This window comes from Polaromonas sp. P1_F8, from assembly GCF_056405635.1.
In genome coordinates this window covers 392,632-448,463 of record NZ_JBFUBS010000003.1, presented here as the reverse complement: position 1 = coordinate 448,463, position 55,832 = coordinate 392,632, and the positions used below count along the sequence as shown (strand labels likewise).

Genomic DNA, 55,832 nt, shown 5'->3' with positions numbered 1-55,832 from the left:
GCGCAAAAGCTACAACGTCGACATCATCCGCATCGTGATGTTCACCTCGCTGGTGATTGCCGGTGGCATCTCGCTGGTCAACATCATCTTCAACCGCTCGCGCTGGCTGGCCGGCGCCGCCTTTTTGCTGGTGGTGGCCACCGCGCTGCTGGGCGGGCACAAGGTGCCGGTGAACGACTTCGCCGACAACACGCCTTACATCGGCCTGGACTGGTTCATCCTCGACCTGCTGGGCTCCTCGCTGATCTTCATCTTCATTGAAAAGCTGTTTGCGCTGCGCAAGGAGCAGCCGGTGTTTCGCGCCGAATGGCAAACCGACTTTCACCACTTCATCGTCAACCACATGATCGTGGGCTTTGTGCTGTTGGCGACCAATTTGCTGGTGCACAAGTTCTTCGGCTGGGCCGCCAACGACGGCCTACGCGGCTGGGTGCAGGGCCTGCCCTTCTGGGGCGGCGTGTTGCTGATCGTGCTGGTGGCCGACCTGGTGCAGTACTGGACGCACCGCGCCTACCACGAGGTGCCGGTGCTGTGGCGCCTGCACGCGGTGCACCACAGCGCCAAAAGCATGGACTGGCTCGCCGGCTCGCGCCAGCACATCCTGGAGCTCTTGATCACCCGTACGCTCATCCTGGCACCCATCTACGTGCTGGGCTTTTCCAAGGAAGTGATCGACGCCTACATCGTCATCGTCGGCTTCCAGGCGGTCTTCAACCATGCCAACGTGAGCGTGCGCCTCGGCCCGCTGCGCTACGTCATCGTCACGCCCAACTTCCACCACTGGCACCATAGCCAGGATCAGGAAGCACTGGACCGCAATTACTCGGCCCACTATGCCTTCATCGACTACCTCTTCGGCACAGCCGTGAAAAGCACCCGGCTCTGGCCGGAGCGCTACGGCGTGCTGGGCGACTACGTGCCGAATGGCTTTTTGAAGCAACTGAAGTTTCCTTTCACATGGAAAGGTTGAAGCGCCGATGATTTGCTATGGTTTTTATAGCTGCTTGCGCCCGTTCACATTGATCCAGAGGCTGATTTGACACATCAATTCGATGTGGTTGTGATTGGCGCGGGTGCTGCCGGCCTGTTTTGCGCGGCCCAGGCGGGCCAGCGCGGCTTGAAAGTGCTGCTGGTCGATCACAGCGAAAAGGTCGCCGAAAAAATTCGGATCTCGGGCGGTGGCCGCTGCAACTTCACCAACCGCGACGCCACGCCCGCCAACTTCCTGAGCGAGAACCCGCACTTCTGCCGTTCGGCCCTGTCGCGTTACACCCCGCAGGATTTCATCGCCCTGCTGCAGCGCTACAACATCCCCTTTCACGAAAAGCACAAGGGCCAGCTGTTTTGCGACCGTTCGGCCGAAGACGTCATCAACATGCTGCTGGCCGAATGCGATGCCGGGCAGGTGACGCGCTGGCAACCGTGCAGCATAAAATCCATCAAATATGGCCTAACCCCAATAAAGGCGGGCGCAAGCAGCTATCAAATTGAGAGCAATCAGGGTGGAATTGAAACACCGCAGGTGGTCATCGCCACTGGTGGGCTTTCCATTCCGAAGATCGGGGCCACCGATTTCGGCTACCGCATCGCCAGACAGTTCGACCTGCGGCTGGTGGAGCCTCGCGCCGCGCTGGTGCCGCTGACCTTCGACGGCGAAGCCTGGGCGCCCTATGCCCAGCTGGCCGGCCTGGCGCTGCCGGTGCTGATCGAGACCAGCCCCGCCGACGCGACGCCCAAGCAACGCAAAAAGGCCGTGGTTTTTTCGGAAGACCTGCTCTTCACCCACCGCGGCCTGAGCGGCCCGGCAGTCCTGCAAATCTCCAGCTTCTGGCGCGAAGGCCAGCCCATCCGCATCAACCTGGCACCCGGCGTGGACCTTCCGGCCCTGCTGCTGCCCGCCAAGGCCACTTCCAAAAAACTGATCGCCAACGAACTCGCCACCCTGGTGCCCAGCCGCCTGGCCGACGCGTGGGTCAGCCAGGACCCTGCCCTGCAGCGCCCCATCAGCGAAGCCACCGACAAGGCCTTGCTGGCCCTTGCGCAACGCCTGGCCGACTGGGAACTCACCCCCAACGGCTCCGAAGGCTACAAAAAGGCCGAAGTCACCGTTGGCGGCGTAGACACCCGCGATTTATCCTCCCAGACCCTGGAATCGAAGCAGCCAGGCCTCTATTTCATCGGCGAAGTCGTCGACGTCACCGGCTGGCTCGGCGGTTACAACTTCCAGTGGGCGTGGGCCAGCGCCCMCGCCTGCGCGGGGGCGCKGGCCGCCCGCGCGGTAGCCGAATAGGACCAAAAAGGCCACAAAACACAGCCCCAGCCCCAGGGTTTCATGCAAGCCAGGGCCGCGGAACCGGCTTCGCCGGGCCGCAGGCGCAGCGCCCCCTCGGGGGGCAGCGCAGTACACGAAGTGACAAGCGTGGGGGTGGTATATAATCCAAGGCTTTGCTAGCAAACCCGCGCCTGGCCTGATCCTGATCAGATCAATTAAGGCGCACCTTTTGGATCAACTGAACAATGACCACCATCCGTGTAAAAGACAATGAGCCCTTCGACGTGGCTCTGCGCCGTTTCAAGCGCACCATTGAAAAACTCGGCCTGCTGACCGACCTGCGCGCCCGCGAGTTTTACGAAAAACCAACGGCAGAGCGCAAGCGCAAGAAGGCAGCCGCCGTCAAGCGCAACTACAAGCGTATCCGCTCGATGCAATTGCCGAAAAAGCTGTACTAATCTTTAGTACCGCCTCACGGCAACAAAAAGCCCGCACGAGGACGCTCTGCGGGCTTTTGTGTTTTTGGCGCAATGCACCACCCCACCCTATTCGCTTCAGGAGCATCACCAATGTCAGCACTCAAAGACCAGATCACCGAAGACATGAAGACCGCCATGCGCGCCAAGGACAGCGAGCGCTTGGGCACCATCCGCCTGTTGCTGGCCGCCCTCAAGCAAAAAGAGGTAGATGAGCGCGTGGTGCTGGACGACGCAGCCGTGGTCGCCATCGTCGACAAGCTGATCAAGCAGCGCAAGGACTCGCTCGAAGCTTTCCAGAAGGCTGAGCGCAAGGACCTGGCCGACAAGGAAGCAGCCGAGCTGGTCGTGCTGCAGGCCTACCTGCCCGCGCGCCTGAGCGCCGACGAAGTCGCCGCCGCCGTGAAAGCCATCGTCGCCGAACTGGGCGCCACCGGCCCCGGCGACATGGGCAAGGTCATGGGCGCAGTGAAAGCCAAACTCGCCGGCAAAGCCGACATGGGCCAGGTCTCGGCAGCGGTGAAGGCCGCGCTGGCGGGCTAAACAGAGCAGCCGGCGGTTACACCCCTCTTAGGCCAGTCCGAGCCGCGGAACCGGCTTCGCCGGGCCGCAGGCGGGGCGCCCCCTCGGGGGGCAGCGCATTACACGAAGTGAAAAGCGTGGGGGCCCTAACTCCCGGCGACCTTCATCCGGTTGACGAGAATCGAGCCCACGGTTTTGGCGCCGTAGTTGTAGGCGTCCGCACCCACCGCCTCAATGCCCATCAGCATGTCCTTGAGGTTGCCCGCAATCGTGATTTCCTCGACCGGAAAGGCGATGCGGCCATTCTCGACCCAGAAACCCGAAGCGCCGCGTGAGTAGTCACCCGTCACATAGTTCACGCCCTGCCCCATCAGCTCGGTCACAAAAAGGCCGCGGCCCAGCTTGCGCAGCATGGCGTCCAGGTCGTCGCCCTTGCGGGTATGGCGGCTGGTCATGATGAGGTTGTGTGAGCCGCCGGCGTTGCCGGTGGTGCGCATGCCCAGCTTGCGGGCTGAGTAAGTGCTCAGGAAATAGCCCTCAACGCGGCCGGCTTCCACCACCTGTCGTGCCTTGGTCTTGACGCCCTCTTCGTCAAAGGGTGCGCTGCCCTTGCCCTTGCGCAGGTGCGGGTCTTCGGCGATGTCGATGTGTTTGGGAAAAGCCGGCTTGCCCAGGCTGTCGGCCAGGAAGGTGCTTTTGCGGTACAGCGCACCGCCGCTCACGGCCTGCACAAAGCCGCCCAGCAGGCCCGCAGCCAGCGGCGACTCAAACAGCACCGGGCATTGCGTGGTCGGGATTTTGCGGCTCTTGAGCCGTGCCAGTGCACGCTCGGCGGCATAGCGGCCTACCGCTTCGGGGGCCGCCAATTCACCCGCGTCACGCATGGAGCTGTACCAGGCATCTCGCTGCATCTGGTCGCCCTTGCCGGCAATCGGCGCCACCGAAATGCTGTGGCGCGAACTGGCGTAACCGCCGCGAAAGCCCTTGGTATGCGCACTGAAAAAATGGCTTTGCTGCGCCGACACACCGGCGCCTTCGCTGTTGGTGATCAGGCGGCTGGTACTCAGGGCGGCGGCTTCGCACTGCAGGGCGAGCTGGGCGGCTTCTTCCGAATTGATGGACCAGGGGTGAAAGAGGTCGAGCGCCGGATGCACGCGCGCGATGTCGCGGTCATCGGGCAGGCCGGAGGTTTCGTCTTCCGCCGTGAAACGCGCGATGTCGTAGGCCGCTTTCACGGTCTGTTCAATCGCCGCCTTGGAAAAGTCGCTGGTGGCGGCATTGCCGCGCTTTTTGCCGATGTAGACGGTGATGCCCAGCGACTTGTCGCGGTTGCGCTCGACGTTTTCAAGCTCGCCCTTGCGCACGCTGACTGAGAGCCCGCAGCCTTCGGAGGCTTCCGCGGCGGCATCGGTGGCCCCCAGTTTTTTGGCATGGCCAAGGGCACTGTCGACGAGTTCCTCGAAAAAATCGCGGTGGTAGCTGAAACCGGATTCGGGTTGGGCTGACTGGCTCTTGGGGCCCGGGACGGGGCGGGAAGCACTGCGAGTTGCGCCGCTGGCGCGAGAAGAAGCTTTTTGGGTCATATGGGTAGCTATGATACTGACTGCTATGAACAACAAGACTCCCAAGGCCATCAAGGGCTACTGGTCCAACGGCCGCTTCGTCAAACCCGAGGAAATCGCGCTTGAAGAAGTCGGCCCGCCCAGCAAAACCCAGCTCAAGGCCGAGGCCGACGAAAAACAGGCGCTCGGTGAAGCGCTGCTGACGCTGCGCGCCGATTTGATGGCGCGCCTGGATCTGCCCGACAAGCTGCGCGACGCAATTGCCGACGCAAAAAAGATCACGAACTTCGAGGGCAGGCGCCGCCAGATGCAGTTCATCGGCAAGCTGATGCGCCCGCTGGACCCTGACCCCATCCGCGAAGCGATCAACGAGCAGCTCAACGGATCGGCCGACCTGACGCTGGCCCTGCACCTGGCCGAGCAATGGCGCGACAAGCTGATCGCCGACGACGCCGCGCTGGGTGCCTGGCTCGAAGAACACCCCGGCACCGACTCCCAGCAACTGCGCGCGCTGGTCCGCCAGGCCCGCAAGGATGCCAAGCCCGAAAAACCCGGCGAAGCACCGCGCCACGGCAAGTCCTACCGCGAGATTTTCCAGCTGGTCAGGCAAGGCATGGCTCGAGGTCCTGAAGATGGCGAGGAGCCAGAAGCGTGAGCAGCGCCTTTGACGCGGTGAAGATTGGTATTGTCTCGGTCAGCGACCGCGCATCCGCCGGCGTCTATGTCGACAAAGGCCTGCCGGCACTCAAGGACTGGCTCACCCGCGCCCTGCGCAACCCCATCACCTTTGAAGAGCGCCTGATCCCCGACGAGCAGGCGGGTATCAGCGCCGCATTGATTGAGTTGGTCGACACCGGCTGCTCGCTCGTGCTGACGACCGGCGGCACTGGCCCCGCGCTGCGCGACGTGACGCCCGAAGCCACGCTGGCTGTTGCCCACAAGGAAATGCCGGGTTTTGGCGAGCAGATGCGGCAGATCAGCCTGAAGTTTGTGCCCACAGCCATTTTGTCGCGCCAGTGCGCCGTCATACGCGACAAATGCCTGATCATGAACCTGCCGGGCCAGCCCAAATCGATTGCGGAAACCCTCGAAGGATTGAAAAACGCCGACGGTTCCCAGTCTGTGGCGGGCATCTTCGCGGCCGTGCCTTATTGCATCGACCTGATCGGCGGCCCTTACCTGGAAACCGATGAAGCGGTGTGCCGGGCGTTCAGGCCCAAAAGCGCGGTGCGCCCGCCGCGCTGAACCTTGCCGCCCGCCGGTTTGGGCCTGGCCTCTTTCTCACGTAGTATTCGGGCTTTACAACACGAGGAGCTGAGATGGACGACCTGATTGAAACGCCGAGCAAGGAATCGAAAAACACCGCCGTGCTGATCTGGATCGGAACCCTGTTTCTGGGTTTCATTCCGGGGCTGATTGTCTACCTGGTGAAAAAGGACGACGCCTATATCCTGGACCAGTCCAAGGAAGCGCTGAACTGGTCGATCACCGCGACCATCGGCTATGTGGCGGCAATGATCCTGACCTTTGTGCTGATCGGCTTTCTGGTGTTCGCGGCGCTGGGCATCTGCCACCTGGTGTTCTGTGTCATGGGCGCGCTGGGCGCCTCCAACGGCAAGGCCTTCCGTGTGCCTTTCGCGCTTCGCCTGATCAACTGAAGCCCACCGGCGAAAACAAAAAAGGAAGGGCTCGCCCTTCCTTTTTTTTGCCCGTCTTATTCGCCTGCCTGTCTCACCGCCTTATTTACCGACCAGCTGATTGAGCTTGTCGGCTTCAAAGGTTTCCGTAAGCGCGGCGTCCTGCGGCACGCAATCCTTGCTCATGGCCGTCTGCGGTCCGGAGAGTTTCTCAATCGCTTGCCACAGCAGGGCGATCTGGTGCTCCTGGCCGGCGGCGCTGTCGATCAGCCCGCGCATGGCTTGGGACAGCGGGTCATCCTCTTGCGTGATGCCATAAGCCGAAAACTGGGTAATGGTGACGTCGGCGCTTTCCCCGGTCTTGGAGGGAATGATGCGCGCCGGGATGCCCACCGCCGTGGCGCCTGCCGGAACCGGCTTGATCACCACTGCGTTGCTGCCAATCTTGGCGCCGTCACCCACCAGGAAACCGCCAAGCACCTTGGCTCCCGCACTCACCACCACATCGCGGCCCAGTGTCGGGTGGCGTTTGGTGCCTTTGTACAGCGAGGTACCGCCCAGAGTCACGCCCTGGTAGATCGTGCAACCATCACCGATTTCCGCGGTTTCGCCAATGACGACGCCCATGGCATGGTCGAAAAACACACGTTCACCAATTTTGGCGCCGGGGTGGATTTCAATGCCGGTTACCCAGCGTGAAAAATGCGAAATGAAACGGCCCAGCCACTTGAAACCGTGGTTCCAGCACCAATGCGCCCGGCGGTGCAGCACCTGCGCATGCACGCCGGGGTAGCAGGTCAGTGCTTCCCAGGCCGTACGCGCGGCAGGGTCGCGGTCAAGAATGCACTGGATGTCGGAGCGAAGTCGGGAAAACATAGGCGAAGTCTACTGAGGCTGTGAACTGCTTGCTGGGACCACGCTTTTGCCCCTGGCTTCGGAGGCCTTCTGCAGCATGGCTTTGGCCACACCGCGCAGGATGTGGATTTCCTCGGGGCTGAGCTGGGCACGGTTGAACAGCTGGTTCAGGCGCGGCATCAGTTTTTTGGGCGAGGCCGGATCCAGGAAGCCGATGCCGGTCAAGGCCTCCTCCCAGTGCCTGAGCATGCCCGCCACTGCGGCCGCGTCGGCCAGCGTGGGTTCGGCCGTGGCCGGCTGCACGCTGAAGCCGCCCAGCGCCTGTCGCCAGTCGTAGGCGATCAGCTGCACGGCGGCGCCCAGATTGAGCGAGCCGAACTTCGGGTCGGTCGGAATACTCAGCGCCACATGGCAGCGGTAAACGTCCTCGTTCTGCATACCAAAACGCTCGGAACCAAATAGAAAAGCAACCGAATCGGGTCTTTGGGCAATGGTGACGGGCGCGAGCAGCTCCTCTTTTGATAGCAGACCTGCCTGACCCAGCAGCTGCGCAAAGTGCTGGCGCGGCGCCCGCGTGGGCGGGCCAAAGTCGCGTGGCGTCATGGCGGTGGCGCACAGGTGCGCCATGCCGTCCACGGCTTCGTCCAGGGTGGCCACGATACGGGCGTTTTTGAGCACGTCGAGCGCGCCGCTGGCCCGCTGGATGGTTTCTTCGCGGTTGAGCACATTGGCCCAGCGCGGCGCCACCAGCACCAGGTCGTCAAAGCCCATGGTTTTCATGGCACGGGCCGTGGCCCCCACATTGCCCGCATGGCTGGTATTGATCAGGATGAATCGCGTGTGCATGGAGCTGGATTGTCCTATGCCGGCGGCTTCAGGACGCGGAGCAATGCCTCCACCTTCGGCGACTTCGCCCCTTTGCGCCAGATCAGGTCCGTCTGGGCGCAATCGCTGCCCGGCGGTAATGCGTGGATACTGAGCCGGCCCCGCTCCGGAAAGGTTGCCAGCACGCTGCGCGGCACCAGCGAAATGCCCATGCCCACCACCACGCAGCCCAGCATGGCATGGTAGGACGTGATTTCAATCGTCTGCACCGGCATGCTGTTTTTCAGCAAGTACCAGGCTTCCAGCCGCGCGCGATGCGGGCAGCCCTTTTCAAAAGCCACCATGGCACGCGGCGGCTCGCTGTGGGTCGCCGTGACAGGCGGATGCCCGGCGCTCGCAACAATGACCAGTTCCTCGGTGTAAATCGCCTCCCGTTCAAAGGGACCCTCCGCAATAGCCCCCGTGACCAGCGCCGCGTCCATCTCCCCCGCCAGCACAGCTGCGGCCAGTTGCTGCGGGTTGCCGGTTTTAAGCGCGAGCCTGATTTCCGGATAGAGACGCACAAAATCGCTCAGAGGGGCCGGCAACCGCACAGCCGAAGTGCTTTCCATGGCACCGAGCACAAATGCGCCGCGCGGCTGCCCTCCCTGCACAGCATCGCGTGCTTCCTCAGCCAGGCTGATCAGGCGTCCGGCATAGTCCAGCAACACCTGCCCAGCTGGCGACAGGTGCAGCCGCTTCCCCTCACGGATAAAAAGCGGCACCCCGAGCTTTTCTTCCAGCTGACGGATACGCGTCGTGATGTTGGATTGCACGCGGTGCAAGCGCTCGGCGGCACGTGTCACACCGCCCGCCTCCACCACGGCACGAAAAATAACCAGGTCGCTCAACTCCATGATCTCTTATGAAGATATTAATTATCTTTATTATTCATTTTTCAGAATGAATTGTCACGCGTATCGTCCAGCCTTCATTACTTCACACCACCCAAGGAACAAGAATGGCAAAGGCTTATTGGATCGTGCGCGTCTCGGTACGCAATATCGAGGAATATCCTCGTTACCTCACGGCGGCGCGGCCGGCCTTCGAGAAGTTCGGCGCACGCTTTCTGGTGCGCGGCGGCACGTACCAATGCATGGAGGGCAACTCACGCGAGCGCAACGTCGTCGTGGAGTTCGCCGACATGGCGACCGCCCAGGCCTGTTATGCCAGCCCCGAATACCAGGCAGCCCGGGCAATCCGGCAGCAACACGCTGACACGGATTTCCTGATCGCGGAAGGCGCCTAGAACTGATTCCCGGGCGATTGGGACGCGATATCGACCCTGGTAAGGAGTTAAGAAAGGACGGTTCGCGTTTATGGGAAAATACCGGCATTGCCCGCCGCCCGCATCGCCGGCGCCGGTTCGTTCCGCTCTTCCCTACAAGTTATGTCCAGCAATCTCCACCCCATGCTCAACGTGGCCATCAAGGCTGCGCGCGCTGCAGGCGCCATCATCAACCGTGCGGCGCTTGACGTCGAATCGGTTCGCATATCGGTCAAGCAGACCAACGACTTTGTCACCGAGATCGATCAGGCCGCGGAAGCCGCGATCATCGAAACGCTGCTGACGGCCTACCCCGGCCATGGCATCCTCGCCGAAGAATCCGGTAGCGAGCACGGCGCCAAAGACTCCGACTTCGTGTGGATCATCGACCCGCTGGACGGCACCACCAACTTCATCCACGGCTTTCCCGTTTATTGCGTCAGCATCGCGCTGGCCGTCAAGGGCAAGGTTGAGCAAGCCGTGGTGTATGACCCCACCCGCAACGACATTTTTTGCGCCACCAAAGGCCGCGGCGCCTACATGAACGACCGCCGCATCCGTGTAGCCAAGCGCACCCGGCTGCAGGAATGCCTGATCTCGACGGGCTTCCCTTACCGTCCCGGTGACAAGCTCAAAAGCTATCTCAACATGCTCGGTGAAGTCATGAGCCAGTGCGCCGGCGTGCGCCGCCCGGGCGCTGCGGCGCTGGACCTGGCCTACGTGGCAGCGGGCTTCAGCGACGGCTTTTTTGAAACCGGCCTCAAGCCCTGGGATGTGGCGGCCGGCTCACTGCTGGTCACCGAGGCCGGCGGCCTGATCGGCAACTTTACCGGCGAGGCTGACTTCATCGACCACGGCGAATGCGTGGCCGGCAATCCGCGCATTTACGGGCAGATGGTGGCCACTTTGGGTAAATACAGCAAATTTGCCGGCGCCGGCGACAAAGCCACGGTACGGCAGGCCCTGCAGGAAGACACTGTGAGCACCGAGACCGCCGACGCCACCGCCCAGCCCGCAGACAAACCAAAGCTGACCGCCAAAAAGATCAAGGCCCCCGCGGCACGCCCCGACACCACACCGGACGCACCCTTCTAGCACCAGCCGTTGTAGGCAAAGGCCGCGATGAAGGCTTGAGCCGTATGGCCTCAGCTAAAATTTCCGCACTGCGCAGGGAGTCGCATGCACGCAGCGGCCCCGACCGAACTGTTTTCGCACCCGGTAATAACTAGTAATAAAACTATGCCTGAATCCACCGTAAAAACCTCTTCCACATCGGCTGATGCAGCCTTGCTGCGCGAGGTCGCGGAACTGGTGGTGAGCGCCCTCAACCTTGAGGTGAGCGCCGACGATGTACAACCGGACGAACCGCTCTACGGCGACGGCTTGGGGCTGGATTCCATCGACATCCTGGAAATTGCGCTGGTTGTCTCCAAGCACTATGGCCTGCAGCTCAGGGCGGACCACGAAGACAACCACGCCATCTTTCATTCGCTGCGAAGCCTGGGCGACCATATTGCCGCCTGGCGAACCCAGTGACAGCTGTGCTGGCGACACGGTTTACCCAAGCCTGTCGCTGGGGCGGCATCGCGGCTCTGGGAATCGGCTACGCCGTGCTTTCCCATCTGGCCGCGGCATCGACGGCGCCGGGCTTGCTTGAGGCGCTGGTCGCCGTGCTTCCGCTGCTGGTGCTGGCCGTTGTCCTGGCCTGGCGTTCACCGCAGCGCCCTGTCATGCTGGCCCTTTGTGGTGTGGCCTGCCTCGGGTTTTATCTGTTCAGGGAATGGCTGATCACCCATTACAACTGGGTTTTCCTGCTGCAGCATGCGGGCACGTATGCCCTGCTGTGCGGAACTTTCGGCCGGACACTCGTGCAAGGGCGCACACCGATGATTGCGCAATTTGCCCGCATCGTGCATGGCGAGCTTTCGCCTGCGCTTGTTTCGTACACGCGGTCGGCCACCTTGGCGTGGGCCTTGTATTTCGGAATCATTGCAGGCTTTTCATTGCTGCTGTTCTGGCTGGCACCCATTGCCGTCTGGTCCACCTTTGCCAACCTCCTGGGTATTCCCCTGCTCGCACTGATGTTTGCGGCGGAATATGCAGTCCGCTGCTACGCATTGCCGGCAGCAGATCGTGCCGGTCCGCTGGAAGCGATTCGTGCCTACCGGCGGGCTTCCGCAGAAAGCCGCGCACGCCGGCCATGACGACGTTTCCGCTCATCTCGCACACCCGGGCTGAAGACGTTGTGGCTTGCAGCCATGGCCAGGCCGTTACCGTTGAACATTTTCTGGCCGATGTCAGGCAGCTTGCAGCGGCCCTGCCCACAGGCAAGCATGTTCTCAATGTCTGCGCCGACCGCTACCGGTTTGCCGTGGGTATGGCGGCCGCCCTGCTGGCAGACAAGGTCAGCCTGCTGCCACCCACGCTGACGCCGGAAATGGTGAAACAGGTCCGCAGCTTTGCACCCGACGTGTTCTGCCTCGCGGACCAACCGCAGTCCCTGGCCTTGCCGTTACTGGGCTGGACGGATGCGATGACGCCACGTCCGCCGGGCACCGCAACTGGCATGCAGTGCGATATTCCACAAATTCCCGCATCGCGCATTGCCACCATCATGTTCACCTCCGGCTCGACCGGTACGCCGGTGGCGCATCGCAAGAGCTGGGGCGGGCTGGTTCGCAGCGCGCGGGCTGAAGCCGCCCGGCTCGGCTTGCTGGATGGCCGCAAGCACAGCATCGTGGCAACGGTGCCGCCGCAGCACATGTTCGGCTTCGAGTCCACCGTGTTGCTGCCGCTGCAAAGTGGTGCCATTCTGGTTGCCGCCCATCCGTTTTATCCGGCCGATATCTGCACCGCACTGGCGCAAGCGGGGCGCCCCCGCATGCTGGTGACCACGCCCGTGCATTTGAAAGCGCTGCTGGCTTCAGGCATGGACATTCCGCAGGTTGACCTGGTGCTTTCCGCCACGGCTCCCTTGCCACCCCAGCTGGCATTGGCCACCGAAGCCCGCTTGCAAGTCCCGCTGCTGGAAATCTACGGCTCCACCGAAACGGGACAAATCGCCACACGGCGCATGACCGAGGCTGTGGCGTGGACACTTTTTCCAGAAGTCACGCTGAGCATCAGGCAAGGACAGACCTGGGCCTCAGGCGGTCACGTCGACCAACCCACCCCGCTGGCCGATGAACTGGAATCGGTGTCGGACACACAATTCCTTTTGCATGGCCGGACTGCCGACCTGATCAATATCGCGGGCAAGCGAAGCTCGCTGGGCTACCTGAACCATCAGCTCCACGCCATACCGGGCGTGATGGACGGCGCCTTCTTCATGCCGGACGAGGGTTCCGGCGACACCGTGGTCCGGTTGATGGCTTTCGTTGTGGCACCGGGCCTGACGGCGCCGGCCCTTCTGGCGGCGCTGAGGGAGCGGGTTGACGCCATATTCATCCCGCGGCCCCTCGTGCTGCTCGACAGCCTGCCACGCAACAGCACCGGGAAATTGCCGCGCGATACGCTGGTTACCCTGGCGCGCAACCATCTTCAAAAGAAATCTCCCGTTCCGGGCGAAACCCGGTTTTCCATCGCCCCTGACCATCCGGCGCTTGCCGGGCATTTCCCCGGTACACCCATTGTTCCCGGTGTGGTGTTGCTCGACGCCGCCATACACGCGGTACAACACGCACGTACCGGCCATGCCACGGAGGTCTGCCAGATCAGCTCGGCGAAATTCCTCAGCACGGTGGGGCCCGGTGAGACGCTGACCATCTCCTGCAGCACCACCGCCTCCGGCAGCACGCGCTTTGACATTTCCAGCGGCGACCGAAAAGTGGCCACCGGAACCTTGCTGTTATCGCCGCAGCCATGAACACACCACGCGGAGCCAATGCGACATCAGGCGCCGAATGGCAGCAGCTCCCGGAACGCAGCAACGGCTTCATGCTGCGTGTCATGACCTGGATATCGCTGAACCTGGGCCGCAGCACCAGCCGCATCGTCCTTTACGGGATTGCAGCCTATTTCCTCGTTTTCGCGCCGGCGGCGCGCCGGACGTCGCGAAACTATTTGCGGCGCGTGTTCGACCTGCCGTCGCCCGCTGCGGTCGGCTGGCGTCATCTGTTCCGGCATTTCCTGAGTTTTGCTTCTGCCATTCACGACCGTGTTTACCTGCTGAATGACCGCTTCGAGCTGTTTGATATCCAGGTGCACAACCAGCAACTGATCGACAAGGTGGTGGCTGACGGAAGAGGCGTGTTCCTCATCGGTGCCCATCTGGGCAGTTTTGAAGTACTGCGGGCCATCGGGCGCCAGCAACCGGGCCTGCGCATTGCCATGGTGATGTACGAGGAAAATGCGCGAAAAATTAACGCGGCGATGGGCGCCATCAATCCCAAAGCGCAACTGGACGTCGTGGCATTGGGACATATCGATTCCATGATCAGGGTGCACGAACTGCTGGATGAGGGTGCCGTCGTTGGCATGCTGGGTGACCGGTCACTGGGTAAGGACGACACCTATTCCATCGAGTTCCTCGGAGACGCCGCCGAGCTGCCGCTGGGTCCTTTTCGCATGGCCGCCATCCTGAAACGCCCCGTGTTGTTCATGACGGGGCTGTACCGCGGCGGCAATCGTTATGACATTCATTTCGAACCTCTGGCGGATTTCTCGACGCTGCCTTCGCGCGGCCGCACAGCGGCGGTGCAATCTGCCATGACGCGCTATGCTGCACTGATGGCGCAATACTGCCGCAGCGCGCCTTACAACTGGTTCAATTTTTTTGATTTCTGGCGGCGCGCGCCGCGGCAGTCCGGCCAGCCTGAACAAAACACCTGAGCATATGACACACCTTATTCAGCAAACATCCACCCCCGCCTCGTCGCACATCACGCAACAGCCGTCACGGCCCGTCTTCGCGCTGGCCGCAGTTGTGATGGGTCTGGTGTTGGCCGCGTTGAGCCCGGCAGCGCTGGCCGCCTGGGACCTTCAGCAACTGATGGATTCGCTGGCGCAAACCAAGTCGGGCCGCGCCACCTTTGTCGAAAAAAAGAGCATTGCGCTGCTCGACAAACCGGTGGAATCGTCCGGCGAACTGCTCTATACCGCACCCGACCGGCTGGAAAAGCGGACGCTCAAACCGAAGCCTGAATCCATGGTCGTGAACGGCGGAGAACTGGTGATTGAACGTGGGAAGCAAAAATACCAGCTGCGGCTGCAGGCGTACCCCGAGCTGGCCGCGTTCATTGACAGCATTCGCGGCACCCTGGCGGGCGACCGCAACGCCCTGGAGCGTAACTACCGGCTCAGCCTTGAAGGCACGGCCGAACGCTGGACCCTGCAATTGCAGCCCGTCGATCCCAAAATGCAGGCGGTGATCCAACGCATCCGCATTACGGGTGTGCGTGACCAGTTGCGCAACATCGACATCGCCCAGGCCGATGGCGACAGCTCCACCATGACCATCGAGCAAGTGGCAGCCCCGTGATGAACGGCGCACGCGGCCGCATGGCAGCCATTGCGGTATGGCTGGCATTCCTGATCGGTTGCGGCATTGTCATCAGCCGCACACAGTTCACGACCGACCTGTCGGCGTTTTTGCCGCGTACTCCCACACCCGAGCAACAACTGCTGATGGACCAGCTGACCGAGGGCCTGGCCTCTCGGCTTGTCCTGGTAGGCATAGAAGGCTCCGATGCCCCTCAGCGTGCAGCGCTTTCCAAAAAGATGGCGCAGCAGTTGCGCACCGACTCCGCTTTCGCCAGCGTGGCGAATGGCGAACCCGTCAATAGCGAGCGGGACCGCAATTTCCTGCTCAACCATCGCTATCTGCTGAGCCCTTCAGTGACGCCGGAACGATTCAGCGCGGATGGGTTGCACACGGCCCTCACTGACAGCATCGAATTGCTCGCTTCGCCCGCAGGCCTGATGGTCAAGGCCCTGCTGCCCCGCGACCCTACCGGCGAAATGGTGCAGTTGCTGGGCCAGCTCAACGGCGGAAGCCAGCCGCAACAGGCCCATGGCGCCTGGACTTCCCGTGACGGCAAGCGGGCACTGATGCTGCTGCAGACCCACGCAGCAGGCTCTGACACCGATGCCCAGCAACGTGCCATGGCCGCGATTCGCCAGGCCTTCGATGCGGCGGGCGGTTCCTCAGCTGGTGCCAGCTTCGTCATGACAGGCCCTGGCGTATTTTCGGTCACGTCCCGCGAAACCATTCAAAGCCAGGTGAGCCACCTCTCGCTGATCAGCGTGGTGCTGATCGCGACGCTGTTACTGCTGGTTTACCGTTCTGTCAGCGCCCTTTTGCTCGGATTTTTGCCCGTGCTGAGCGGCGCGCTGGCGGGGATTGCCGCAGTCAGCCTGGGTTTTGGGTCGGTGCACGGCATCACACTGGGCTTCGGCACAGCGCTGATCGGCGAAGCTGTGGACTACTCCATCTATCTTTTTGTGCAGTCCGAAGATGCGGGCGCCGACCAGGCGCATTGGGTCAAGCGCTTCTGGCCGACCGTCCGGCTCGGCGTTCTGACCTCCATTGCCGGTTTTGCCTCTCTTTTGTTCTCGGGCTTTCCGGGTCTGGCTCAACTCGGCCTGTATTCGATTGCCGGACTGGTCGTGGCCGCCGCAGTGACCCGCTATGTGCTGCCGCATCTGCTGCCGCGCCATTTCCGCATCCATGATGTGTCGGCCATCGGGCGGGCGCTGGAGGGGCTGGTGCAACATGCGGCCTTGTTGCGATGGCCTGCCGCGGCCCTGCTGATAGCCGCCTGTGCCGTCCTTGTGGGAAACCACGCAAGCCTCTTCAACGACAAGATTTCCTCGCTCAGCCCGGTCTCGCAAGCCGATGTAGCGCTGGATGAAAGCCTGCGTGCCGATATGGGGGCGCCTGACGTGCGCTATGTGGTGGTGGTCTCCGGTACCAGCCAGGAGTCGGTACTCCAGACTGCTGAACAGGTTTCAACCCTGCTCCAGGCACAGGTCGAGCGCGGCGAGATTGCCGCGTTTGAGAGCCCCAGCCGCTACCTCCCCAGTGTGGCCACGCAACGCGCCCGCCAGGCCAGCCTGCCCGCCGCTGAGGTGTTGCAGGCCCGCATGACCCAGGCCACGCAAGGCCTGCCAGTGCGGCCCGGGGTGTTTTCACCTTTCCTGGCAGAGGTCGCCGCCGCCCGCAGCCAGCCCCTGCTGCAGCCCGCCGACCTTGAAAAAACCTCGATGGCCATGGCCTTGGCCGCATTGCTGATTGGTAAAGACGGCCGCTGGAGCGCCCTGCTACCTTTGACTGCGTCCCAGGGACGAAACATCGACGCCGACAACATTCGTGCCGCGCTGGCCACCAAGCCCTTGCCTGGCGTACTTTTTGTCGACATGAAAATCGAGTCTGACCGTTTGTATTCCAGCTACCTGCACGAAGCCATCGTGCTGTCACTGGGCGGGCTGGCAGTCCTCGTGGCCCTGTTGCTGGTGGTTTTCCGCTCCCCTTCCCGGGTGCTGCGGATCATTGCGCCGCTGGCGGCCGCGGTCGTCACAGTCACGGCCGGGCTGGCCCTGCTGGGCCAGCAACTGATCATCCTGCACCTGGTGGGCCTGTTGCTGGTCGTGGCCGTGGGCTCCAACTACGCGCTGTTTTTTGACCGGCCCGATCCCCATGCCCCGATAGCGCCCAGAACCCTGGCGTCCATGCTGCTGGCCAATCTGACTACCGTCGCAGGGTTTGGCCTGCTCGCATTTTCCAAAGTGTCCATCCTGCAGGCCATGGGTGTCACCGTTGCACCGGGCGTCATCCTGGCGCTGGTCTATGCCGCAATTTTTGCCAGGAAGCCCCATGCCTGACCTCCGGTGGAAGCCCAGCATCCTGGTACGTGCGAGCATCGCGCTACACGCGGCGGCACTTGCGGCCATCCTTGTTGATTCCGGCTGGTGGCGCTGGGCGCTTGCCGCCGTGGTCCTCAACCACCTGTTGCTCACCGTCGTGGGTATGTGGCCCCGCAGCCAGTGGCTTGGCCCCAACTGGACCCGCCTGCCCCAGGCCTCCGTCGCCAGGCGGGAAATCGCCCTGACCATCGATGACGGGCCCGATCCCGCCGTGACACCCAAAGTCCTGGACCTGCTCGACCAGTATGCGGCCCGCGCAACTTTTTTTTGCGTCGGTGACAAAGCCGCCCGCCATCCCGAGTTGTGCCGCGAGCTTGTGCGGCGCGGACATGCCGTCGAAAACCACAGCCAGCACCACCGCCACTACTTTGCCCTGACGGGCCCGCGCAGCATGTTTCGCGAGTTGCAGGCGGCGCAAAACACACTGAGCGGCCTGACGGGCCAGCGGCCCCTTTTCTTTCGCGCTCCCGCCGGCCTGCGCAACCCCTTTCTTGATCCGGTACTGGCCCGGCTCGGCTTGAAGCTCGCCAGCTGGTCCGTGCGCGGCTTCGACACCCGCGTCGCCAATGCCGAGCGTGTAAAACGCAAACTCACAGCCGGGCTGCAAGCCGGCGCCATCCTGCTGTTGCATGACGGCAATGCAGCACGCACACCGCAAGGTGTTCCGGTCATCCTGGATGTCCTGCCCGCCTTGCTGGAGTCCATTGCGGCCGCCAACCTGCGCACCGTGACCCTGCAGCAGGCCCTCGCATGAATCCTACGCAGAAAACCCGGCAGAGCCCGTGGTCACAAATAGGGCGGGTTATCTTTCAGCACATCTATCTGAAAGCCATTGGCACGATGCTTTTCATCGGCGTGTTTTTCGGCGCCTACTTTTACCTGCTCAAGCACCCGGCCTTTCCGATCGCGGTGATGCCTCTCACCTGGCCCGACCGCTTCATCGCTTTTGAACCGCTGGCCTTGCCGGTTTACCTCTCGCTATGGGTTTATGTCTCGCTGCCGCCCATCTTCTTTGGCGACCGGCGCGAACTCCTGCGCTATGGCGGCGCCATTGCGCTGACCTGCCTGGCGGGTCTGCTGGTTTTTTATTTCTGGCCCACGGCCGCACCCGCTCCAGACATTGACTGGCCGAAATACCCTCAGATGCTTTTCCTGAAAAACATGGACGCGGCAGGCAACGCCTGCCCTTCGCTTCATGTGGCAACAGCCTTTTTTTCGGGCATCTGGCTGCACCACCTGCTGCGCCGATTCTCCGTCCCCGCATGGTTGCTGGCGGTGAACGCCCTCTGGTGTTTCGGCATTGCCTATTCCACACTGGCCACAAGGCAGCATGTCGCGGTGGACGTTGCCGGAGGCCTGCTCCTGGGGGGGGTGGCAGCCTGGTTGTCCCTGCATCTTCACAAACAGCGCACCGCAGGCAAGTAACAGCTGGTGTCCGGCATCGCAACGGTGCCGGATTTGCCACGTGATTTGCTAAAGTGTCTTTTTCTTCAGATAGGTTTTTTCTCTGTATCCACTTTGGCTTTCCCACTTCACCGCAACCAGCAGCATGGGTCGCGGTCTTGCACAAACTCTCGACGCGTTGCGTACGCGGCGGAGCGGGCTCGCCCCATGCACTTTTGACACGGTCGACCTGCCGACCTTTGCAGGCGAGGTCACGGGCACCGACAGCGTGCAGCTTCCTGCGCAATGGGCCCGCTTCGACTGCCGGAACAACCGGCTCGCCCTGCTGGGGCTTCAGCAGGACGGCTTTACTGAAGCGGCGGCAGCCGCCAGCAAAAAATACGGCGCGCACCGCGTGGGAGTCTTCATCGGCACCAGTACATCGGGCATTTTGCAAACCGAACTCGCCTATCGCCGGCGCGACCCCGAGACCGGTGCCCTGCCCCCCGATTTCATTTACGGCACAACACACAATACATTTTCTGTCGCTGATTTCACGCGTCAGTACCTTGGGCTGACCGGCCCGGCCGCCGTCGTCTCGTCAGCCTGCTCTTCCAGTGCCAAGGTGTTTGCCTCCGCGCGAAGGATGATGCGGGCGGGTCTGATCGATGCTGCCGTGGTCGGCGGGGTCGATTCGCTGTGTCTCACAACCTTGTATGGCTTTAACTCGCTGGGCCTGATTTCCCCCCAGGCTTGCAGGCCATTCGACGCCGCACGCAATGGCATCACCATTGGCGAAGCGGCCGCTTTCGCCCTGCTGGAGCCCACGCCGGCACAACCCGCCCCAGGTGACGTGCTGCTCCTGGGCGTCGGCGAATCCAGCGACGCCCACCACATGTCTTCCCCCCATCCCGACGGCCTGGGCGCACGGCTGGCAATGCAGCAGGCACTGGACATGGCCGGCCTCACCACGGCCGGGATCGATTACATCAACCTGCACGGTACCGCCACACAAAGCAACGATGCCGCGGAAGCCAAGGCAGTGTCCGGGCTATTCGGCCCAGGCACCCCCTGCAGCTCCACCAAGGGCGCCACCGGCCACACGCTGGGCGCCGCAGGCGGGCTTGAAGCCGTGATCTGCGCGCTTGCATTGCAGCACGGCCTGCTGCCCGGCGGCATCAACACCCATGAGCGCGACCCGGCCCTGCCTGTCAACTACCTCCTGGACAACCAGGAGGCCGCCCCCCGGCATGTGCTCAGCAACTCCTTTGGCTTCGGCGGCACCAATTGCAGCCTGATTTTTGGCCGTGCCGGTTAAGGTCCCGACATGACACAAGCACAATCCCCATCCGCAACAGCGCTGACGGTCTTTGTCGAAGGTATCGGGCTACTGGGCCCCGGACTGGCGGGGTGGGCGCAAGGGCGCGAACATCTCAAAGGCAGCACCGCTTATCAAGCCACGCGCTGCGTTCTTCCGCCACCCATGGCTTTACCGCAGGCCGAACGCCGCCGGGCCGGCGCGGTGGTCAAGGTGTCGCTGGCTGTGAGCGAGGAAGCCGTTGCAGCTTCGGGCCTGCAAGCTGCCATGCTGGCATCCGTGTTTTCATCTTCCAGCGGCGACGCCGTCAATTGCCACGAAATTTGCAATGCACTGGCCTCCAGCGACAGGCTGATCTCCCCGACGCGCTTTCACAATTCAGTGCACAACGCCGCCTCCGGCTACTGGAGCATTTCAAGCGGCTCGATGGTTTCGTCTTCAGTGCTTTGCGCGCGCGATGCAAGTTTTTCGGCAGGCCTGCTCGAGGCCATGACCCAGGTAGCGGTGGACCAGGTACCCGTGCTGCTGGTCGCTTATGACACCGATTACCCGGAGCCGCTGTACAGCACACGCCCCATTCCCGACACCTTTGGCATGGGACTGGTGCTGACACCCTACCGCAGTGAACACAGCCAGGCGCAGTGGACGCTGGAACCAGACAACTGCCTGACGGCCTTGCCTGCCGACCGGCTCGATGACGCCGCGCTCGAACAGCTGCGCACAGACATTCCTGCGGCACGCTGCCTGCCGCTGCTGCTCAGCATCGCGCGGCAGCAAAGCGGCCGGATCGTGCTGGACTACCTTGACGGCCGGCAGCTGGCCCTGCAGGTGGCACCGTGACGCTTGCAGGCCTGATGCCCACCAAGGCCTGCAACGCGCCTTTGAGTCTTGAGCACGACGAGATCGCGCGCCGCATTCCCCATCAAGGCAGCATGTGCCTGCTTGAACGCGTCACGGCGTGGGACAACAGCCAGATTGCCTGCGAAGCCACCAGCCACCGCGCTGCCGGCAATCCCCTGCGTGCCTACGGAAGGCTGGGCGCCGCATGCGGGATTGAATATGCGGCGCAAGCCATGGCCGTGCATGGCGCACTGATCTCGGAAGCCGTGGCCGGTACCCAGGAAAACCACCCGCAGGCCGGCGATGCCGCCCCCTTCGGCTACCTGGTCAGCGTTCGCGGCGTCACCCTGCATGTCGAAAGACTCGACGACATCAACCTCGCGCTCACCATTCATGCCGAGCGCACGAGCGGCGACGCCGGCAGTATTCTTTATGGGTTTACGGTCCACGCGGGCCCTGCATTGCTTCTGTCAGGCCGCGCCGTGGTGATGCTCGGCGCACCATCCAAGGGGACTGCATGAACGCCTCCGTACTCAAACGCGCGCTGGTCACCGGTGGCAGTGGCGCCATTGGCTCGGCCATTTGCCGGCAACTGGCTGCCGATGGGTTTCACGTCATCGTGCATGCCAACCGCGGCCTTGATGCCGCCTTAGCGCTGGTGGCCTCCATCCAGGCGTCAGGCGGTCATGCGGAGGCTGTGGCGTTTGATGTCACTGATGCCGCCGCAACCGCCATTGCCCTGGAAACCCTGCTGCTGCAGGGGCCGGTCCAGGTGATCGTGAACAACGCCGGCATCCATGACGACGCGGTCTTTCCGGGCATGCAGCTGCGGCAATGGCAACAGGTCATTGACGTCTCGCTGAATGGTTTTTTTCATGTCACCCAGCCCTTGATGATGCCGATGATCCGTACGCGCTGGGGGCGTATCATCAACATCACGTCGGTCGCCGCAGTGGCAGGCAACCGCGGACAGGTGAATTATTCGGCTGCCAAAGGCGCATTGCATTCGGCCACAAAATCCCTTGCACTGGAGGTGGCCAGCCGCGGCATCACGGTCAATGCGGTTGCGCCCGGCATCATCGCAACGCCGATGAGCCAGGACAGTTTTGATGCCACTGCCATCGCGCAGCTGGTACCCATGAAACGAGCCGGCCGACCCGAAGAAGTCGCCGACCTCGTGAGTTTTCTGACTTCAGAGCGCGCAGCTTACATCAGCGGCCAGGTTATTTCCATCAACGGCGGCATGATTTAAAAAGGCACTCCATGACCATTCCTGAAAACACTCCCACGGTGCATGCACCCCATGTCCCGCTGACCGAGTATTACCAGACAGAGCAGGACCGGCAAACCTATCTGCGCAGGATTTTTGACAGCACGGCGCCGGACTACGACCGCATCGAGGCGATCCTGGCCTGGGGCAGCGGTTCACGCTATCGACGCGACGCACTGATTCGCGGCGGCCTGAAAACCGGCATGAAAGTGCTCGACGTGGGCGTGGGAACCGGCCTGGTTGCCGCCCAGGCGTGTCTCCTGGCCGGAGACCCCACACTGGTGACCGGCCTTGATCCCAGCCCCGGCATGATGGCCGCCAGCAAGCTGCCAAAAACCATGGTGCTGGTGGAGGGCCGGGCCGAGTCCCTGCCGTTTCCGGACAACCATTTCGACTTTCTAAGCATGGGCTATGCCCTGCGCCACATCAGCGACCTGGGTGTGGCATTTGCAGAATTTGAACGCGTGTTGAAGCCCGGTGGACGGCTCTGCGTGCTAGAAATCACCCAGGCAAAAAGCCCCTGGGGCCGCTGGTTGCTCAAGACCTACATGCGCGGCGTCATACCGCTGCTGACGCGCTTCGTTTCGCGGCAAAAGGAAACCGCGTCCATCTGGCGCTACTACTGGGACAGCATAGAAGCCTGCGTGCCGCCCGAACAGGTGCTGGCCACGCTGCGCGCGGCGGGTCTGGCGGATGTCAGGCAACACCTGGAAGCCGGCGTATTTTCAGAATACCAGGCAGTCAAGTCGCTGCCCGGCTCCGCGGCGCTGGCCTCAACTCATCACGATCGCTGAAACAGGCGCCGGGCCAGCAACACCGGCAAGCGCAGCACAAACCCGATGAAAAGCCGGGAATGCATCCAGGTGAGCAAGAGGTTGTCGCGCAAGTAGTTGAAGTGCGACACACCCCCTTCGTCGGGCCGAAAATACTTCACGGTGGCCGGCAGGTTGACTGGTTTCACGCCGCGCCAGCACATGCGCACCACCGCTTCCGGGTCAAAATCAAACCGGCGCATCCAGCGTTGCCCGGCCATCACATCACGCAGCGGCGCGATCGGGTAAACACGAAAGCCGAACAGGGAGTCCCCGATGCCGGCCCAGAGGGTTTCCAGGTCGGCCCATCCATTGGACACCTTGCGTCCATTGACCCGCAGGCGCGGGGCATCCGCGGCGAACACCGGCACGCCGAGCACCATAACAGCGGGTTGGGCCAGCGACGCGACCATGAACTCCGGAATCAGGTGGGCGGGGTGCTGCCCATCGGAGTCCATGGTCAGCACATGCGTGAACCCCTGGGCCGCAGCCAGCTCAATGCCGTGCAGCACCGCGGCACCCTTGCCCACATTGCGCGGCAACACCACGACACGCAAGCGCGCATCGTCTGCGGCCATTGCCAGCAGGCGGTCGGTGCTGCCGTCCGTGCTGCCGTCGACGACCACCCAGACCGGCGCCCACTGAGCAAGTGCACTGCGAACTGTTTCGTCAACTTTGGCACCGGGGTTGTAACTGGGAATCAGGACGAGGTGCGTCCTGGACATGTCGCGAAGGGAATCATTCATCGAGAGATTTAACTTGAACGGAAAACTGCGTGCAGCTTCACGCCGGCGGCGCAGAAGCAGTCAGGGAGGACGACCGGGTACGCCCCAGCTCGGTCTGGAAGTATTGCTCCAGCTCTGCGGTGAAGTGCGCCGTGTCGCTCACCGGCTCAAAGCATTTGCCGAGGCGAACACGGTACGTGACCGGCATTTTCGGCGTCCATAGCAGGGACCAGCCCTTGCCCAGAAACCTCGAATCGGTTTCGATAAAAACGGTCTGTACCGGTACGCCCGCGTATTTGGAAATCAGGCTGGTCGTTCCCTGCATGCGCCCCACAGGAAACCGCCGCGTGCGGGTGCCTTCCGGGAAAAGCAGCAAACTGCTGCCCTGGCGCAAGTCGGCGACGGCCAGCTGCACCATGGTGCGCAGCGGCGTATTGCGGATGTAGCCTACCAGCCGCGCACCGGCCCCAAAAAAAACGCTGTTGACGATGTCCGCCTTCATGATGCAGGTGGCGTCAGGCAAGCGCGACAGGATCATGATGGCGTCCAACAGGGAAGGATGATTGGGCGCGATGATCACCGCCGGGCCCGCCTGCAGCGCATCCAGCGCCGTCAGGTCGAACCGGCAGGCCCCCATCAACACCAGCAGGCGCAGGTAAGACCGGAACGTGGCCGCAACCAGCCTGCGCCCCCATCGTTTGCTCAATACCCTCGGCAACAATGGCCGCATAAGCACCGCCAGCAACGAGACCGCCAGGCTGACGCCGACAAGCACCAGGTAACCCACACAAAGACGGGCGGTTTCATGCACCGCCCTGCGGCCCTTATTGGCCAGGGACGGCTCGGCAAGCACGGTATCAGTCGGCTCCGCCCCGCTTGCGCTGTTGAAAGGCGAGATACTCGGCTCGGTCATTGCTTGCCTTTCGGTTGAGGTCGTGGGCCCTGGCGCAGACCGTATCCGGCTTGCTTTTTTGAATGGATGAATGCAAGTGAGTCTACCTCCTCACAAATACCGTTCTTTGGCAAATTGCCGGATTTCAGCGTAGGGCTTCATCCCGACTGAAGGCCGCACTCCAGGTTTTTCAGGCAGAAGCCGACCCTGACGGTAAGTGCCTGATAGTAAAGGACAATCAGGAGCCGGAAACATCGAGGAACGGCCCCTGAGATAGGCGCCAGGTGAGACGAAAATGCAAAAAGAAGGAAGCGCGCACGCGCTAGGTCATTGATGCAAAAAGAAACAATTCGCGGCAAAAACCCAACAGGCGGGGCGCCGGAAGACACACCCATGATGACGCAATACAAGCGCATCAAGGCGGAGTACCCCGACACCCTGGTTTTTTACCGTATGGGGGACTTCTATGAGGTCTTTTTTGCCGACGCGGAAAAGGCCTCCCGCCTGCTCGACATCACGCTGACGCGGCGCGGCCAGTCCGCGGGCGAGCCGGTCGTCATGGCGGGTGTGCCCTTTCATTCCCTGGAAGGCTACCTGGCCAAACTTATCAAGCTCGGCGAGTCGGTGGCCATCTGCGAGCAGGTCGGCGACGTCGCCACCAGCAAGGGCCCCGTGGAGCGCAAAGTGGTGCGCGTGGTCACGCCCGGCACACTGACCGACACCGAGCTGCTGAGCGACAAAACCGAATCCATCCTGCTGGCCGTGCACCAGGGCGCGCGCAATACCTGCGGCCTGGCCTGGCTCAGCGTGACGCAGGGCGAAATCCACCTGGCGCACTGCGCCAATGACGAGCTCGAAGCCTGGCTGGCGCGCGTGGCGCCCAGCGAACTGCTTTACAACGTCGATGTAACGCCGGCCTTCGAGCAACGCCTCAAAGCCCAGCGCTGCGCCGCCAGCGCCCGCCCAGCGTGGCAGTTTGATTCCGCCCTGGGCGCGCGCCGCCTGCTGGACCAGCTCAAGGTCGCCTCGCTCGCATCCTGGAATGCCGAAGCGCTGAATGAGGCGCACGCCGCCGCTTCGGCGCTGCTGGGCTACGCCGAACACACACAGGGCCGGGCGCTGTCGCATGTGCAGGGCCTGCAGGTGGTGCGTTCGGGCGAGCTGATCGAGCTGCCGCAAACCACGCGCCGCAACCTGGAACTCACGCAGACCTTGCGCGGCGAAGAATCGCCCACGCTGTTTTCATTACTGGACACCTGCACCACCGGCATGGGCAGCCGTGCACTGAAAAGCTGGCTGCTCACCCCGCGCCGCGATCGCGCACAGGCCGCCGACAGGCTGGATGCCATTACCCACCTGCGCAGCGGCTCCCAGCAAACCCTGCGCGCCAGGCTCAAGGGCTGCAGCGACGTCGAACGCATCACCGCCCGCATCGCGCTGCGCCAGGTGCGGCCGCGCGAACTCGTGGCGCTGAAAGACACGCTACAAAAAACAGAGCTGGTTGCGCCCGTCAGTATTGGGCTGCCGGCACTTTTAACCAAAATCTTTGAAGACCTGCAACCGCCGGAAGGCTGCCGTGAACTGCTCGGCCGCTATGTGCTGGATGAGCCTGCCGCGCTGATACGCGACGGCGGCGTCATCAACCACGGCTGCGATGCCGACCTGGACGAATTGCGCGCCATCCAGACCAACTGCGACGACTTTCTGCTGGACCTGGAAGGCCGCGAAAAGGCCCGCACCGGCATCGCCAACCTGCGCGTGCAGTTCAACAAGGTGCATGGCTTCTACATTGAAGTCACACAGGGCCAGCTCGACAAGGTGCCCGACGACTATCGCCGCCGCCAGACACTGAAAAATGCCGAGCGCTACATCACGCCCGAGCTCAAAGCCTTTGAAGACAAGGCCCTGTCGGCGCAGGAGCGCGCACTGGCGCGCGAGAAGTGGCTGTATGAACAGCTGCTCGACCAGTTGCAGGACTTCATTCCCGCGCTGAGCCGCCTGGCGCGCGCTCTCGCCTCACTCGACGCGCTGTGCGCGCTGGCCGAACGCTCGCTCACCCTCAACTGGGCCGCGCCCGTGTTCGTACGCGAGCCCTGCATCGACATCAGCCAGGGCCGCCACCCTGTCGTCGAAGCGCGCTTGGCCGAAACCGGCGGCGGCGCCTTCATCGCCAACGATTCCGTCATGAGCGGCAAGCACCGCATGCAGGTCATCACCGGCCCCAACATGGGCGGTAAATCGACCTATATGCGCCAGGTGGCGCTGATCGTGCTGCTGGCCAGCGTGGGCTCTTACGTGCCGGCGGCCAGCTGCCGGCTCGGGCCCATAGATGCCATCCACACCCGCATAGGCGCGGCCGATGACGTGGCCAACGCGCAATCGACCTTCATGCTCGAGATGACCGAGGCCGCGCAGATTTTGCACGCCGCCACCCCGCATTCGCTAGTGCTGATGGACGAGATCGGCCGGGGCACCTCCACCTTCGATGGCCTGGCGCTGGCCGGCGGCATTGCCGCCTACCTGCACAACAAGACCCAGGCCTTCACGCTGTTTGCCACGCATTACTTTGAGCTCACCGAATTCCCGGCGCAGCACCACGGTGCGATCAACGTGCACGTGAGCGCGGTCGAGTCCGGCGCCGACATCGTGTTTTTGCACCACATCGAGCCCGGCCCTGCCAGCAAGAGCTACGGGATTGCCGTGGCCAAGCTGGCCGGCGTGCCCGCCGCCGTCGTCAACCACGCCCGCCACGCGCTCAATGCGCTGGAGGCCCATCAGACTGAAGCGCGCGCCCAGGTCGACCTGTTTGCCGCCCCGCCCGAAGCCGCCGCGCCCGAGCAAAGTGCCGTGGACAAGGCATTGGGTACCATAGACCCTGATGCACTGAGTCCGCGCGAGGCGCTGGACGCCCTGTACCGCCTGAAAAAGATCTCCGCCTCACCGTGACCCAGCGCAACCCGACCGCCCCAACACTTCCAAGCCACCAAAGCCCCCTCATGACTTACTGCGTCGCCGCCAAACTCAATGCCGGGCTGGTGTTCCTGTCAGACTCCCGCACCAACGCGGGCCTGGACCACATCAGCACCTTCCGCAAAATGATCGTCTATGAAAAGCCGGGCGACCGCTTCATGGTGCTGCTGTCGGCCGGCAATCTGTCGATTTCCCAGTCGATCCGCGAAATCCTGCAGGTCGAGCAGCTCAAGGACCCCGACGGCGGCGAAGCCATCACGATCTGGAATGCCAAAAGCATGTTCGACGCTGCGCGCGTGCTGGGCTCGGCGATCCGCCGCGTCTACGACCGCGACGCCGAGGCGCTGAAAAACGCCGACGTCGACTTCAACGTCTCGCTGGTCTTTGGCGGGCAGATTCGCGGCGAGAACATGCGCCTCTTCCAGATGTATTCGGCCGGCAACTTCATCGAAGCGACCGACGAGACACCTTACTTCCAGGTCGGCGAATCCAAATACGGCAAACCCGTGCTGGACCGCGTACTCACCCCGGCCACGCCGCTGGCCGAAGCCGCCAAGTGTGTGCTGGTGTCCATGGACTCGACGATGAAGTCGAATCTCTCGGTTGGCCTGCCGCTGGACCTGGTGGTCTATGAGGCCGACACCTACCGGAGCGACAAGATCGTCTGCATCGACAACGACAACCCCTACTACCGCATGATGCACAGCAGCTGGGGCCAGAAGCTGCGCGAGGTGTTCGACAGCATCGAAGACCCGGTGTGGGACGACGCGCACACCGACATCCCGTTGAAGATGCCGGCCACGCGCCATGAGCCGTTGAAGAAGATCAGCACGCCTGACGAAAAACTGATTTAAGCCGTGCCCGCCAACGCAAAGCCGCTGGTCATTTTTTCCCACGGCAACAGCTTCCCGGCCAGTACCTACAGCGCGGTGTTCCAGAGCCTGAAAGCACGCGGCTTTCAGGTCAAGGCGATTGAAAAATTCGGCCACGACCCGCGCTACCCGGTCACCAGCAACTGGCCGCACCTGGTACAGCAGTTGGCCGACTTCACAGCCCGCGAGGTTGAAAAATCCGGCCAGCCGGCTTTCCTGGTGGGCCATTCGCTGGGCGGGTTTTTAAGCCTGATGTGCGCCGCACGCAACCCGGTGCTGGGCGGCCAAGCCGTCAAGGGCGTGGTGCTGGTCGACTCACCCATCCTGGGCGGCTGGCGCGCCGCAGCGCTGAGCGTGGCCAAGCGCGCACAACTGGTGGGCTCCATATCCCCCGGCGCCATCAGCCGCAAACGCAAAAACCAGTGGCTGGGCAAGGAGGAAGTGTTTGAACACTTTCGCAGCAAGAAGGCGTTTGCCGCCTGGGACGAACAAGTGCTGCGTGATTACATCGAGCATGGCACCCACGACGATGCCGACGAAGGCGAAGGCCAGCGCCTGCTGAGCTTCGACCGCGACGTCGAAACCGCGATCTACAACACGCTTCCGCACAATCTGGAAGGTTTGCTCAAACGCCATCCGCTGAAATGCCCCGTTGCCTTTATCGGCGGACGGCAATCGGTGGAGATGAAGCAGGTTGGAATGGCGATGACCGAAAAGGTGACGAAGGGGCGGATCATGATGCTGGATGGGAGTCATCTGTTTCCGATGGAGAAGCCGTTGGCAACGGCGGCTGCGATTGAGGCGGCTTTGAGGAATTTCCTCGAGTAGGCTGCTGTTGTTTCCGGCGGTGCGCCCTCTGCTGGGTGTTGCTGGCCGGGGGTAGCCCGGCGGCTACTCACTTTTCTTTTGCTTCGCCAAAAGAAAAGTAAGCAAAAGAAAAGGCGACCCTGCTGTCTGCGTCCCTCCGCTTCGCTACGCGCAACCTGCGGTGCTCGGTTCAGGCGGGGTCTCGCTCGAACTCGCCTTCGGCTCAGACAATCGCGATCCCTGATCCGCCTGAACCTGTGCTCCTCGGCGCAGACAGAAGGGGCGATCAGGAACGGGGACCGAAGACAAATACCAACAAGGACACGCCATGGCGTGTCCTTGTTTCTTCAGGTATTCGGGTTCTGGTATTCGGCTGTTCTGTATTCCTTCCCCCACCCCTTGTGGATGCGCCGAGGAGCGCAGGGCCAGACGGATCAGGGCAAAAACTTGTTTGAGCGAAGCGAGTTGTTTTTGCCCCCGGCTGGACCGAGCACCGCAGGTTGCCCGTAGCGCAGCGAAGGGACGCAGGAACCAGGGTCGCCTTTTCTTTGCTTACTTTCTTTTGGCGAAGCAAAAGAAAGTGAGTTGCATGCCGGGCAACCCCCGGCCAGCAATCCTCAGCAAAAAGCGCAATGCCGGAGCAAAATCCGGCCTCAAGGAACCGCTATCAATTCAATAGCTGCCAGCGCCCGTCCCTATTACCCAAAAGTCCAAAAACCACCTAAAAATGTAGATTTCAGCGATGTTGACGCTGCGGGGACTTACCCTTAAGACTGCGGTTCAACATTCGCAACAGACTGGATAAACTAGCCCAGCACATCCGGCAGCCCCTGTGCCGCACATCAGAACGACTCTCAGAGGAGGTTTCTCATGGCCCTGTCCTTTATCGTCACCCTTGCCGTGACCTTTCTAGCCTGGGCCGTTGCCGCGGTGCTGTCCCAAAGCATGGGCGACGCGATGACGCTGAGCGCATCCGTCTGGCTGGCCACGGGTGTCACCTTTGGCGCGCTGCTGGCCGTGAAGCCGCCCAAACGCCCCGCCGTGCTGGCGGGCGCCGCGCTGGCGGCCGTCGCGCTGGCTTTGCTGGACGGCCTGGCCGTACTGCCGGCCATCGCTTTTGGCCTGAACGAAGCACTCTGCGCCAGCCTGGGCGCCTGGGTGGCGCGCCTGCTGCGCAGCACCGGGCCCGACGGCGGCATGGAGCCGGGCAAGGCTTACGCCGGCGTGCTGCTGGGCGCACTGCTGACCTCCGCGCTGGGTGCCAGCATCGGCGTGATGCTCTGGAGCTGGGCCCTGCCGGAGCCCGTTGTCCTGCTGACCGAATGGCGCGTGTGGACCTGCACCACCTTTGTCGGCATCTTGCTGATTGCGCCGCTCATCACTGCGTTTTCCGGCTTCAAGGTCAAGCGATCGGGCGGCATGGCCACCAGCCAGTTCCTGGCGGGCGCCGGCACCTTCCTGCTTTTCTTTGTGGTGGCGGGGCTGATCTTTTCGAGCGATGTGTCCGACCGGTTCAGCGCATCACTGGGCCCCACCCTCACCTACCTGCCGCTGCCCTTCATGGTGGTAACCGCCATCCTCTGGAAGGAGCGCGGCGCCACGGTGGCCACGCTCATCGGCGCGCTCGCCCTGGTCGCCTGGACCAACGCCGGCGGCGGCCCCTTCGCCGAAGTGGAAGGCTTTCCCGGCGAAGCGGTGATCGAGATCCAGGGTTATGTCGCCGTGATGGCGCTGCTGGTGGGCGTGGTCAATGCCCTGGGCGCCACCGCCGCGCAAGCCCTGGCGCAGGCGCAAGACTGGCGCACCCGCTACCGCCAGGTGCTGGACTCCACCCGCACGGTAGTCGCCAATTTTGACGCCAGGACGGGCGCTGCCGAATGGGGCGAAGGCGCCAGCGAGTTGCTGCGCACCAACGCCAACGCGCTGCTGACCGTGCAGGACTTCATCGCCCACACCGACCCGCAAGAGCAGCCCGGGCTGCAAGCCGACTGGCGCGACCTGACCCAGGGCCAGCGCGACCACGTGCTGTGGAAAAACACCTTACGCTGGAGCGACGGCCGCGTGGCCAGCGTGAACGCGCGCCTGTCGGGTGTGCGTGGCGCCGACGGCAATGTCGAACAGGTTGCAGCGCTGCTGGAAGTCGAGGCCTGACGTGGCTCTGGACACTTCCAGTACCGCGTCCGCCGAATCGCCAGCGCCGGCCGTGGACAAAAAGACGCCGGCCGTTTTTCTTATCCACGGGCTGGGCGGCACGCAATACGATTTGGGCTCCATGCACAAGCGGCTGAAAAACGCCGGTTTCGTCACGCATTCGCTGACCCTGCCCGGCCACGGCACCACGCCCGAGGATTTGGTGAACGTGACGGCCGAGCAGTGGATGGATGCCGTTACGGCCAAGTACCACGAGGTAGCCGCGCTGCACGACAACTTCCACATCATGGGCATGTGCATGGGCGCGCTGCTGGCCACCGAGCTGGCCAAGCGGCAAAAGCACACGCGCGGCAAGCTGATCGCGCTGGCGCCGCCTATCTACATCGACGGGTGGGCCACCGCCTGGTACACACCGCTGCGCCACCTGATGTACCACGTGCCCGGCGTTGCGGCACGCATGAAGGTCGAGGAAGAAGACCCTTTCGGCATCAAGAACGAACAGCTGCGCGCCATCGTTAAAGCCAAATTTGCGCGTGGTGAAGCCTTTCATTACCGCTGGGTACCGCTGGCCTGCGTGCGGCAGGTAGACCGGCTTCGCGGCTGGGTGATGACGGGCCTGAAAGACATGGCCAGCGAAACCCTGGTGATCCATGCACGCGAGGACGAACTCACCAGCCTGAGCTCGGCCAACTACCTGGTCGAGCAGATCGGCGGCGCCAAAGCCCGCATGGTGGTGCTGGAAAACAGCTATCACATGATCTGCGTCGACAACGACCGCGAACAGGTTGCCCGCAACGTGCTGGAGTTTTTCGGCGCCAGCAGCGCGGCCTCACTGGGCATGGCGGTAGATGACCCGAAGATGAGCCCCGAAGCACTGGCCGCCTTTGCGCAAACGCTGCGCACGGCGCTCGAAGCCGGCGACTTCACCGGCATCTTTGCCAGGGGCGCTTCGGACATGGCATGGTTCCAGCCCGGCGCCAACCGCGCCAGCGGCGTCTACCGCGGCAACAAGGGTCTGCAAGCCATGCTGCCGTGGGCCGCTGCAGTGCGGTTCACCGCATTCGGGCAGCCGGTGTTCAATGCCGGTGTGGCCGTGGTACCCGCCACGCTCACGGCCGGCGGCCTGATGTCGCAGGGTGTGCTGGCCTTTGCGGTGCGCTCGGGCCGGCTGCTCGATGCGCGCTGGTTTCCCGACGACGTGGCGCTGGAAGACGCGCACTTCGGTGAACCGGTGGCCCCTGCCGGCCCCAGCGAAGCCGAACGCGCTTTTGAAGCCGCCGGCATCGCGGTGAAGACGCTGGCCCAACCACCTGACAACGAAGCCCTGCTGGGCCTCTATGCCCTGTACAAACAGGCGACGCTGGGCGACGCGACCGGCGAACGCCCCGGCATGATGGACGTGACCGGCCGCGCCAAATACGATGCATGGGCCCAGCGCAAGGGCATGGCCCGCGAAGACGCGATGGCCGGCTACACAGCCCTGGTCGAAAAGCTCAGGTCCGCCTGAGCGTTACCCCTCGCAAGCCTAGTCCATCAGGTCGGCGGGTACCTTGCCGCCGTTGGCTGCCAGCTTGTTCATGACCTGCTTGTGCAGCCAGATGTTCATGGTCGCGCTGTCATTCATGTCGCCCGTGTAACCCAGTTCCTTCGCCAGCTCCTTGCGTTCGCCCAGGCTGCTGTCCAGGTGCAGCAGCTTCATCAGGTCGACGATGGAGGTCTTCCAGTTGAGTTTTTCCGGGTTCTTGCTGGCCATGCCGTTGAGCAGGGCTTCGACATCGACCTGCTGCATGGGCGGCGCTGCAGGCGCCGGGGCAGGCGCTGCGGGGGCTGTGTCAGCGGGGGCGGCAGCCACCGGCGGCGCTGTGTCGGGCGTTTGCAGCGAGGGAAATATCTTGCCGAAAATTTTGCCGAGAATACTCATGGTGCGCCCCTGGGTGAAGTTTAAAAATCCAGCGTAACACCGGGACGTGACAGCTTTTGTCAGACGTCACGCCAATCGCAGCTTGGGCAACGCATCGCTCAACGGGCTGGCGCACTCACGCGTTTCAGGCCCGCTTCACCCGCTCGCGCCGCCGCATCGGGCTGCCACACCACCTGATCGTCTACCGCATACAGCCAGCACCTTGATTTTGCCCTCGCACACTGCTGGAAGGTCGTCGCGATCGCTTCGGGCTCGCCAGCGTTGAAGTACCAGCCGCCCTTTTCCGTCACGGCAAAGGCTTTGGGGGACGGCAAGGTACGGAAGTGGGCATAACGCGCCTTGCCGGCGTCGCTGAGCGGCACGGCCGCCGTGTCATCGGCCGCCGCAAAGCCGGAGGCAGGCGGCACCACGTAGTGATGCCCTTTGAAGCGCTGGGCGTGCGACAACAGCAAAGGCTGGCCCAATTGCGCCGAGAGAAACTCGAACATGCGCGCATGCGATGCTTCCCGCGCTGCGGGGTTGCCGCCCACCGTGGCCTTGCCGGTTTTGGTGTTGCCCAGGCCTTCCATTTGCTTGACAGGCCCGGGGCCGTCAAAGCCGTGGTAGCTGCCGGGGTAAACCGTCAGTTCCACCGGCGCATTGGCTTTGTTCTTTTGCAGGCGCCCATGCAGGGTGACGCATTCCGGGGCCAGTGTCCAGTCGTCAAGCTCGCCGATCATGATCAAAAGCGGCACATGGACTTCATAGTTCCACATCCTGTTGTTCAGCAGGCAGCCAGGGTAAAAAGCCACGGCTGCGCGCGGCTGCACCTTCTGTGCCTGCACGAATTTGTCTGTGGCGTCGATGGTGCTGAGCACTGTCTGCGCGCCATGCGACCAGCCCAGGACCACAATGCGCGAAGCATCCACGGACGGCTGCTTCACCAGCCAGTCGATGGCGGCGAACACGTCCTCGCGGCGGTCGCTTTCGTGGATGGTGCGAAGCTTGTTGGGCGTCTCGCAAATCGATTTCTGGCCACGCGGGGTGAAGCTGTCCAGCGCGAGGAAATGCATGCGCTCCGCGTTGAAGTACCCGCCATAGCGGAAGAGCCGCTCGGCAAAATTGCCTTTGCTGTCGAGCCCGCCGCCACAGCCATGCAGGCCGATGATGACGGGCCGCGGATCCTTGTCGCCGGTGTCGAACCAGTAGCCGGGAATCTGCAGCTTGCCGTCCTGCGACGGGATAAATACCGGGCCACTCGCATGCGACAGCTGTGCCAGCAGAAAGCCAAAAAGAAGAACAGAAAAATAACGAAGCCAGGTCATGGCAGTCCCCTCCTCTGCGTCTCTTTTACCGGACGCTCAGTTGTTTACGCCGCCCAAACCACCAGCCCGCTCCATGCCGTGGCCAGCACCACAATGCCGAACGCGATGCGGTACCAGGCAAACGGCACAAAGCTGTTGGTCGAGATGTAGCGCAGCAGCCAGCGCACGCAAAGCCAGGCGCTGAAAAACGAAAACACCAGGCCTACCGCGAACATGGGCATGTCGGCAGCAGACAGCAGCGCCCGCTCCTTGTACAGGCTGTAGGCGCCGGCGCCAATCAGCGTCGGCATGGCCAGGAAAAACGAGAAGTCGGTCGCGGCCTTGCGCGACAGCCCCAGCAGCATGCCGCCGATGATGGTCGCACCGCTTCGGCTGGTGCCGGGAATCATCGCCAGGCATTGCACCAGGCCGACCTTCACCGCGTCCATCACGGTCATGTCCTCCACCTCCTGGATGCGCGCAGTCGCGGTGTTCTTTTGCTGGCGCTTTTCGGCCCAGAGGATGATGAAGCCGCCGATGATGAAGGTGCTGGCCACCACCACCGGCGTGAAAAGATGGGCCTTGATGGCCTTGCCGAACAGCAGGCCCAGCACCACGGCGGGCACAAATGCCACCAGCACATTCAGCACAAACTGTTGCGCCTGTTTCTCGGTCGGCAGGGCTACGGCTGTGGCGCGGATCTTCTGCCAGTACACGAGGATCACCGCAAAAATGGCGCCGGTCTGGATCGCGATGTCAAACACCTTGGCTTTTTCATCGTCAAATCCCAGCAGAGCGCCGGCCAATATCAGGTGCCCTGTCGAGGAGATCGGCAGGAATTCAGTCAGGCCCTCGACGATGCCCATGACGGCGGCTTTGATCAACAGTGCAATATCCACGCGGTCTCCAAAAAAGGTTGCCGCGATTATCGCCGCCGAACATGGCCCCCACGGTCGCTCACTGCGTGTAGCTCCCTACCCCCCGAGGGGCCGCCCGCCTGCGGCCTGAAAACTGACACACCCCTATCGGGCTCGCTGCGTGTAGCCCTTTTCCCCCCTTGCAGGGGACGGCGCCTGCGGCCCGGCGAAGCCGGTTCCGCGGCTCCTGCTGGGTTGAAGAATTCAGTGGTGTAACCAGCGGGCGGTATTCACCAGTGGGGGCCGAGGGTCCGGCTTCGCCGGCCCCAGGCGCCGTCCCCTGCAAGGGGAGAACAGGCTACACGCAGTGAGCCTGGACAGGGGTGAATGTTTATTCATACAATTCGTTACCTGCATCGTTCGCCACCGCCGCCATGCAACTGACACCGCTGATCGCCATTCACCTGTTTGCCGCCAGCACCGCCATCGTCATCGGGCCGGTCGCGCTATGGGCGCGCAAGGGGCGCTTGCAGCGGCCCAAGCTGCACCGGGCTTTTGGTTATGCCTTCGTGACGATGATGCTGGTCACCGCCGCGACGGCAGTTTTCATCCGCGACTATGACTACCCCAATATCGACGGCTACACACCTATCCACCTGCTGGTGCCCTTCACACTGCTCAGCCTGAGCGGCGCGTTCTGGCATTTGAGCCGCGGCAACATTGCAGGCCACCGCCGCGCCATGCAGTCCCTCTACATTGGCGCATGCCTGGTGGCTGGCGTGTTCACGCTGATGCCCGACCGCTACCTGGGCAAGATGCTGTGGACGCAGCTCGGCCTGCTGTGACTTTCCACATCGCCCGGAAAAGCTGTAGCATTTTTTGACGAGCCCGTGGCAGGGCGGTCCGTGCACGGAGTCCGGTGAAAATCCTCAGACGCACACAATGCCCCACCCGGGCGCCCAGAAAAAGAAGGACCACCCATGCACCGTTATGTCCTGAGCGGCCTGTTGCTGCTCGCCGCCACCTGCGTGCAGGCCGGCATGGGTTTCACCGAACTGCCCGGCCTGCAGGACGATGGCCCCATCAGCGTTTTTTACCCTTCCGCCGGTGAAGACCGGCAGGCCCAGTTCGGCTCCTATTCCCTCAAACTTGATCGCGGTGGCCAGCCGGTGCGCGGCAATACGCGCCTGGTGGTGATCTCGCACGGCTCGGGCGGCTCGCCCTGGACCTACACCGACCTGGCACGCCGCCTGGTCGAAGACGGCTTCGTGGTCGCGTTTCCCCTGCACCGCGGCGACAACGCCAGGGACCCGTCCACTCCCGGACCCGACAGCTGGAAGCTGCGGCCCGCCGAAGTGTCCCGCGCCATTGACGCGGTAGCGCGTGACCAGCGCCTGGCACCGCTGCTGTCGCTGGACAAGGTCGGCATGTACGGCATGTCGGCCGGCGGACACACCGCCCTGACGCTCGCCGGCGGCCGCTGGTCCCCGGCGCTGCTGGCCCGGCATTGCGAGGCCAACATTGCCGAGGACTTTCACACCTGCGTCGGGCTGACCACGCGGCTCTCGGGCGGCGTGCTGGACGGCCTGAAAAAAACGGTGGCGCTGGCAGTGATCCGCCAAAGATTCAGCGACGCAGGCTGGCAAACCCACACCGATCCGCGCATTCGCGCCGTGGTTGCCGGCGTTCCGCTGGCCGCCGATTTCGACATGGCTTCGCTCGCCGCACCCCCCGTGCCGCTCGGGCTGGTGACCGCCCGGCAAGACCGCTGGCTGGTGCCACGTTTTCACAGCGACGTGGTGCTGCAGGCCTGCAAGCGCTGCGAACACCTGGCTGACCTGCCCACCGGCGGCCACGGTGCGCTGCTGTCGCCGCCGCCTCCGGCCGATGCCATGTCGGCGCTGGCCAAAGACCTGCTGCTGGACCCGCCCGGCTTTGACCGCAGCGAGCTTCCCGCCGTAGACCAGAAGATCAGCAGCTTCCTGCGCAGGCACCTGCTTCCTTAAATTCCCGGCGATGGGTTTGTGAAGGCTGGCCACAGGCACGCCTGGCGGTCACGCATCGAAGTGAACCAAAAATGAACGTTTCAGGTGCATTTTTGAGTCAAAAACGAACCAATAAGAACCATTAGTAAAACTTATCTACTCGTACATTCATTCGCTGATGGGTGAACCCTACTACCGCTTCATGAAGGTGAAATATACATTCAGTTACACCAACATTACCACCAAGGTTCTCACGATGAACAGCTTCACTTCCCGCCGTCATACCCTGGTCGGCCTGACCGCCATTGCCGTAGCCAGTGCCCTGCTCTCGGGCTGTGACAACCCGCCAGACACCATCAAGATCGGCGTTGCCCAACCGCTGTCGGGGAACCTCGCCGCGCTCGGCCAGGACTTGCACAACGGCGTGAAGATGGCCGTGGACGAGATCAACAAGGAGGGCTTCCAGATCAAGGGCAAGACGGTCAAGATTGAAATCGTGGCCATGGACGACCGGTCTGATCCGAAAACCGGTGTGGAAGTCGCGCAGCAGCTCGTCGATGCCGGCGTGGTCGCCGTGATCGGCAACCTCAATTCGGGCGTCAGCATCCCGGCCGCACCGGTCTATGCCGCCAAAAACATTCCCCAGCTGGCCATCTCGACCAACCCCAAGTTCACCGAGCTGGGCCTGGCCACCACCTTCCGCCTGGTGGCCAACGACAACCTGCAGGCCCGCGCGATCGGCTCCTTCGCCGCCAACCAGCTCAGCGCCAGCAAGTTCGCCATCGTCGATGACGGCACCACCTACGGCAAGGGCCTGGCCGCCGGTGCGGCCGTCGAGCTGAAGAAAGCCGGCAAGGCAGTAGTGGTCACCTATTCGTCCGACGACAAGACCACCAAGTTTGACGAGCTGGCCGGCAAGATCAAGGACGGCAACGTCGAAGTGGTCGTGTCCACGCAAGGCGACTTCCAGATCCTCGCGCTGATTGAAGCCCTCAAGAAGATCGACTACAACCAGCAGATCAGCATCCTGGGCGGCGACACCATCAAGACGACCGACATGCTCAAGGGCAGCGACACAGTCAAGGGCATCTACGCTACTTCGCCCATCCTGGACGCCAAAGAGTTCGTCAACGGCAAGGCCTTCCTGAGCAAGTACCAGGACACCTTCAAAAGGGAGCCGGCTTACGGCGGCCACTACACCTACGACGCGATGTACATCCTGGCCGGCGCCATGCGGCGCGCCAACTCGGTCAAACCTGAAAAGATCACCGAAACCCTGCGCACCTTTGACGGCTACGCGCCGATTACCGGCTCCATGAAGTGGGACTCGGTGGGCGAGCAGCGTTACGGCGTGGTCGGCGTTTACTCGATCCGCAAGGGTGTTTGGGACCTGCAGCTGCGCTCCGACCGCTGGTAGGCTAAGCTTTCGGTCGTCATGACCGAGCCCACTTCACTCCCTGGCGCATTCCCTGGCGCATCTTCCGGCGCGGCGCCTTCCCGCCACCACGCCACGCCCGCCGAAGTCCTGGACTTCTGGCTGGGCGACGGCGTCGAAAAAGACTGGCCCACGCAAGACCTTGGCAAACGCTGGTTTGGCGGCGGCGCCGAACTCGACGAAGACATCCGCACGCGCTTCGGCCTTGAGGTCGAGGCAGCCGTGGACGGCGGCCTGCAAGGCTGGGTGCAACCGCCCCTTCACCGCCTGGCGCTGGTCATCCTTTTGGACCAGTTCACACGCAATGTCTTTCGCGGCTCCGGCAAGGCCTTTGCCGGCGACGCGCGAGCCCAGCAACTGGTACTGGAGGCGCTGGCCGCCCAAACCGACCTGCAGCTGCCCTGGGCCGGGCGCGTCTTTTTGTACATGCCGCTGATGCATGCCGAAAGCCTGGCGCTGCAGGATGAATGCGTGGCGCGCTTCACCCGGCTGGTGGACGACGCGCCCGATTCACTCAAGCAGCGCCTGCGCGGCAATCTTGACTTCGCCCACCAGCACCGGGACATCATCGCCCGCTTCGGCCGCTTCCCCTACCGCAACGCGGCGCTGGGGCGTACCGATACGCCCGAGGAAGCCGACTTTCTCCTCAAGGGCCCGCGCTTCGGGCAGTAAGGTTCCCCCCTGTCCAGGCTCACTTCGTGTAGCCCGTTCCCCCCTCAGGGGGCGGCGCCTGCGGCCCGGCAAAGCCGGTTCCGCGGCCCCCGCTGGTGAATACGCCGAAGAACCGGCTCTGCGGAAGTTATGCATCAAATCGGCCTCCAGCCCAAGTGGAACTTGCGAAAGCAGCTACTAATTTGATAGCAAGCAACAGTAGGCCTCATCTTTCCTGCTTTTGAATCCATAGCCTCGGCTACGCCGTACTAGCAACGGGACGTCCCGCGCCACATCGCCAACAACAAGGGCGGACGTCCGGTACATGCCGGCCAGCCTGGCCGGTTCACAAAAACCCAGGAGTTCAAAAATGACTTTACGCACAGCCACCGCCTCAGCTTCAGTTCTGCTCGTGTCTCTGCTCGCCGCCTGCGGCAGCATGTCGCCCATGATGCCCACGTACTCGCAGGCCGGCCTGCCGGCGGCCGTGCAGGTGCCGGCTGGCAACAAGGTCGCGATGGAGACCGTCGGCGTGGGCGACATCACCTACCAGTGCAACGCCAAAAAAGACATGGCCGGCCAGTTTGAATGGGTCTTTGTCGGCCCCGACGCGAAGCTCAGCGACCGCAGCGGCAAGCAGGTCGGCAAATACTACGGCCCGCCGGCCACCTGGGAAAGCATGGACGGCTCCAAACTGACGGCGACGCAAATCGCGGTCGCCCCCGGGGGCATGGGCAACATCCCTTTGCAACTCGTCAAGGGCAACCCGGCCATGGGCAGCGGCGCCATGAGTGGCGTGACCTACATCCAGCGCGTGGACACCCAGGGCGGCGTTGCACCCGCCATGCCCTGCGCCGCCGGCAACATGGGAGCCAAACAGGTCGTGAAGTACCAGGCCGGCTACATCTTCTACAAGGCGATGTAAGCATGGGGAGGTTCCTACAGCCTCCCGCGCCCGATATCCTTCACCCGCATCTCCTCAGGGTGAGCTGCCAGCTCTGAAGTCAGGCGGGGCTGGTCTTACGCCCGCAGGCTCGCCGCAAGGCCGGCGCTGCGGGCTTTTTTACGGGCGGTTGGCCTGCCGCTTTGGCTGGTTGCCTGACTGTCTTTTTGACTTGCCGCCTGAGCTGTCGCATTTGCCCGCAAACGGTCCGGCAAGGCGCTGGCAATGAGGCTGCGCGGCGTCCTACAGATGTTTACATTTCAGCGGGCTTTACTGGCAAGCAGGCAAAACAACAACCCGAGGAGCCTTCATGAAAAGCACACACAACACCTTTTGGGCCTACAGCAAGAGCGTTGCCGTCACGCTGGCCATGGTCACCGGCACTGCCGCGCTGATCACCGCCTGCTCCGGCGTCGCGCCGCTTCCCAAGGAATACACGCAGGACCCGTTGGATACATCGGTCAAGGTGCCGCCCGGGCATGTTGTGGCGCTTGAGACCACCGCCAGCGGCCTGCTTCATTACGAGTGCAAGGCCAACGCGGACACGGCCGGCACCATCGGCTGGGTTCTCGTGAGGCCCGAGGCTGACCTGCTGGACCGCACCGGCAAAACCGTCGTGAAATATTCCGGCCCGCCCGCCACCTGGACACACATCGACGGCTCCAGCGTGGTCGGCACGCAGGTGGCGCTGGCGCCCCGCATAGGCGCCACCAACCTGCCGAACCAGCTTTCCACAGGTGCATCGGGCGCCACGCCTGGCGTCCTGCAAAACATCACCTACATCCAGCGCATCAAGACCAAGGGCGGGCAAGACCTGAGCAAGGCCTGCACGCAATCCGACCTCGGCGACAAGCTGACAACGTCTTACCAGGCCGACTATATTTTCTGGAAAGCCTCTTGAAGCAGAGTGGCAATGGAACCCAAAAGCCCGCAGGCCCCTGGTCTGCGGGCTTTTTTTCTGGCGTGGGCAGAATCCAACCTGCTACTGAATTTATAGCTGCTCGCGCTGGTTCTTATTGGGCTACAGCCAGATTTGGCACTGGGATGGAGCTGCATCACGCTACCGGCATTGGCACCGGCATGGAATACCGGCTGCACGCCTCAATGCGCCATCATCCCACCCGGTGAAACCTGCCGACCTTTGCCCGCACCCATTCTCTTCAGCGTCCTACAGCAGGCCTGGCTTATTGTGTTTTACTGTGCCTGAGACCATCGCTCCTCACCTGGAACCTGCCGTGAACACCAAAGCCTCTCGCGCTCCCTGCTTCGCCCTGCTGCGAAGCGTGCTCATGGTCACCGGCGCAGTGGGGGTGCTTGGCGCCTGCAGCGTACGCCTGCCCAACCCCTACAACGCCCAGCAGGCCCTGCCTGAAGCCATACGCGTGCCGGCGGGCCACCAGGCCGTGCTGGAAGCGCAGGGCAAGGGCGACCTCCTGTACGAATGCCAGGCCATCAAACGTGCGCCCTATGAATACGCCTGGCTGCTCCAGACGCCCGGGCTGCGGCTGCAAGACAGTTATGGCCAGACCGTCATGTACTACCCGGGTTTGCGCTCACGCTGGGTGCACAGCGACGGCTCCAAAGTCGCCGCGCGGGAACTGGTCGAAGTGTTCACCGACCGCAGCAGCCTACCGCTGCAGCGGGCCATGGTGAGCCCTTCAGACACCCCGGGTGCCCTCGCCAGCGTCAGCTACATCCAGAGCCGCAGAACAGCGGGCGGGGTTGTGTCGGCCACCCCATGCACCTCCGCCAGCCTGGGCATGCGGGTGTCGGTGCCTTACGAGGCCGACTATGTTTTTTGGCGCCCGGCCGCCTAGTACTGCAACCCACCAACCTTTCAGCGCCCAACAAAAAGCCCGCACGAAGCGGGCTTTTTGTTTGAGGGTTTTGGGGCGTGATTGACCGGCAGGATGCCTTTCAAAACCCCTTAACGATTCTTAGCGATATCCGTGGCCGTGACCATGTCCGCGGCCGTGGCCATGCCCCTGGTAATACACCGGGCGCGGACCATAGTAGCCGCCGTGCCTGGGGCCGTAGTACACCGGCTGCGGTGCGTAATACACCGGTGCAGGCCTGACGTACACAGGGCGCGGCTGGTAGTACACCGGCGCAGGCTGGTAATACACAGGTGCCGGCTGCACATAAACAGGCTGCTGGTACACCGGGTAGGCGTTTGTCACGCCGACCTGCACACCTGGGGCGGCAACCCCTACAGAAAAGGTCACGTTGTCGCGGGCCTGGGCTGCACCGGCAAAGCCGAAGGCGGCCAGGGCCAATGCGGCTGCGGCACCAGCCATGGCGACGGAGCGGTTTGCCTTGAATGCTGTCTTCATATGATCTCCTTAACAGGGCAGGAAATGCCCATGTGCTTATTAAACGCGCCACCCCCGTAACGGCGTACCGCATGCACAGTGAAGAGCGTAGCCAAACGTAACCCTTTCGGCTAACCCCTAAAATCACTCAATGACCACCCCCGTCCCCTCCAAAGCAGCCCCCGCCGACAAAGAAGCCCACAAGCCCAGCAACTTCCTGCGCCAGATCATCGAAAAAGACCTGGCCGAAGGCACTTATGCCAGCCGCCGCTGGGGCGGCAGCCCCGGGGACGCCGCCCACCATGCTGGAGGCCAGCCCGACCCGGCTAAAGTGCGCCTGCGCTTTCCGCCCGAACCCAATGGTTACTTACATGTGGGCCATGCCAAGAGCATTTGCCTGAACTTCGGCCTGGCGCGTGATTACGGCGGCGTGTGCCACCTGCGCTTTGACGACACCAACCCCGAAAAAGAAGACACCGAATACGTCGACAGCATCATCGAAGCCGTCAAGTGGCTGGGCTATGACTGGGCGCAGATCGGCAACGGCAAGGGCGGCGACACACCCTACCAGGCCAGCGACTACTTCGACTTCATGTACCGCGCGGCTGAATATTTGATTGAAAGCGGCAACGCCTACGTTGACGAACAAACCGCCGACGAAATGCGCCACAACCGCGGCGACTTCGGCCACCCCGGCACCAACAGCCCCTTTCGCGGCCGCACACCCGCTGAAAACCTGGCGCGCTTTCGCGAGATGCGAGACGGCAAGCTGCCCGACGGCGCCGCCGTGCTGCGCGCCAAGATCGACATGGCCTCGCCCAACATCAACATGCGCGACCCGGCCATCTACCGCATTCGCCGCGCACACCACCACAACACGGGCGACAAATGGTGCATTTACCCCATGTACACCTTTGCCCACCCGGTCGAAGACGCACTTGAGCAAATCACCCACAGCATTTGCACGCTCGAGTTTGAAGACCAGCGCCCGTTTTATGACTGGCTGCTCGACCGTTTGGCCGAAGGCAAACTCATTGCCACACCGCACCCGCGCCAGTACGAATTTGCCCGCCTGAACCTCACCTACGTGCTCACCAGCAAACGCAAGCTCGCGCAGCTGGTGACGGAAAAGCGCGTGAGCGGCTGGGACGACCCGCGCATGCCAACAATAGTCGGCCTGCGCCGCCGCGGCTACACGCCCGAGTCACTGCAACTGTTTGCCGAACGCATAGGCGTGACCAAGAGCGACAGCTGGATCGACTACAGCACGCTCGAAGGCTCGCTGCGCGACACGCTGGACCCGATCGCTCCGCGCGCCATGGCCGTGCTTGACCCCGTCAAGCTCGTGCTGACCAACTGGGACGAAGTCATGGGCGCAGGCAAGCTCGACGATTGTTCGGCGCCTGTACACCCACACCATGAAGACATGGGCAAGCGCCAGTTCAAGATCGGCAAGGAAGTCTGGATTGAGCGCACCGACTACGAAGAAACTCCCCCCAAAGGTTTCTTCCGCCTTTTCCCGCCGCACATCAACGCGAGCAAGCAAGCCATTGCCGGCAGCAAGGTGCGCCTCAAGTACGGCCACGTCATTGAATGCACAGGCGCGGTGAAAGACGCCAGCGGCAAGGTCACCGAAGTGCACGCCACCCTGATCCCCGACACCAAGAGCGGCACCCCCGGCTCCGACGCCATCAAGGTCAAGGGCGTGATCACCTGGGTGGGCGTGAACGACGCGGTGCAGGCCGAAGTGCGCCTTTATGACCGCCTCTTCACCACCGAACACCCCGGCACCGGCGACAAGGATTTCCACGATGAGTTGAATCCCGACAGCCTCAAGTCGGTAACGGCCTATGTTGAGCCGTCATTGACCAATGTGCCTGCCGGCACGCGCTTTCAGTTTGAGCGGCATGGGTACTTTGTGACTGACCTGGTGGATCACTCTGCCAGTAAAGCCGTATTCAATCGGGTCACGGGCATGAAGGACAACTGGGCCAAATAACTGGCAACCCGAAAGACGCAGCGCCAACGAAGCCCCAAAAAGCGTCCACAAAACAATTCGAATTACGAGGGAGAATATTTTGAAAATCTGGTTGCATGCCGTGCGCAGCACGATGTTGATGGGCACGCTCGGTCTGTGCGCACTGGCCGCGCAGTCCCAGCCGGCGCCTGCTACCCAGGGTCCGAACGAAGGCGTCAAGGAAGTACGGATTTCATCCGACAAATTCGAGCGCCAGGCGGCCCTGCCCAGTTGGGTCGAACCCATCACCAACCTGCCCGCCACGCAAAGCAAGGCACCAGTGGTAACCATACTGGCGGACACGCAGTTCATGGTGGCCGCACAACCTACCAGCTTTGTACACCGGGCCTGGCTGGCCAACACCAATGCCCCGTTGCAGTCGCTGGGCACGATGCAGGTGTCCTTCAACCCCGAATACCAGAGAGCCAAGCTCCATATCCTGCGCATTCACCGCGCAGGCCAGGTCCTTGACAAGCTCGCCACGGCCGAAATCCGCTTCCTTCAGCAGGAAACCGGCCTCGACATGGGCGCCTATAACGGCGAAACCACCGCATCCATCCTGGTTGACGACCTGCGCGTCGGCGACGTACTGGAAATGGCTTCCTCCATCACCGGGTCCAACCCCGTCATGGGCAACCGGTTTATTGACTACGCCAGTTGGGACCAGGGCGGCCCCGTTGAACGGCGCCGCGTCACGCTTAACCACCCTTCCGCGCGCAAGATCAATGCGCTCTTTTTGGGCGACCTGAACAAGGACTATCCAAAGCCTGTCGAGTCAGTCAGCGGTGCGATGAAAAAACTCCGTTGGGAACAACTCGCGCTGCCGGCCGTGGACTTTGAAGCGTCGGTTCCTGCCAGTTTTTATGTGGGCCGCTCCATGCGGTTCTCGGAGTTCCAGAGCTGGGCCGAGGTGTCGGACTGGGCTGATCAGCTGTTCCGTAGCAACGCACCCTTGCCTCCTGAAATCATGCAGGTCGTGCAAACGCTGGGCACCAAGCCCACCATGGACGAGCGCGTCTCCGGTGCACTGCAATGGGTGCAGAACGAAATCCGTTATTTCTCGGTGTCCCTGGGTGAAAGTTCGCACCGCCCCACGCAACCCGCGCTCACCCTGCAGCGCCGCTATGGCGACTGCAAGGACAAGTCATTCATGCTGATCGAAATGCTGCGCGCGCTGGGCATCAAGGCGCAACCCGTGCTGGTGTCCACCCGCGTGCGCGACGGGCTTTCGAAGAAGCTGCCTTCACCTTACGCTTTCGACCACGCCATCGTGCGCGCGGAAGTGGAAGGAAAAACCTACTTTCTCGACCCCACCCTGATCGGCCAAACCGGACGGCTGGACGCACTGGGCCAGCCGCATGAAGGCTCAGAGGTACTCGTTGTTCAACCCGGTAACAGCAGCTTCACCCGCATCAAGTCAGCTGATTACGCCGCGATCTCCCGCAACGAACTCACCGAAAAAATCACCCTGCCGAAATTTGGCGGCGACGGCACGCTCGAGAGCCAACACCTCTGGTCGGGCTACAGCGCGGAAGTGCGCCGCATCCAGCTGGCTGCCTGGACGACGGAGCAGCGCGACAAGGTGTTCCGCGAAGCGTATGAGCGGCGCTACCCGGGCATCCGTTTTTCTGCGCCGCTCCAGGTGCTCGACGACACCATCAATAATGTTGTAACCGTCAAAACCCAGTACACCGTTCCCAACCTGGCCATCCCGGCTGGCAGCGAGTGGGCGGTGCGCTACAGCGCCAGCAACATGGCAGGCATGGTGGTCATGCCGCCGTCGGTCAATCGCACCCAGCCGCTGTCCATGGAAGTCCTGCCGCGAAAAAATCGCTACTCGGTCGAGATTGAATTTCCGCCTGAGGTGTCTGTGGTGAGTGACCCCATCACGCGCTCCGTGCGCGACGACGCCTTTGACTACCAGGTCTCCGCCAGCTTCCGCGGTAACCGGGCATCGACCACCATCGAGCTGGCCGTATTGCAAACCCAGGTCGAGGCCTCACGCGTGCCTGCCTATGCGGCCGCTCTGCGCCGCACCGGCGAGATTTTTTACCCCATTGCGGTAGTGCGTAAAGACGACATCAAGTCATCCGGCCTGCTGGGCCTGGGCACAAAGACCCTGCGCAAGACGATTGAAGACCGCCTGAACGACCGCATCGGCAAGGTCGGCAAAGGCATCGACAGCGGCCGGCTGAGCGGCGACGACCTGGCAGATGCCCTGTGCGAACGCGCCGAAGCACTCACCGACCTCGGCAAACCCGAAGAAGCCCTGAAAGATGCGCAGCTTGCCATCAAGGGCAGCCCCAACTCTGCACGCGCCTATGCCTGCCGCGGCAATGTGTACTTTGGCCTGCGCGACTACACCCGCAGCGTTGCCGACTACAGCAAGGCCATTTCACTGGGTGACGAAAGCGACCATGTGATGTACCGGCGCGGCCATGCGCGTTTCTACGGTGGCCAGCTTGCGGCAGCGGCGGAAGACTTTGCCAAAGCAAGCCAGTCCAAACAGGCTGATGCCGACGCCGCACTTTATGCAGAGCTGTGGCGCGTATGGACACAAAAGCGGCTGGGCATCACGCCGGACGCCGCACAACAAGCGCTTGCCAGAGCCAAGCCTGGCGGTGACTGGCCCCGCCCCGCCCTTGCCATGCTGCACGGCCTGATGACGCCCGAACAAGCCCTGGCCACACTCGACAGCAAAAAGGGCGACGAGCGCGACATGGCTCTTGTGGAGGGCTACTTCTATGTTGGCCAAAACTACTATGCCCAGGGCGACAAGACAAAAGCCGCCGAGTTTTTCAACAAGGCCCGCGAAAAAGGCGTCCTCCTCTACATCGAGCACGTCGCAGCGGGCCTGGAGCTGCAACAGATGGGTGTCGCCAAGCCCTAGGCCCACATATGCTCCCATCGCCCTATCCCAAGCGCCTCCGGAATTTTCTGGTGATGACGGGATGGGCGGCATCCCTGCTGGTACCGGCCACCGGTCATGCCCAGTTCGGCCGTTTCGAATTTAGCGACACAGGCGATTTTTCAGAATCGGCCATCCTGCATGGTGTCAAGGCCACACAGGCGCAATGCGCAGCCGCCGCCAATACCGTCTGGGCCGCCACGGCCAGCTCGGGCGCTGAATGCCTCAAATACTGGAAGGCCGGCTTTGGCGACCAGCCCGTCAAACGCGCCATCGTGTTCTTTCATGGAGATGTCTTTGTAGGCGTAGGCAAGACCAGCAAAAACTACCTGGACTTGACCAATGCCCAGTTACAAAACTTCGCCGACGGTTGGGCCAAAACACTCGGCATGCCCTACATCTACATGGGCCGCCCGGGCACCCACGGCTCATCAGGCGACCACATGCAGCGCAGGCGCATTGACGAATCACTCATCATCTCGGCCGCGTTAGACGAGATCAAGAAGCGCTACGGCGTAGAAGAATGGGTCATCGCCGGACAAAGCGGCGGCGGCCACGTCACCTCGTCATTAATCACCGAACGCTCGGACATTGTTTGCGCCATCCCCACCTCAGCACCCTCCTCTCCCCGCATACGCTGGGAAATGATGGGCCGCACCAAAGACACCACCAACTACGCCGACTCCTACGAGCCGTGGAAATTTGTCGCCAAAGACAAGGTCAACCCCAAACTGCGCGTGTTCGTGCTGGGCAACCCCAACGATAAAAACGTTTTCTGGGCCTCTCAAACCGTGATGGCCGACGCCTTGCAAAAGGCGCAGATTTCGGTGCAGGTTTTGCAAGGTGAAGGGAGTGGGCCGGATGCGCATGGGCTGTCGAATTCGTCGCGCATTGTGGCGGGGTGGTGTGCGAAGGATCTGGGGACGGAGGAGATGGTGGCTCGGGCGGGCAAGGGGCTTAAGGGTTGAGGTAAACATTACTGCTCAAAGATGGACGTAATATCTATAGTCAAAATGCCCGTAACACTGCATGTCACGTTAATCCGCTTCGCAAATAACAGTTCGACCAGCAGCAACAGACTTCTGAGGAAAATAAAGCATGAAAGCAATATACGGTCCATCCATATCATCAGAAGATGCAATGTGGATCAGCGAGCCAAAAATACAAGCAGCATCTCTCTTTGATTCCGATATTGAAGAAAAGTACGCGTCGCGGGCGGATCGGATAGTTACAGAGACAAATCGCGAGAAATTGCGTAATTTTGCCGATGCGCTTAAACGACCTGGATACATGGAAACACGGCCGTTCTATCAAAGGAGAAATCGCTGGGATCCCCGGAGGCAGTCACAGTTGATCGAGTCAATCCTGATCAACATTCCTATCCCGCCCTTATTTGTTTACGAAACTGAGCCTGACAAGTATGAAGTCATGGATGGCCAACAGCGTATAACAGCCATTCGCTCCTTCTATAGCAACGAGTTGGTTCTAAAGGGACTTGATCGATGGCCAGAGTTGAACGGTCGCACGTACTCGAAGCTTCCTGAAACAATAAAAGCGGGAATTGATAGGCGCTCAATATCGTGGGTAACCGTTCTAAACGAGTCCTCCCGTGATGAGGAGGAGGCATTTCAATTGAAGCAGTTAGTCTTCGAGCGCTTAAACACTGGGGGCGTCAAACTAAGTGCGCAAGAAATAAGAAATGCACTATATGCAAGTTCATTTAATGACATGCTGCTTGACCTCTCTCGGCAAAGCATTCACCGCGAAGCATGGGGACTACCCAATTTCGAGAAGATCGAAGAAGAAGATACCCCTGAATACCTTCTGACTGATCGGCTTTACAGCGAAATGGGCGATGTGGAGGTAATCCTAAGATTTTTCGCTCTTCGCCACGCAAATCACTACCGAAGCGGTATGCGAGCCTTTTTAGATACTTATATGTTTCGCGCACGCAAGTTTGATAGGTCGGAGTTGGCATTCTTAAAGAACCTCTATCTTCGAGCGATAACGCTAGCGCAGAACATATTCGGAGACAAGCTTTTTCGCCCCTTCGATCCAAAAACTGGAACATGGAAAAAAGCTAAGCAGAAAGCATTGGCAGATGCGGTACTAGTAGCCCTCGTGGAATTTATAGATAATCCCGCGGACCTCATCAGTCACAGTGAGTCGATAGTCGACGCACTGCAATCGGCCTTTCAAAGTGACCAAGAGAGGAGCCTACTAACTGGTCGTGGGAATACTAAGGCTGACGTGCAAGCCCGTATTGAACTTGTCCGTGGGATCCTTGAGCAATACGCTTAAGTCCAATGATCCAAGCTAGTTTCATCGGTTTTCAGAAGGGGCTTCGCCAGGCCAAATCACTTTTTCATCTAAATGAATGGGTGCGGAGCCGCACGATATCTCTTCCCTCAGATGATCAACTCGGCATCACGATCGTTGAACGAAATGAATACTCTCGATACTTCGACTATTCAGGCGCATTGACGAGGCTATATGCCACCTATGAAGCATATGTATTTTCGATGGTCGATATTTGGTTGCGCTTTCTTGCAACCACGTCATATTCGATCCTCTCAGTTAAAGAGCTCGAGGCTATTCGAGAGGGATACCGGATGCGTGCGGGGTTTTGCCTTCAGTATTTTTCTCAGAAACGACTGGAGTCAATAGGCGTTGAGAAATTATTGTGGTCTACGTTGAAGACCGCCAGAGGCAGAGTCAAGGAACCTCTCATTCCCGAGGTTTTCTATTCAAATTTAAATAATCTGAGGCTCAAAGATTTAGTTTCACTTTTACATGATGTGAAATTGCAAAACGCAGATGGCTTCTTAGCAAAACGGCGTTATCTACAAGATTTTCTGGATGGAACAGAATACACGCTCGAATCATATCTCTCTGAGTTTGTGCAGCGCCGAAATGAAGTCGCGCACGGAACGGCCGAAGGCGATCTATTAGGACTGTCTTCGCTGATTGAGTTAGCAGATTTTTTAGAGCTGTTAGGGCGCGGAATCAGAGATCTGATACTGAATAATCTCTTGAGATCGCACAACTGCGTTCCCATCGGAAGATTCGACAAAAGTTATAAAGCAAAGCGCGTTTTGATTTTGCAATCAAACACTGAAGTACTCTCTATCACCGATCAAATCATTATTCAATCTGACAATGACTTGCTACTTGGAGAGATCGAAAGCATAGAGATAGAAGGTAATTCGTTAAGTTCTGCAAATCCCGGAAACCTCGAGTTAGTGGGCGTACGTCTGTCAGTAGTTCCACCACCGAGTGGAAAGGTATTTCGTATCCTCTTTCCTTTGCGGACGATGCTTTAGTACAGAAGCACCAACCACGCATAACCACAGCGCGCGATGCTTACTTTGAATTCAGTTCTCCAATGTCTCTTCCCAACTTCAGCCCCGCCGCAGACCGCAACAAGCAGCCCATCCTCGAGGTGCTGCGCGAAGTCTTACCTGCGCATGGCAGCGCACTGGAAATCGCCTCAGGCACTGGCCAGCACGTCACCTGGTTTGCCACTGCCCTTCCGCAATGGACATGGCAGCCCACCGATGCGATGCCTGCCTCGATGGACTCCATTGCAGCCTACATAGCCGAGCGGGGCTTGCGCAATGTGCGCCCTCCCCTAGTGCTCGACGTGATGGCACCCGAGTGGTTGCCGGGCACTGAACAATTCGACCTGATCTACTGCGCCAACATGCTGCACATCTCGCCTTGGGCGACTTGCGCTGCGCTGATGCAGGGCAGCGCACGCCACTTGGCGCCGGGCGGTGTACTGGTGACTTACGGGCCGTATCTGGAAGACGGCGTGCCGACGTCTGAAGGCAACCTCAACTTCGACCAAAGCCTGCGCGCGCAAGACCCGTCCTGGGGCATCAGGCGCAGGGAAGATGTAGAGCAGGAAGCCGCGCGCGCCGGCCTGCAGCTGCAAGCCCGGCACGCCATGCCGGCCAACAACCTGCTGCTGGTCTGGGGAAAATCACAGCAGTCGGCAAAACATTAACTGCGCACTCCTCGGCAGCAAGCTGAGCCCGCTATTATTTTTATAGCTGCTCGCGCTTGTTCATCAAGGGCTGCAGCATCATTTCCGTAAAATTCTCGTTCTAACCCGATTAGCGTGGCGATCAGCGGCTTTTCTCAACCGGGTTGGCGGTCAACCAATTAGCAGGATAGGCCCGCATGAACTCCTTGGCCTTTTCCGTGCGGGCGCTGAGCCAGGCATCGTAGGCGCCCTCGTTCAGGATCGCCAACATGCGTTTTTCGTTGCCGGGCTGTTGGTACCGGCTCATCAGGGCGTGGCTGTTGGCATTCACTGTAAGGAGTGCGTAGCTGACGATGACTTCGCCATCCGCGCCTGTCCAGCTCTCCCACAGGCCCGCCACACCCATGGGTTGGCCATCGACCCGGGCAATGCGGGTGGGCACGGCCTTGCCGCTGCGCCAGTCCTCCTCCATGAAGGCCATCATGGGCACGATGCAGCGCTGCCCGGCCAGCCACGCATCGCGGAAGTTGCTGGACGTGGTGACGGTTTCCGAGCGGGCATTGACCAGCTTGGTCGAACGCAGCTTAGCGTCTGACGCCGACTTGACCCAGCGCGGCACCAGGCCAAACTGCCCGGCCACCAGTTCATGCGAAAGCAGCGCACGCGCGGGCTTTTCAGCGTCTGTGGCCTCTTGAACCTCTTCCGCTTCCTCAGCTTCTTCGGCTTCATCGAGTTTTATCGCGCGGATAAAAACACCCGGCTTGCGCGGCCATACATTGCGTTCCACGGGCGAATCCGGGGCGGCCACGCCGAAGGCATCGGTATAAAGCGTGGCGGTTTTGATGCTCTCGTATTGGGTACTCATGCGGCGATGCTATCGCAGTGGCGCTACCAGGGCATGGTCCAATGACACCCATGCCCAGCCCCAGCTTCCCTCCGCCCACCGCAACCGGCATGCCGCCGCGCCTGATCTGCTTTAACAAGCCCTACGGCGTGCTGAGCCAGTTCACGCCTGAGGGCCGCTGGCGCGGGCTCAAGGACTTTATTGCCGTGCCGGAGGTGTATGTGGCCGGCCGGCTGGATGCCGACAGCGAGGGCCTGCTCCTGCTGACGAGCGACGGCGCGCTGCAGGCGCGCATCAGTGACCCGCGCTTCAAGATGGAAAAGATTTACTGGGTGCAGGTTGAAGGTGTGCCCGACGAAACTGCGGTGGATGCCCTGCGCCAGGGCGTGCAACTCAACGACGGCATGACGCGCCCCGCCAACGCGCGGCTGATTGACACACCACCGGGCCTGTGGGAGCGCGAGCCGCCCGTTCGTGTACGCAAGGCCATTCCGACCACGTGGCTGGAACTTGGCATTCGCGAAGGGCGCAACCGGCAAGTACGGCGCATGACGGCTGCCGTGGGCTTTCCGACATTGCGCCTGATTCGCGCTTCCATCGGCCCCTATGCGCTGCAGGGCCTGGCGCAGGGCCTCTGGCGTGAGGCGCAAGAGCAAGCGGAATAGAAGGCGGAATAGGGCAACACGCCACAGTAGTTACTGCCGCAGGATCTTCTCCATCGCCTTTCCTTTGGCCAGCTCATCAATCAGCTTGTCCAGCCAGCGGATTTTTTGCATCAGCGGGTCTTCGACCTCTTCTACGCGAACACCGCAGACCACACCTTTGATCAGCGACACGTTCGGATGCATGGCTGGGGCCTGGGCGAAGAAAGTTTCGAAATCGTTTTGCAGCTTGATTTGTTTGTTCAGCCCCTTTTGGTCATAACCGGTCAGCCAGCAAATGATCTGGTCGACTTCTTCTTTGGTGCGGCCTTTGCGTTCGGCTTTTTGAACCAGCATCGGGTAGACCTTGGCAAACGCCATCGTGAAAATCTTGTGTTGGGGCATGATCATTCCTTGCGGGCTGTCTTCAGCGCTAGCGCCACCCTGGGCTGAACCCCGCTATTTGGCCTTGGGCTTGTTCAGCGCCGCGGCTTCGCGTATCAGCGCCTTCAGCGCTTTCTCATCGATCTTGTCGCCCTCATGAAAGTCAATGGCGCGGCGGGTGTTGCCTTCGAGGCTTGAGTTGAAAAGGCTTGAAGGGTCTTCCATCTTTGCGCCTTTGGGGAAGGTCAGCTTCACGGCCTTCTTGTAGGTCTCGCCGGTGCAGAGGATGCCATCTTTAGACCAGACGGGAACGCTCCACTTCCATTCCTCGACCACATTGGGAACGGCCTGTGTGACGATGGCCCGGACGCGGGCGAGCGTCTCGCCGCGCCAGTCATCGAGGCCTTTGATCTTTGCGTCTATCAACTCAGAAGCTGAGCCTGATTCTTTTGCTTCAACCGGCGCGCTCTTGGTTTTGTTCACGTTGTTGCTCCATTCTTCATGCGTGGTGTTCGTTCACATCTTTTCGCCGGGCAACTGGCTGGCCTGTTTCACCCAGTCGGTGAGCTGCGCTTCGTCGAAGGGGTCATCTTCATGGATGTCGAGGTAGCGCGTGTCTTGGCTCTTGGATTCACCCGGCGGAACAGGCCGCAGCGACGTGCCGCAAAAAAATGCCACCTTGACGTACTTCGTGAAGCAATGGACGCTGAGGAACCAGCCTTGGTCCGCCACACCGTAGAAGGGTGAGTTCCATTTGACAGCCTTGTGCACACCGGGAACGGTGCGCACGATGAGCGCGTCAAGGCGTTGCCCGATGTCGCGCTTCCACCCCGGCATGGCTGCGATGTAAGCCTGTACAGGCGCGTCGCCCTCGCCTTTGGGGATCTGCGGGTTGCCGCCAGCGAGCAAGGCCGGCTTGCCTGCCTTTGCCGGCCCCCTGGTCGCATCGGGCTTCTTTTTGGCCATTGCATTCATTTCAATGCCTTGTGTCGAAGATCCGGGCAGTCAACCTGCCCGCGCCAGAACCTCTTCCAGCTTGGCAAAGAATTGCGGCCAGCCGTGTTTGGCGCCCTGGTAGGCCTGCTCCTGGTCCAGCCGGAAGCCCGATTGCTCCATGCGCAGGTGTGTGCCCGTGCTTGTGGGGGTAAGCGTCCAGGTGACGACGCTTTCAAGGCCATAGGCGGCCCAGGTGTAAGACAGTGTTTTGTCGGGCTCAATGGCCAGCACCTGGCATTCGACAGCGCCCCAGTCTGCGCGCAGGCTGAAACGCTGGTCCATGACGGGCTTGAAGTCGTTCTTCATGAGCCACTCTTCGATCAGGTGCGGCTGCGTGAGGGCGCGCCAGATTTTTTCGGGCGGGTAAGGAATCTCGCGCTCGACGACGACGGCGCGCGTTTCAGTGGAAGCAGTGGTGGTGTTAAGGGTTGCGGTGTTGCTCATTGGTCCATCCTTTTCAAAAGTGATTCGAGGTGATCTATGCGGTCGTTCCAGAAGGCGCCATAAAAGCTCACCCAGTCGCGCAGGACGGAGAGCGCCAGCGGCTGGGCGCTGTAATGCGTTTCGCGGCCCTCACGCCTGTCGTCAACCAGCTTTGCCTGTTTCAGGATGCGCAGGTGCTTGGACACCGCCGGCTGCGACACGCCCGCACGGTCCGTCAGCGCACGCACGGTTTGCGCCCCGTCCTGGGCCAGGCGCTCAAAGATCGCCCGGCGTGTCGGGTCGGCCAGGGCTTTGAAAACTTCGTTGGCAACCTCGTTGGAAACTGTTTGCATGCCGAAATCATAACCATATGGTTATTGGTTTGTCAACCCGCCCTGCATCCAGAAAGTGAAGGCCCCGGGGATTCAGCCCCGTCAACCTCAGCGTGACCTGAACGTGACAACCCGTTGCCATCATGGAAGGCAGTTCATGAACGCCGCCATTCAACAATGCCGCCTTTCTCTGACAGACAAACGCTTGCGATGCGTGCCAAATGGGTTTCAAGCGCCGCCGTTGGAGGCGCACATAACGACCCCTTCCAGGAGATAGCCATGCCCCAGTTCGCCATGATTACCGGTGACGTGACTTACACACCGGGTGACGGTACGCCCATCGAGATCCCGCGCGTGCGCGTGGAAGTCGCGCTGGAGCCTGACAGCGCCACGCTCAGCTGGGACGCCGGCGACGGTGTTGCCGCCGTCACGGCGATTCCGCGCATCCAGTTTGACGACTACGTGAGCAAAGGAAAAATCACGCTCACGCAGTAAGCGCCGCAGGCGTCGTTCGTCATTGCGGCTTCGTGGCGCCAGCGCTGCCACAGAGCCGC

58 protein-coding genes (1 of these 58 running past the window's edge) are annotated in these 55,832 nt (G+C 61.7%); 42 read left to right on the top strand and 16 right to left on the bottom strand.

Annotated elements, in window-relative coordinates; all coding sequences use genetic code 11:
* The 4 genes from AC1D1J_RS14000 to AC1D1J_RS13985 all read left to right on the top strand — a co-directional run.
* A protein-coding gene (locus tag AC1D1J_RS14000; RefSeq protein WP_477694975.1) for a sterol desaturase family protein crosses the window boundary here: on the top strand, positions 1–970 show its 3' portion. It extends 155 nt beyond the left edge of the window; the window shows 970 of its 1,125 coding nt (coding positions 156–1,125); the start codon falls outside the window, past its left edge; it ends in the stop codon at positions 968–970.
* A 66-nt stretch (positions 971–1,036) separates the two neighbouring features.
* A complete protein-coding gene (locus AC1D1J_RS13995; protein WP_477694974.1) occupies positions 1,037–2,290 on the top strand; it encodes a BaiN/RdsA family NAD(P)/FAD-dependent oxidoreductase in 1,254 nt (417 codons plus the stop codon).
* 227 nt (positions 2,291–2,517) lie between these two features.
* On the top strand, positions 2,518–2,730 hold the full coding sequence (gene rpsU / locus AC1D1J_RS13990) for a 30S ribosomal protein S21 (RefSeq protein ID WP_007872347.1): 213 nt from the start codon (positions 2,518–2,520) through the stop codon (positions 2,728–2,730).
* Between the two features lie 111 nt (positions 2,731–2,841).
* Positions 2,842–3,291 carry a GatB/YqeY domain-containing protein gene (locus AC1D1J_RS13985; RefSeq protein ID WP_477666378.1) on the top strand — a complete coding sequence of 150 codons (450 nt, stop codon included), beginning with the start codon at positions 2,842–2,844 and terminating at the stop codon, positions 3,289–3,291.
* A gap of 125 nt (positions 3,292–3,416) precedes the next feature.
* Here the strand turns inward: AC1D1J_RS13985 and pmbA are convergent, their stop codons facing one another.
* Positions 3,417–4,853: a metalloprotease PmbA gene (gene pmbA, locus AC1D1J_RS13980; RefSeq protein ID WP_457279095.1), complete on the bottom strand. Its 1,437-nt coding sequence runs from the start codon at positions 4,851–4,853 to the stop codon at positions 3,417–3,419.
* A gap of 25 nt (positions 4,854–4,878) precedes the next feature.
* On the opposite strand from pmbA, the gene yjgA reads away from it, so the two are divergent.
* From yjgA to AC1D1J_RS13965, 3 genes are all read left to right on the top strand, one after another.
* A complete protein-coding gene (gene yjgA / locus AC1D1J_RS13975; protein WP_477686661.1) occupies positions 4,879–5,487 on the top strand; it encodes a ribosome biogenesis factor YjgA in 609 nt (202 codons plus the stop codon).
* A complete protein-coding gene (mog, locus tag AC1D1J_RS13970; RefSeq protein ID WP_477686660.1) occupies positions 5,484–6,077 on the top strand; it encodes a molybdopterin adenylyltransferase in 594 nt (197 codons plus the stop codon). The genes yjgA and mog overlap by 4 nt, the downstream gene beginning before the upstream one ends.
* Positions 6,078–6,151: 74 nt before the next feature.
* On the top strand, positions 6,152–6,490 hold the full coding sequence (locus AC1D1J_RS13965) for a DUF4870 domain-containing protein (RefSeq protein ID WP_477648091.1): 339 nt from the start codon (positions 6,152–6,154) through the stop codon (positions 6,488–6,490).
* A gap of 81 nt (positions 6,491–6,571) precedes the next feature.
* Here the strand turns inward: AC1D1J_RS13965 and cysE are convergent, their stop codons facing one another.
* The 3 genes from cysE to AC1D1J_RS13950 are packed head-to-tail and all read right to left on the bottom strand — an operon-like array spanning position 6,572 to position 9,045.
* Positions 6,572–7,345: a serine O-acetyltransferase gene (gene cysE / locus AC1D1J_RS13960; protein ID WP_457279099.1), complete on the bottom strand. Its 774-nt coding sequence runs from the start codon at positions 7,343–7,345 to the stop codon at positions 6,572–6,574.
* Positions 7,346–7,354: 9 nt separating this feature from the next.
* Positions 7,355–8,170 (bottom strand): RNA methyltransferase, encoded by an 816-nt coding sequence (locus AC1D1J_RS13955; protein ID WP_477694973.1) that lies wholly within the window; start codon positions 8,168–8,170, stop codon positions 7,355–7,357.
* Between the two features lie 14 nt (positions 8,171–8,184).
* Positions 8,185–9,045 (bottom strand): LysR family transcriptional regulator, encoded by an 861-nt coding sequence (locus tag AC1D1J_RS13950; protein ID WP_477686658.1) that lies wholly within the window; start codon positions 9,043–9,045, stop codon positions 8,185–8,187.
* A gap of 104 nt (positions 9,046–9,149) precedes the next feature.
* Here AC1D1J_RS13950 and AC1D1J_RS13945 point away from each other — a divergent pair, with 104 nt between their 5' ends.
* From AC1D1J_RS13945 to AC1D1J_RS13875, 15 genes are all read left to right on the top strand, one after another.
* Entirely contained in the window at positions 9,150–9,437 is a 288-nt protein-coding gene (locus AC1D1J_RS13945; protein WP_477686657.1) for a DUF1330 domain-containing protein, read from the top strand.
* Positions 9,438–9,578: 141 nt separating this feature from the next.
* Entirely contained in the window at positions 9,579–10,550 is a 972-nt protein-coding gene (locus AC1D1J_RS13940; RefSeq protein WP_477686656.1) for an inositol monophosphatase family protein, read from the top strand.
* A gap of 144 nt (positions 10,551–10,694) precedes the next feature.
* A complete protein-coding gene (locus tag AC1D1J_RS13935) occupies positions 10,695–10,991 on the top strand; it encodes a phosphopantetheine-binding protein (RefSeq protein WP_457279104.1) in 297 nt (98 codons plus the stop codon).
* Positions 10,988–11,659, top strand: a complete 672-nt coding sequence (locus tag AC1D1J_RS13930) for a COG4648 family protein (protein WP_477694972.1) — start codon at positions 10,988–10,990, stop codon at positions 11,657–11,659. Before AC1D1J_RS13935 ends, AC1D1J_RS13930 begins: the two co-directional genes overlap by 4 nt.
* Positions 11,656–13,320, top strand: coding sequence for an AMP-binding protein (locus AC1D1J_RS13925; protein WP_477694971.1), 1,665 nt, complete (start codon positions 11,656–11,658; stop codon positions 13,318–13,320). Before AC1D1J_RS13930 ends, AC1D1J_RS13925 begins: the two co-directional genes overlap by 4 nt.
* Positions 13,317–14,285, top strand: coding sequence for an LpxL/LpxP family acyltransferase (locus tag AC1D1J_RS13920; RefSeq protein WP_477686654.1), 969 nt, complete (start codon positions 13,317–13,319; stop codon positions 14,283–14,285). The genes AC1D1J_RS13925 and AC1D1J_RS13920 overlap by 4 nt, the downstream gene beginning before the upstream one ends.
* Before the next feature lie 4 nt (positions 14,286–14,289).
* The gene (locus AC1D1J_RS13915) at positions 14,290–14,934 is read left to right on the top strand and encodes a LolA-related protein (protein ID WP_477686653.1); all 645 of its coding nucleotides are present in this window, start codon (positions 14,290–14,292) and stop codon (positions 14,932–14,934) included.
* Positions 14,934–17,276 carry an MMPL family transporter gene (locus AC1D1J_RS13910; protein WP_477694970.1) on the top strand — a complete coding sequence of 781 codons (2,343 nt, stop codon included), beginning with the start codon at positions 14,934–14,936 and terminating at the stop codon, positions 17,274–17,276. The genes AC1D1J_RS13915 and AC1D1J_RS13910 overlap by 1 nt, the downstream gene beginning before the upstream one ends.
* Entirely contained in the window at positions 17,269–18,072 is an 804-nt protein-coding gene (locus tag AC1D1J_RS13905; protein ID WP_477694969.1) for a polysaccharide deacetylase family protein, read from the top strand. The genes AC1D1J_RS13910 and AC1D1J_RS13905 overlap by 8 nt, the downstream gene beginning before the upstream one ends.
* A gap of 86 nt (positions 18,073–18,158) precedes the next feature.
* Entirely contained in the window at positions 18,159–18,743 is a 585-nt protein-coding gene (locus AC1D1J_RS13900) for a phosphatase PAP2 family protein (protein WP_477694968.1), read from the top strand.
* A gap of 82 nt (positions 18,744–18,825) precedes the next feature.
* A complete protein-coding gene (locus AC1D1J_RS13895) occupies positions 18,826–20,019 on the top strand; it encodes a beta-ketoacyl-[acyl-carrier-protein] synthase family protein (RefSeq protein ID WP_477686913.1) in 1,194 nt (397 codons plus the stop codon).
* Between the two features lie 9 nt (positions 20,020–20,028).
* A complete protein-coding gene (locus AC1D1J_RS13890; RefSeq protein WP_477694967.1) occupies positions 20,029–20,859 on the top strand; it encodes a beta-ketoacyl synthase chain length factor in 831 nt (276 codons plus the stop codon).
* 14 nt (positions 20,860–20,873) lie between these two features.
* The gene (locus AC1D1J_RS13885) at positions 20,874–21,380 is read left to right on the top strand and encodes a hotdog family protein (protein ID WP_477695086.1); all 507 of its coding nucleotides are present in this window, start codon (positions 20,874–20,876) and stop codon (positions 21,378–21,380) included.
* On the top strand, positions 21,377–22,111 hold the full coding sequence (gene fabG, locus AC1D1J_RS13880; protein ID WP_477686649.1) for a 3-oxoacyl-ACP reductase FabG: 735 nt from the start codon (positions 21,377–21,379) through the stop codon (positions 22,109–22,111). The genes AC1D1J_RS13885 and fabG overlap by 4 nt, the downstream gene beginning before the upstream one ends.
* Positions 22,112–22,122: 11 nt before the next feature.
* Positions 22,123–22,923, top strand: a complete 801-nt coding sequence (locus AC1D1J_RS13875; RefSeq protein ID WP_477694966.1) for a class I SAM-dependent methyltransferase — start codon at positions 22,123–22,125, stop codon at positions 22,921–22,923.
* Here the strand turns inward: AC1D1J_RS13875 and AC1D1J_RS13870 are convergent.
* The gene (locus AC1D1J_RS13870; RefSeq protein WP_477694965.1) at positions 22,911–23,687 is read right to left on the bottom strand and encodes a glycosyltransferase family 2 protein; all 777 of its coding nucleotides are present in this window, start codon (positions 23,685–23,687) and stop codon (positions 22,911–22,913) included. The genes AC1D1J_RS13875 and AC1D1J_RS13870 overlap by 13 nt on opposite strands.
* Positions 23,688–23,724: 37 nt before the next feature.
* Positions 23,725–24,579, bottom strand: coding sequence for a lysophospholipid acyltransferase family protein (locus AC1D1J_RS13865; RefSeq protein WP_477694964.1), 855 nt, complete (start codon positions 24,577–24,579; stop codon positions 23,725–23,727).
* Positions 24,580–24,891: 312 nt separating this feature from the next.
* Between AC1D1J_RS13865 and mutS the strand changes: the two genes are divergently transcribed.
* The 5 genes from mutS to AC1D1J_RS13840 all read left to right on the top strand — a co-directional run bounded on the left by mutS (position 24,892) and on the right by AC1D1J_RS13840 (position 32,865).
* Complete coding sequence (gene mutS, locus AC1D1J_RS13860) at positions 24,892–27,504, top strand: DNA mismatch repair protein MutS (protein ID WP_477694963.1); 2,613 nt, start codon at positions 24,892–24,894, stop codon at positions 27,502–27,504.
* A gap of 50 nt (positions 27,505–27,554) precedes the next feature.
* Positions 27,555–28,382, top strand: a complete 828-nt coding sequence (locus AC1D1J_RS13855) for a proteasome-type protease (RefSeq protein WP_457279118.1) — start codon at positions 27,555–27,557, stop codon at positions 28,380–28,382.
* Between the two features lie 3 nt (positions 28,383–28,385).
* Positions 28,386–29,228: an alpha/beta fold hydrolase gene (locus AC1D1J_RS13850; RefSeq protein ID WP_477694962.1), complete on the top strand. Its 843-nt coding sequence runs from the start codon at positions 28,386–28,388 to the stop codon at positions 29,226–29,228.
* 849 nt (positions 29,229–30,077) lie between these two features.
* A complete protein-coding gene (locus AC1D1J_RS13845) occupies positions 30,078–31,358 on the top strand; it encodes an MASE1 domain-containing protein (protein WP_477694961.1) in 1,281 nt (426 codons plus the stop codon).
* Between the two features lies 1 nt (position 31,359).
* Positions 31,360–32,865, top strand: coding sequence for an acyl-CoA-binding protein (locus AC1D1J_RS13840; RefSeq protein WP_477694960.1), 1,506 nt, complete (start codon positions 31,360–31,362; stop codon positions 32,863–32,865).
* Positions 32,866–32,883: 18 nt separating this feature from the next.
* On the opposite strand, the gene AC1D1J_RS13835 is transcribed toward AC1D1J_RS13840, so the two are convergent.
* The 3 genes from AC1D1J_RS13835 to AC1D1J_RS13825 form a co-directional block, all read right to left on the bottom strand.
* Positions 32,884–33,279 (bottom strand): DUF3597 domain-containing protein, encoded by a 396-nt coding sequence (locus tag AC1D1J_RS13835; RefSeq protein WP_477694959.1) that lies wholly within the window; start codon positions 33,277–33,279, stop codon positions 32,884–32,886.
* A gap of 98 nt (positions 33,280–33,377) precedes the next feature.
* Positions 33,378–34,583, bottom strand: coding sequence for a dienelactone hydrolase family protein (locus AC1D1J_RS13830; RefSeq protein ID WP_457279123.1), 1,206 nt, complete (start codon positions 34,581–34,583; stop codon positions 33,378–33,380).
* Between the two features lie 44 nt (positions 34,584–34,627).
* Positions 34,628–35,461, bottom strand: a complete 834-nt coding sequence (locus AC1D1J_RS13825; protein ID WP_477694958.1) for an undecaprenyl-diphosphate phosphatase — start codon at positions 35,459–35,461, stop codon at positions 34,628–34,630.
* Positions 35,462–35,853: 392 nt separating this feature from the next.
* Between AC1D1J_RS13825 and AC1D1J_RS13820 the strand changes: the two genes are divergently transcribed.
* The 7 genes from AC1D1J_RS13820 (at position 35,854) to AC1D1J_RS13790 (ending at position 42,250) form a co-directional block, all read left to right on the top strand.
* Positions 35,854–36,264 carry a DUF2306 domain-containing protein gene (locus tag AC1D1J_RS13820; RefSeq protein ID WP_477694957.1) on the top strand — a complete coding sequence of 137 codons (411 nt, stop codon included), beginning with the start codon at positions 35,854–35,856 and terminating at the stop codon, positions 36,262–36,264.
* A gap of 135 nt (positions 36,265–36,399) precedes the next feature.
* Complete coding sequence (locus AC1D1J_RS13815; RefSeq protein WP_477694956.1) at positions 36,400–37,425, top strand: alpha/beta hydrolase family protein; 1,026 nt, start codon at positions 36,400–36,402, stop codon at positions 37,423–37,425.
* 235 nt (positions 37,426–37,660) lie between these two features.
* Entirely contained in the window at positions 37,661–38,821 is a 1,161-nt protein-coding gene (locus AC1D1J_RS13810; protein ID WP_477695085.1) for a branched-chain amino acid ABC transporter substrate-binding protein, read from the top strand.
* Between the two features lie 18 nt (positions 38,822–38,839).
* A complete protein-coding gene (locus tag AC1D1J_RS13805; protein ID WP_477694955.1) occupies positions 38,840–39,511 on the top strand; it encodes a DUF924 family protein in 672 nt (223 codons plus the stop codon).
* Between the two features lie 349 nt (positions 39,512–39,860).
* Positions 39,861–40,415 (top strand): DUF3455 domain-containing protein, encoded by a 555-nt coding sequence (locus AC1D1J_RS13800; RefSeq protein WP_477694954.1) that lies wholly within the window; start codon positions 39,861–39,863, stop codon positions 40,413–40,415.
* 328 nt (positions 40,416–40,743) lie between these two features.
* Entirely contained in the window at positions 40,744–41,334 is a 591-nt protein-coding gene (locus tag AC1D1J_RS13795; protein ID WP_477686635.1) for a DUF3455 domain-containing protein, read from the top strand.
* 334 nt (positions 41,335–41,668) lie between these two features.
* A complete protein-coding gene (locus tag AC1D1J_RS13790; RefSeq protein ID WP_477694953.1) occupies positions 41,669–42,250 on the top strand; it encodes a DUF3455 domain-containing protein in 582 nt (193 codons plus the stop codon).
* Between the two features lie 120 nt (positions 42,251–42,370).
* Here the strand turns inward: AC1D1J_RS13790 and AC1D1J_RS13785 are convergent, their stop codons facing one another.
* Positions 42,371–42,766 (bottom strand): hypothetical protein, encoded by a 396-nt coding sequence (locus AC1D1J_RS13785; protein WP_457279131.1) that lies wholly within the window; start codon positions 42,764–42,766, stop codon positions 42,371–42,373.
* Between the two features lie 130 nt (positions 42,767–42,896).
* Between AC1D1J_RS13785 and AC1D1J_RS13780 the strand changes: the two genes are divergently transcribed.
* The 6 genes from AC1D1J_RS13780 to AC1D1J_RS13755 all read left to right on the top strand — a co-directional run bounded on the left by AC1D1J_RS13780 (position 42,897) and on the right by AC1D1J_RS13755 (position 51,679).
* Complete coding sequence (locus AC1D1J_RS13780) at positions 42,897–44,744, top strand: glutamine--tRNA ligase/YqeY domain fusion protein (protein ID WP_477694952.1); 1,848 nt, start codon at positions 42,897–42,899, stop codon at positions 44,742–44,744.
* Between the two features lie 79 nt (positions 44,745–44,823).
* Positions 44,824–47,652, top strand: a complete 2,829-nt coding sequence (locus AC1D1J_RS13775; protein ID WP_477694951.1) for a DUF3857 domain-containing protein — start codon at positions 44,824–44,826, stop codon at positions 47,650–47,652.
* Positions 47,653–47,660: 8 nt separating this feature from the next.
* A complete protein-coding gene (locus AC1D1J_RS13770) occupies positions 47,661–48,638 on the top strand; it encodes an alpha/beta hydrolase family protein (protein WP_477686631.1) in 978 nt (325 codons plus the stop codon).
* A 130-nt stretch (positions 48,639–48,768) separates the two neighbouring features.
* Positions 48,769–49,971 (top strand): GmrSD restriction endonuclease domain-containing protein, encoded by a 1,203-nt coding sequence (locus tag AC1D1J_RS13765; protein ID WP_477694950.1) that lies wholly within the window; start codon positions 48,769–48,771, stop codon positions 49,969–49,971.
* Between the two features lie 5 nt (positions 49,972–49,976).
* The gene (locus AC1D1J_RS13760; protein WP_477694949.1) at positions 49,977–50,993 is read left to right on the top strand and encodes an MAE_28990/MAE_18760 family HEPN-like nuclease; all 1,017 of its coding nucleotides are present in this window, start codon (positions 49,977–49,979) and stop codon (positions 50,991–50,993) included.
* A 62-nt stretch (positions 50,994–51,055) separates the two neighbouring features.
* A complete protein-coding gene (locus AC1D1J_RS13755) occupies positions 51,056–51,679 on the top strand; it encodes a DUF938 domain-containing protein (protein ID WP_477687802.1) in 624 nt (207 codons plus the stop codon).
* Between the two features lie 121 nt (positions 51,680–51,800).
* Here the strand turns inward: AC1D1J_RS13755 and AC1D1J_RS13750 are convergent, their stop codons facing one another.
* Entirely contained in the window at positions 51,801–52,523 is a 723-nt protein-coding gene (locus tag AC1D1J_RS13750; protein ID WP_477694948.1) for an SOS response-associated peptidase, read from the bottom strand.
* A 50-nt stretch (positions 52,524–52,573) separates the two neighbouring features.
* On the opposite strand from AC1D1J_RS13750, the gene AC1D1J_RS13745 reads away from it, so the two are divergent.
* Complete coding sequence (locus AC1D1J_RS13745) at positions 52,574–53,167, top strand: pseudouridine synthase (RefSeq protein WP_477694947.1); 594 nt, start codon at positions 52,574–52,576, stop codon at positions 53,165–53,167.
* 30 nt (positions 53,168–53,197) lie between these two features.
* On the opposite strand, the gene AC1D1J_RS13740 is transcribed toward AC1D1J_RS13745, so the two are convergent.
* From AC1D1J_RS13740 to AC1D1J_RS13720, 5 genes are read right to left on the bottom strand one after another with little or no spacing between them, the layout of a single operon-like run.
* Positions 53,198–53,548, bottom strand: coding sequence for a DUF2200 domain-containing protein (locus tag AC1D1J_RS13740; RefSeq protein ID WP_477694946.1), 351 nt, complete (start codon positions 53,546–53,548; stop codon positions 53,198–53,200).
* Positions 53,549–53,602: 54 nt separating this feature from the next.
* A complete protein-coding gene (locus AC1D1J_RS13735) occupies positions 53,603–54,010 on the bottom strand; it encodes a DUF1801 domain-containing protein (protein ID WP_477694945.1) in 408 nt (135 codons plus the stop codon).
* 33 nt (positions 54,011–54,043) lie between these two features.
* Positions 54,044–54,493, bottom strand: a complete 450-nt coding sequence (locus AC1D1J_RS13730) for a DUF1801 domain-containing protein (protein ID WP_477695084.1) — start codon at positions 54,491–54,493, stop codon at positions 54,044–54,046.
* A gap of 39 nt (positions 54,494–54,532) precedes the next feature.
* On the bottom strand, positions 54,533–54,967 hold the full coding sequence (locus tag AC1D1J_RS13725; RefSeq protein ID WP_477694944.1) for an SRPBCC family protein: 435 nt from the start codon (positions 54,965–54,967) through the stop codon (positions 54,533–54,535).
* Positions 54,964–55,299: an ArsR/SmtB family transcription factor gene (locus AC1D1J_RS13720; protein WP_477648908.1), complete on the bottom strand. Its 336-nt coding sequence runs from the start codon at positions 55,297–55,299 to the stop codon at positions 54,964–54,966. Before AC1D1J_RS13720 ends, AC1D1J_RS13725 begins: the two co-directional genes overlap by 4 nt.
* 258 nt (positions 55,300–55,557) lie before the next feature.
* Between AC1D1J_RS13720 and AC1D1J_RS13715 the strand changes: the two genes are divergently transcribed.
* Positions 55,558–55,773, top strand: coding sequence for a hypothetical protein (locus AC1D1J_RS13715; protein WP_457279148.1), 216 nt, complete (start codon positions 55,558–55,560; stop codon positions 55,771–55,773).
* The last annotated feature ends 59 nt before the right edge of the window (positions 55,774–55,832 follow it).

Coding starts and splice junctions, on each gene's coding strand:
- rpsU (WP_007872347.1), top strand. CDS start 2,518: ATGACCACCATCCGTGTAAAAGACAATGAGCCCTTCGACGTGGCTCTG.
- AC1D1J_RS13985 (WP_477666378.1), top strand. CDS start 2,842: ATGTCAGCACTCAAAGACCAGATCACCGAAGACATGAAGACCGCCATG.
- pmbA (WP_457279095.1), bottom strand. CDS start 4,853: ATGACCCAAAAAGCTTCTTCTCGCGCCAGCGGCGCAACTCGCAGTGCT.
- yjgA (WP_477686661.1), top strand. CDS start 4,879: ATGAACAACAAGACTCCCAAGGCCATCAAGGGCTACTGGTCCAACGGC.
- AC1D1J_RS13965 (WP_477648091.1), top strand. CDS start 6,152: ATGGACGACCTGATTGAAACGCCGAGCAAGGAATCGAAAAACACCGCC.
- cysE (WP_457279099.1), bottom strand. CDS start 7,345: ATGTTTTCCCGACTTCGCTCCGACATCCAGTGCATTCTTGACCGCGAC.
- AC1D1J_RS13955 (WP_477694973.1), bottom strand. CDS start 8,170: ATGCACACGCGATTCATCCTGATCAATACCAGCCATGCGGGCAATGTG.
- AC1D1J_RS13950 (WP_477686658.1), bottom strand. CDS start 9,045: ATGGAGTTGAGCGACCTGGTTATTTTTCGTGCCGTGGTGGAGGCGGGC.
- AC1D1J_RS13945 (WP_477686657.1), top strand. CDS start 9,150: ATGGCAAAGGCTTATTGGATCGTGCGCGTCTCGGTACGCAATATCGAG.
- AC1D1J_RS13940 (WP_477686656.1), top strand. CDS start 9,579: ATGTCCAGCAATCTCCACCCCATGCTCAACGTGGCCATCAAGGCTGCG.
- AC1D1J_RS13935 (WP_457279104.1), top strand. CDS start 10,695: ATGCCTGAATCCACCGTAAAAACCTCTTCCACATCGGCTGATGCAGCC.
- AC1D1J_RS13925 (WP_477694971.1), top strand. CDS start 11,656: ATGACGACGTTTCCGCTCATCTCGCACACCCGGGCTGAAGACGTTGTG.
- AC1D1J_RS13920 (WP_477686654.1), top strand. CDS start 13,317: ATGAACACACCACGCGGAGCCAATGCGACATCAGGCGCCGAATGGCAG.
- AC1D1J_RS13915 (WP_477686653.1), top strand. CDS start 14,290: ATGACACACCTTATTCAGCAAACATCCACCCCCGCCTCGTCGCACATC.
- AC1D1J_RS13910 (WP_477694970.1), top strand. CDS start 14,934: ATGAACGGCGCACGCGGCCGCATGGCAGCCATTGCGGTATGGCTGGCA.
- AC1D1J_RS13905 (WP_477694969.1), top strand. CDS start 17,269: ATGCCTGACCTCCGGTGGAAGCCCAGCATCCTGGTACGTGCGAGCATC.
- AC1D1J_RS13900 (WP_477694968.1), top strand. CDS start 18,159: ATGCTTTTCATCGGCGTGTTTTTCGGCGCCTACTTTTACCTGCTCAAG.
- AC1D1J_RS13890 (WP_477694967.1), top strand. CDS start 20,029: ATGACACAAGCACAATCCCCATCCGCAACAGCGCTGACGGTCTTTGTC.
- AC1D1J_RS13885 (WP_477695086.1), top strand. CDS start 20,874: ATGCCCACCAAGGCCTGCAACGCGCCTTTGAGTCTTGAGCACGACGAG.
- fabG (WP_477686649.1), top strand. CDS start 21,377: ATGAACGCCTCCGTACTCAAACGCGCGCTGGTCACCGGTGGCAGTGGC.
- AC1D1J_RS13875 (WP_477694966.1), top strand. CDS start 22,123: ATGACCATTCCTGAAAACACTCCCACGGTGCATGCACCCCATGTCCCG.
- AC1D1J_RS13870 (WP_477694965.1), bottom strand. CDS start 23,687: ATGAATGATTCCCTTCGCGACATGTCCAGGACGCACCTCGTCCTGATT.
- AC1D1J_RS13865 (WP_477694964.1), bottom strand. CDS start 24,579: ATGACCGAGCCGAGTATCTCGCCTTTCAACAGCGCAAGCGGGGCGGAG.
- mutS (WP_477694963.1), top strand. CDS start 24,892: ATGCAAAAAGAAACAATTCGCGGCAAAAACCCAACAGGCGGGGCGCCG.
- AC1D1J_RS13855 (WP_457279118.1), top strand. CDS start 27,555: ATGACTTACTGCGTCGCCGCCAAACTCAATGCCGGGCTGGTGTTCCTG.
- AC1D1J_RS13845 (WP_477694961.1), top strand. CDS start 30,078: ATGGCCCTGTCCTTTATCGTCACCCTTGCCGTGACCTTTCTAGCCTGG.
- AC1D1J_RS13835 (WP_477694959.1), bottom strand. CDS start 33,279: ATGAGTATTCTCGGCAAAATTTTCGGCAAGATATTTCCCTCGCTGCAA.
- AC1D1J_RS13830 (WP_457279123.1), bottom strand. CDS start 34,583: ATGACCTGGCTTCGTTATTTTTCTGTTCTTCTTTTTGGCTTTCTGCTG.
- AC1D1J_RS13820 (WP_477694957.1), top strand. CDS start 35,854: ATGCAACTGACACCGCTGATCGCCATTCACCTGTTTGCCGCCAGCACC.
- AC1D1J_RS13815 (WP_477694956.1), top strand. CDS start 36,400: ATGCACCGTTATGTCCTGAGCGGCCTGTTGCTGCTCGCCGCCACCTGC.
- AC1D1J_RS13810 (WP_477695085.1), top strand. CDS start 37,661: ATGAACAGCTTCACTTCCCGCCGTCATACCCTGGTCGGCCTGACCGCC.
- AC1D1J_RS13805 (WP_477694955.1), top strand. CDS start 38,840: ATGACCGAGCCCACTTCACTCCCTGGCGCATTCCCTGGCGCATCTTCC.
- AC1D1J_RS13800 (WP_477694954.1), top strand. CDS start 39,861: ATGACTTTACGCACAGCCACCGCCTCAGCTTCAGTTCTGCTCGTGTCT.
- AC1D1J_RS13795 (WP_477686635.1), top strand. CDS start 40,744: ATGAAAAGCACACACAACACCTTTTGGGCCTACAGCAAGAGCGTTGCC.
- AC1D1J_RS13785 (WP_457279131.1), bottom strand. CDS start 42,766: ATGAAGACAGCATTCAAGGCAAACCGCTCCGTCGCCATGGCTGGTGCC.
- AC1D1J_RS13780 (WP_477694952.1), top strand. CDS start 42,897: ATGACCACCCCCGTCCCCTCCAAAGCAGCCCCCGCCGACAAAGAAGCC.
- AC1D1J_RS13770 (WP_477686631.1), top strand. CDS start 47,661: ATGCTCCCATCGCCCTATCCCAAGCGCCTCCGGAATTTTCTGGTGATG.
- AC1D1J_RS13765 (WP_477694950.1), top strand. CDS start 48,769: ATGAAAGCAATATACGGTCCATCCATATCATCAGAAGATGCAATGTGG.
- AC1D1J_RS13760 (WP_477694949.1), top strand. CDS start 49,977: ATGATCCAAGCTAGTTTCATCGGTTTTCAGAAGGGGCTTCGCCAGGCC.
- AC1D1J_RS13755 (WP_477687802.1), top strand. CDS start 51,056: ATGTCTCTTCCCAACTTCAGCCCCGCCGCAGACCGCAACAAGCAGCCC.
- AC1D1J_RS13750 (WP_477694948.1), bottom strand. CDS start 52,523: ATGAGTACCCAATACGAGAGCATCAAAACCGCCACGCTTTATACCGAT.
- AC1D1J_RS13745 (WP_477694947.1), top strand. CDS start 52,574: ATGCCCAGCCCCAGCTTCCCTCCGCCCACCGCAACCGGCATGCCGCCG.
- AC1D1J_RS13740 (WP_477694946.1), bottom strand. CDS start 53,548: ATGCCCCAACACAAGATTTTCACGATGGCGTTTGCCAAGGTCTACCCG.
- AC1D1J_RS13730 (WP_477695084.1), bottom strand. CDS start 54,493: ATGGCCAAAAAGAAGCCCGATGCGACCAGGGGGCCGGCAAAGGCAGGC.
- AC1D1J_RS13725 (WP_477694944.1), bottom strand. CDS start 54,967: ATGAGCAACACCGCAACCCTTAACACCACCACTGCTTCCACTGAAACG.
- AC1D1J_RS13720 (WP_477648908.1), bottom strand. CDS start 55,299: ATGCAAACAGTTTCCAACGAGGTTGCCAACGAAGTTTTCAAAGCCCTG.
- AC1D1J_RS13715 (WP_457279148.1), top strand. CDS start 55,558: ATGCCCCAGTTCGCCATGATTACCGGTGACGTGACTTACACACCGGGT.